The 57,172-nt window shown below is 63.3% G+C and carries 49 protein-coding genes, 1 tRNA gene and 2 pseudogenes (1 of these 52 cut by a window edge); 38 read left to right on the forward strand and 14 right to left on the reverse strand.

The features are described from left to right. Positions 1-35 precede the first annotated feature (35 nt). From nirB to HNE04_RS14635, 6 genes are read left to right on the forward strand one after another with little or no spacing between them, the layout of a single operon-like run. The gene (gene nirB / locus HNE04_RS14610) at positions 36-2,480 is read left to right on the forward strand and encodes a nitrite reductase large subunit NirB (protein WP_172220260.1); all 2,445 of its coding nucleotides are present in this window, start codon (positions 36-38) and stop codon (positions 2,478-2,480) included. A gap of 2 nt (positions 2,481-2,482) precedes the next feature. Further along, positions 2,483-2,905, forward strand: a complete 423-nt coding sequence (nirD, locus tag HNE04_RS14615) for a nitrite reductase small subunit NirD (RefSeq protein WP_172220262.1) — start codon at positions 2,483-2,485, stop codon at positions 2,903-2,905. Next, positions 2,905-5,697 carry a nitrate reductase gene (locus HNE04_RS14620; protein ID WP_172220264.1) on the forward strand — a complete coding sequence of 931 codons (2,793 nt, stop codon included), beginning with the start codon at positions 2,905-2,907 and terminating at the stop codon, positions 5,695-5,697. Before nirD ends, HNE04_RS14620 begins: the two co-directional genes overlap by 1 nt. A 54-nt stretch (positions 5,698-5,751) precedes the next feature. Then, complete coding sequence (gene ybiB, locus HNE04_RS14625) at positions 5,752-6,657, forward strand: DNA-binding protein YbiB (protein ID WP_172220266.1); 906 nt, start codon at positions 5,752-5,754, stop codon at positions 6,655-6,657. Beyond that, complete coding sequence (cobA, locus tag HNE04_RS14630; protein WP_172220268.1) at positions 6,654-7,421, forward strand: uroporphyrinogen-III C-methyltransferase; 768 nt, start codon at positions 6,654-6,656, stop codon at positions 7,419-7,421. The genes ybiB and cobA overlap by 4 nt, the downstream gene beginning before the upstream one ends. Before the next feature lie 31 nt (positions 7,422-7,452). After that, positions 7,453-8,670 carry a BaiN/RdsA family NAD(P)/FAD-dependent oxidoreductase gene (locus HNE04_RS14635; RefSeq protein WP_172220270.1) on the forward strand — a complete coding sequence of 406 codons (1,218 nt, stop codon included), beginning with the start codon at positions 7,453-7,455 and terminating at the stop codon, positions 8,668-8,670. Here HNE04_RS14635 and HNE04_RS14640 read toward each other — a convergent pair. Further along, positions 8,654-11,284: an ATP-binding protein gene (locus HNE04_RS14640; RefSeq protein ID WP_172220272.1), complete on the reverse strand. Its 2,631-nt coding sequence runs from the start codon at positions 11,282-11,284 to the stop codon at positions 8,654-8,656. The genes HNE04_RS14635 and HNE04_RS14640 overlap by 17 nt on opposite strands. A 231-nt stretch (positions 11,285-11,515) precedes the next feature. Here HNE04_RS14640 and rpsU point away from each other — a divergent pair, with 231 nt between their 5' ends. After that, positions 11,516-11,728 (forward strand): 30S ribosomal protein S21, encoded by a 213-nt coding sequence (rpsU, locus tag HNE04_RS14645; protein ID WP_012346814.1) that lies wholly within the window; start codon positions 11,516-11,518, stop codon positions 11,726-11,728. Positions 11,729-11,803: 75 nt separating this feature from the next. Then, the gene (locus tag HNE04_RS14650; RefSeq protein ID WP_172220275.1) at positions 11,804-12,250 is read left to right on the forward strand and encodes a GatB/YqeY domain-containing protein; all 447 of its coding nucleotides are present in this window, start codon (positions 11,804-11,806) and stop codon (positions 12,248-12,250) included. A 77-nt stretch (positions 12,251-12,327) separates the two neighbouring features. Here HNE04_RS14650 and pmbA read toward each other — a convergent pair whose 3' ends face one another. Further along, a complete protein-coding gene (pmbA, locus tag HNE04_RS14655) occupies positions 12,328-13,704 on the reverse strand; it encodes a metalloprotease PmbA (RefSeq protein WP_172220278.1) in 1,377 nt (458 codons plus the stop codon). A 25-nt stretch (positions 13,705-13,729) separates the two neighbouring features. On the opposite strand from pmbA, the gene yjgA reads away from it, so the two are divergent. Genes yjgA through HNE04_RS14670 form a run of 3 tightly spaced genes read left to right on the forward strand, consistent with a single transcriptional unit; the run spans position 13,730 to position 15,523 of the window. Beyond that, a complete protein-coding gene (gene yjgA, locus HNE04_RS14660) occupies positions 13,730-14,392 on the forward strand; it encodes a ribosome biogenesis factor YjgA (protein WP_172220281.1) in 663 nt (220 codons plus the stop codon). Continuing rightward, on the forward strand, positions 14,373-14,975 hold the full coding sequence (gene mog / locus HNE04_RS14665) for a molybdopterin adenylyltransferase (RefSeq protein ID WP_172220284.1): 603 nt from the start codon (positions 14,373-14,375) through the stop codon (positions 14,973-14,975). The genes yjgA and mog overlap by 20 nt, the downstream gene beginning before the upstream one ends. A 5-nt stretch (positions 14,976-14,980) precedes the next feature. Next, a complete protein-coding gene (locus tag HNE04_RS14670; RefSeq protein ID WP_172220287.1) occupies positions 14,981-15,523 on the forward strand; it encodes a cyclic nucleotide-binding domain-containing protein in 543 nt (180 codons plus the stop codon). 59 nt (positions 15,524-15,582) lie between these two features. On the opposite strand, the gene cysE is transcribed toward HNE04_RS14670, so the two are convergent. Together cysE and HNE04_RS14680 are read right to left on the reverse strand one after the other, a co-directional pair. Continuing rightward, positions 15,583-16,353: a serine O-acetyltransferase gene (cysE, locus tag HNE04_RS14675; protein WP_172220290.1), complete on the reverse strand. Its 771-nt coding sequence runs from the start codon at positions 16,351-16,353 to the stop codon at positions 15,583-15,585. 26 nt (positions 16,354-16,379) lie between these two features. Continuing rightward, complete coding sequence (locus tag HNE04_RS14680; RefSeq protein WP_172220293.1) at positions 16,380-17,108, reverse strand: RNA methyltransferase; 729 nt, start codon at positions 17,106-17,108, stop codon at positions 16,380-16,382. Positions 17,109-17,208: 100 nt separating this feature from the next. Between HNE04_RS14680 and HNE04_RS14685 the strand changes: the two genes are divergently transcribed. From HNE04_RS14685 to HNE04_RS14710, 6 genes are all read left to right on the forward strand, one after another. Beyond that, positions 17,209-18,114: an inositol monophosphatase family protein gene (locus HNE04_RS14685; RefSeq protein ID WP_172220296.1), complete on the forward strand. Its 906-nt coding sequence runs from the start codon at positions 17,209-17,211 to the stop codon at positions 18,112-18,114. Positions 18,115-18,128: 14 nt separating this feature from the next. Beyond that, positions 18,129-19,187, forward strand: coding sequence for a mechanosensitive ion channel family protein (locus HNE04_RS14690; RefSeq protein WP_407926603.1), 1,059 nt, complete (start codon positions 18,129-18,131; stop codon positions 19,185-19,187). A gap of 68 nt (positions 19,188-19,255) precedes the next feature. Continuing rightward, a complete protein-coding gene (mutS, locus tag HNE04_RS14695) occupies positions 19,256-21,820 on the forward strand; it encodes a DNA mismatch repair protein MutS (protein ID WP_172220455.1) in 2,565 nt (854 codons plus the stop codon). Then, positions 21,817-22,644 carry a proteasome-type protease gene (locus HNE04_RS14700; RefSeq protein ID WP_172220299.1) on the forward strand — a complete coding sequence of 276 codons (828 nt, stop codon included), beginning with the start codon at positions 21,817-21,819 and terminating at the stop codon, positions 22,642-22,644. The genes mutS and HNE04_RS14700 overlap by 4 nt, the downstream gene beginning before the upstream one ends. Next, positions 22,641-23,450 (forward strand): alpha/beta hydrolase, encoded by an 810-nt coding sequence (locus tag HNE04_RS14705; RefSeq protein WP_172220302.1) that lies wholly within the window; start codon positions 22,641-22,643, stop codon positions 23,448-23,450. Before HNE04_RS14700 ends, HNE04_RS14705 begins: the two co-directional genes overlap by 4 nt. A gap of 112 nt (positions 23,451-23,562) precedes the next feature. Beyond that, positions 23,563-24,315 carry an alpha/beta hydrolase family protein gene (locus tag HNE04_RS14710; RefSeq protein WP_172220305.1) on the forward strand — a complete coding sequence of 251 codons (753 nt, stop codon included), beginning with the start codon at positions 23,563-23,565 and terminating at the stop codon, positions 24,313-24,315. Here the strand turns inward: HNE04_RS14710 and HNE04_RS14715 are convergent. Further along, a complete protein-coding gene (locus HNE04_RS14715) occupies positions 24,299-25,123 on the reverse strand; it encodes an undecaprenyl-diphosphate phosphatase (protein ID WP_172220307.1) in 825 nt (274 codons plus the stop codon). The genes HNE04_RS14710 and HNE04_RS14715 overlap by 17 nt on opposite strands. Positions 25,124-25,147: 24 nt before the next feature. Beyond that, entirely contained in the window at positions 25,148-25,624 is a 477-nt protein-coding gene (locus HNE04_RS14720; protein ID WP_172220309.1) for an SRPBCC family protein, read from the reverse strand. A gap of 192 nt (positions 25,625-25,816) precedes the next feature. Between HNE04_RS14720 and HNE04_RS14725 the strand changes: the two genes are divergently transcribed. The 9 genes and pseudogenes from HNE04_RS14725 (at position 25,817) to HNE04_RS14765 (ending at position 31,506) form a co-directional block, all read left to right on the forward strand. After that, positions 25,817-26,425 (forward strand): RNA polymerase sigma factor, encoded by a 609-nt coding sequence (locus HNE04_RS14725; RefSeq protein ID WP_172220311.1) that lies wholly within the window; start codon positions 25,817-25,819, stop codon positions 26,423-26,425. Positions 26,426-26,428: 3 nt separating this feature from the next. After that, on the forward strand, positions 26,429-26,893 hold the full coding sequence (locus HNE04_RS14730) for a cupin domain-containing protein (RefSeq protein WP_172220313.1): 465 nt from the start codon (positions 26,429-26,431) through the stop codon (positions 26,891-26,893). A gap of 111 nt (positions 26,894-27,004) precedes the next feature. Then, positions 27,005-27,412 (forward strand): annotated as a pseudogene (locus HNE04_RS14735) (DUF2306 domain-containing protein); the annotation flags it as partial. A 51-nt stretch (positions 27,413-27,463) separates the two neighbouring features. Beyond that, positions 27,464-27,988 (forward strand): annotated as a pseudogene (locus tag HNE04_RS28415) (DUF6622 family protein); the annotation flags it as partial. Between the two features lie 11 nt (positions 27,989-27,999). Further along, positions 28,000-28,293: a 2TM domain-containing protein gene (locus HNE04_RS14745; protein WP_172220315.1), complete on the forward strand. Its 294-nt coding sequence runs from the start codon at positions 28,000-28,002 to the stop codon at positions 28,291-28,293. A gap of 11 nt (positions 28,294-28,304) precedes the next feature. Next, positions 28,305-29,333 carry an alpha/beta hydrolase family protein gene (locus HNE04_RS14750; RefSeq protein WP_172220317.1) on the forward strand — a complete coding sequence of 343 codons (1,029 nt, stop codon included), beginning with the start codon at positions 28,305-28,307 and terminating at the stop codon, positions 29,331-29,333. A 28-nt stretch (positions 29,334-29,361) separates the two neighbouring features. Continuing rightward, the gene (locus tag HNE04_RS14755) at positions 29,362-29,652 is read left to right on the forward strand and encodes a 2TM domain-containing protein (RefSeq protein ID WP_172220319.1); all 291 of its coding nucleotides are present in this window, start codon (positions 29,362-29,364) and stop codon (positions 29,650-29,652) included. 10 nt (positions 29,653-29,662) lie between these two features. Further along, positions 29,663-30,706, forward strand: coding sequence for a sensor histidine kinase (locus tag HNE04_RS14760; protein ID WP_172220321.1), 1,044 nt, complete (start codon positions 29,663-29,665; stop codon positions 30,704-30,706). Continuing rightward, positions 30,703-31,506 (forward strand): LytR/AlgR family response regulator transcription factor, encoded by an 804-nt coding sequence (locus HNE04_RS14765; protein WP_172220324.1) that lies wholly within the window; start codon positions 30,703-30,705, stop codon positions 31,504-31,506. Before HNE04_RS14760 ends, HNE04_RS14765 begins: the two co-directional genes overlap by 4 nt. Positions 31,507-32,471: 965 nt before the next feature. Here HNE04_RS14765 and HNE04_RS14770 read toward each other — a convergent pair. Together HNE04_RS14770 and HNE04_RS28540 are read right to left on the reverse strand one after the other, a co-directional pair. Next, the gene (locus HNE04_RS14770) at positions 32,472-32,693 is read right to left on the reverse strand and encodes a hypothetical protein (RefSeq protein WP_172220327.1); all 222 of its coding nucleotides are present in this window, start codon (positions 32,691-32,693) and stop codon (positions 32,472-32,474) included. 73 nt (positions 32,694-32,766) lie between these two features. Then, positions 32,767-33,099 carry a helix-turn-helix domain-containing protein gene (locus HNE04_RS28540; RefSeq protein ID WP_172220330.1) on the reverse strand — a complete coding sequence of 111 codons (333 nt, stop codon included), beginning with the start codon at positions 33,097-33,099 and terminating at the stop codon, positions 32,767-32,769. 682 nt (positions 33,100-33,781) lie between these two features. On the opposite strand from HNE04_RS28540, the gene HNE04_RS14780 reads away from it, so the two are divergent. The 6 genes from HNE04_RS14780 to HNE04_RS14805 all read left to right on the forward strand — a co-directional run bounded on the left by HNE04_RS14780 (position 33,782) and on the right by HNE04_RS14805 (position 40,733). Next, on the forward strand, positions 33,782-34,480 hold the full coding sequence (locus tag HNE04_RS14780) for a TnsA endonuclease N-terminal domain-containing protein (RefSeq protein ID WP_172220333.1): 699 nt from the start codon (positions 33,782-33,784) through the stop codon (positions 34,478-34,480). Then, the gene (locus tag HNE04_RS14785; RefSeq protein ID WP_172220336.1) at positions 34,468-36,759 is read left to right on the forward strand and encodes a hypothetical protein; all 2,292 of its coding nucleotides are present in this window, start codon (positions 34,468-34,470) and stop codon (positions 36,757-36,759) included. Before HNE04_RS14780 ends, HNE04_RS14785 begins: the two co-directional genes overlap by 13 nt. Continuing rightward, positions 36,756-37,991, forward strand: coding sequence for an ATP-binding protein (locus HNE04_RS14790; protein WP_172220339.1), 1,236 nt, complete (start codon positions 36,756-36,758; stop codon positions 37,989-37,991). Before HNE04_RS14785 ends, HNE04_RS14790 begins: the two co-directional genes overlap by 4 nt. Positions 37,992-38,178: 187 nt before the next feature. Then, positions 38,179-39,423, forward strand: coding sequence for an ATP-binding protein (locus HNE04_RS14795; protein ID WP_172220342.1), 1,245 nt, complete (start codon positions 38,179-38,181; stop codon positions 39,421-39,423). A 16-nt stretch (positions 39,424-39,439) separates the two neighbouring features. Continuing rightward, positions 39,440-40,468: a TniQ family protein gene (locus tag HNE04_RS28545; protein WP_407926604.1), complete on the forward strand. Its 1,029-nt coding sequence runs from the start codon at positions 39,440-39,442 to the stop codon at positions 40,466-40,468. Positions 40,469-40,653: 185 nt separating this feature from the next. Then, positions 40,654-40,733: transfer RNA gene (locus tag HNE04_RS14805), tRNA-Ser, on the forward strand. Between the two features lie 818 nt (positions 40,734-41,551). Here the strand turns inward: HNE04_RS14805 and HNE04_RS14810 are convergent. Then, entirely contained in the window at positions 41,552-42,178 is a 627-nt protein-coding gene (locus HNE04_RS14810) for a DJ-1/PfpI family protein (protein WP_235964995.1), read from the reverse strand. Between the two features lie 202 nt (positions 42,179-42,380). On the opposite strand from HNE04_RS14810, the gene HNE04_RS14815 reads away from it, so the two are divergent. The 4 genes from HNE04_RS14815 to HNE04_RS14830 are packed head-to-tail and all read left to right on the forward strand — an operon-like array spanning position 42,381 to position 45,190. Next, positions 42,381-43,700 carry an MFS transporter gene (locus HNE04_RS14815; RefSeq protein WP_172220351.1) on the forward strand — a complete coding sequence of 440 codons (1,320 nt, stop codon included), beginning with the start codon at positions 42,381-42,383 and terminating at the stop codon, positions 43,698-43,700. Positions 43,701-43,760: 60 nt separating this feature from the next. After that, positions 43,761-44,162 (forward strand): cupin domain-containing protein, encoded by a 402-nt coding sequence (locus HNE04_RS14820; RefSeq protein ID WP_172220354.1) that lies wholly within the window; start codon positions 43,761-43,763, stop codon positions 44,160-44,162. A 9-nt stretch (positions 44,163-44,171) separates the two neighbouring features. Continuing rightward, positions 44,172-44,495 carry a ferredoxin family protein gene (locus tag HNE04_RS14825; RefSeq protein ID WP_172220357.1) on the forward strand — a complete coding sequence of 108 codons (324 nt, stop codon included), beginning with the start codon at positions 44,172-44,174 and terminating at the stop codon, positions 44,493-44,495. 50 nt (positions 44,496-44,545) lie between these two features. Then, positions 44,546-45,190, forward strand: a complete 645-nt coding sequence (locus HNE04_RS14830) for a helix-turn-helix domain-containing protein (protein WP_172220360.1) — start codon at positions 44,546-44,548, stop codon at positions 45,188-45,190. A 480-nt stretch (positions 45,191-45,670) separates the two neighbouring features. Here the strand turns inward: HNE04_RS14830 and lhpI are convergent, their stop codons facing one another. The 3 genes from lhpI to HNE04_RS14845 are packed head-to-tail and all read right to left on the reverse strand — an operon-like array spanning position 45,671 to position 51,613. Beyond that, positions 45,671-46,645, reverse strand: a complete 975-nt coding sequence (gene lhpI, locus HNE04_RS14835; RefSeq protein ID WP_172220363.1) for a bifunctional Delta(1)-pyrroline-2-carboxylate/Delta(1)-piperideine-2-carboxylate reductase — start codon at positions 46,643-46,645, stop codon at positions 45,671-45,673. A 17-nt stretch (positions 46,646-46,662) separates the two neighbouring features. Then, positions 46,663-50,124 (reverse strand): molybdopterin-dependent oxidoreductase, encoded by a 3,462-nt coding sequence (locus tag HNE04_RS14840; RefSeq protein ID WP_172220366.1) that lies wholly within the window; start codon positions 50,122-50,124, stop codon positions 46,663-46,665. Positions 50,125-50,137: 13 nt separating this feature from the next. Continuing rightward, entirely contained in the window at positions 50,138-51,613 is a 1,476-nt protein-coding gene (locus HNE04_RS14845) for a short-chain fatty acid transporter (protein ID WP_235964996.1), read from the reverse strand. Between the two features lie 104 nt (positions 51,614-51,717). Here HNE04_RS14845 and HNE04_RS14850 point away from each other — a divergent pair, with 104 nt between their 5' ends. Together HNE04_RS14850 and HNE04_RS14855 are read left to right on the forward strand one after the other, a co-directional pair. Further along, complete coding sequence (locus HNE04_RS14850) at positions 51,718-52,647, forward strand: LysR family transcriptional regulator (RefSeq protein ID WP_172220369.1); 930 nt, start codon at positions 51,718-51,720, stop codon at positions 52,645-52,647. Between the two features lie 752 nt (positions 52,648-53,399). After that, a complete protein-coding gene (locus HNE04_RS14855; RefSeq protein WP_172220372.1) occupies positions 53,400-54,272 on the forward strand; it encodes a hypothetical protein in 873 nt (290 codons plus the stop codon). 458 nt (positions 54,273-54,730) lie between these two features. Here HNE04_RS14855 and HNE04_RS14860 read toward each other — a convergent pair whose 3' ends face one another. Together HNE04_RS14860 and HNE04_RS14865 are read right to left on the reverse strand one after the other, a co-directional pair. Next, positions 54,731-55,918: a Wadjet anti-phage system protein JetD domain-containing protein gene (locus HNE04_RS14860; protein ID WP_172220375.1), complete on the reverse strand. Its 1,188-nt coding sequence runs from the start codon at positions 55,916-55,918 to the stop codon at positions 54,731-54,733. Next, positions 55,915-57,172: the 3' portion of an ATP-binding protein gene (locus HNE04_RS14865; RefSeq protein WP_172220378.1), read on the reverse strand. It continues 2,192 nt past the right edge of the window; 1,258 of the gene's 3,450 nt are visible here — the last part of the coding sequence; the start codon falls outside the window, past its right edge; its stop codon occupies positions 55,915-55,917. The genes HNE04_RS14860 and HNE04_RS14865 overlap by 4 nt, the downstream gene beginning before the upstream one ends.

A 57,172-nucleotide genomic window follows, 5' to 3' on the forward strand; every position in this document is an offset into this window, starting at 1 on the left:
CAGGCCAAAAGCAGCAGTATCCATTGGAGAGCGAATTGAAAAGATCGAAGTTGGTGATGGTTGGCAACGGGATGGCGGGCGTGCGCACCATCGAAGAGCTCCTGAAAGTAGCCCCGGAACTCTATGACATTAGTGTGTTCGGCGCCGAGCCGCACCCCAACTACAACCGCATCCTGCTCTCACCGGTATTAGCCGGCGAGCAGACGCTCGATGAGATCGTGCTCAATTCCTGGGAGTGGTACCAGGAGAACAACATCCGCCTGCACGCGGGCAAAAAGGTGGTCGAGGTCGATCGCGTGCGCCGCGTCGTGCGCGCCGAAGACGGCACCGAGGAAGAATACGACCGGCTGCTGATGTGCACCGGCTCCAACCCCTTCATCCTCCCCGTTCCGGGCAAGGACCTGCAAGGCGTGATCGCCTACCGCGACATCGCCGACACCAACGCGATGATCGAGGCATCGCAGAAATACAAGAAGGCCGTGGTCATCGGCGGCGGCTTGCTGGGGCTGGAAGCCGCCAACGGCCTGATGCTGCGCGGCATGGACGTGACAGTGGTGCACGTCATGCCCTGGCTGATGGAACGCCAGCTGGACGACGTGGCCGGCAAACTGCTGCAGAAGTCGCTCGAAGACCGCGGCCTGAAATTCCTGATCGGTGCCCAGACGCAAGAACTCATCCCCGACAAGGATGGCCGTGTCATGGCCATCAAATTCAAGGACGGCACGGAAGTCCCGACCGACCTGGTGGTGATGGCCGTGGGCATACGCCCCAACACCGAGCTGGCCGAGAAGATGCGCCTGCACTGCAACCGCGGCATCGTGGTCAACGACACCATGCAGACCGTGACCGACGCGCGCATCTATTCGGTGGGCGAATGCGCGGCCCACCGCGGCATCGCCTATGGCCTGGTGGCCCCGCTGTTCGAGCAGGCCAAGGTCGCGGCCAACCACCTGGCGCAGTTCGGCATCGGCCGCTACAGCGGCTCGCTCACTTCCACCAAGCTCAAGGTGACGGGCATCGACCTGTTCTCCGCCGGCGAGTTCATGGGCGGCGAAGGCACCGAAGAAATCGTCATGTCCGACCCCTTCGGCGGCGTCTACAAGAAGCTGGTGATCAAGGGCGACAAGCTGGTGGGCGCCTGCCTGTACGGCGACACGGTCGATGGCAGCTGGTACTTCAAGCTGCTGCGCGACGGCCGCAGCGTCAGCGACATCCGCGACAAGCTGATGTTCGGCGAATCCAGCATCGGCGACACGGGACATGAAGGCCACACCAAGGCGGCTTCGATGCCGGACGAGGCGGAGGTCTGCGGCTGCAACGGCGTGACCAAGGGCACGATCTGCAAGGCCATCAAGGAAAAGGGCCTGTTCACCATCGACGAGGTGAAAAAGCACACCAAGGCCAGCGCCAGCTGCGGCTCCTGCACCGGCCTCGTAGAACAGATCCTGATGTTCACCGCCGGCGGCGACTACTCGGCGGCGCCCAAGAAGAAGGCCATGTGCGGCTGCACCGACCACAGCCACCAGGACGTGCGCGATGCGATCAAGGCCAACAAGCTGCTCTCCATCGCCGATACCTTCAAATTCATGGAGTGGCGCACGCCCAACGGCTGCGCTTCCTGCCGCCCCGCCGTCAACTACTACCTGATCTCCAGCTGGCCCAAGGAGGCCAAGGACGACCCGCAAAGCCGCTACATCAACGAGCGCAGCCACGCCAACATCCAGAAGGATGGCACCTATTCCGTCATCCCGCGCATGTGGGGCGGCGAGACCACGGCCGATGAGTTGCGGCGCATCGCCGATGCGGTGGACAAGTACAAGATCCCGACCGTCAAGGTCACGGGCGGCCAGCGCATCGACCTGCTCGGCGTGAAGAAGGAAGACCTGAAGGACGTCTGGAAGGACATCGGCATGCCCTCCGGCCATGCCTACGCCAAGGCGCTGCGCACGGTCAAGACCTGCGTGGGCAGCGAATGGTGCCGCTTCGGCACGCAGGACTCCACCCAGATGGGCAAGGACCTGGAGCGCGCCCTCTGGCGCATGTACGCGCCGCACAAGGTCAAGCTGGCGGTGTCGGGCTGCCCGCGCAACTGCGCCGAGTCCGGCATCAAGGACGTCGGCGTGATCGGCGTGGACTCGGGCTGGGAGATCTACATCGCCGGCAACGGCGGCATCAAGACCGAAGTGGCGCACTTCTTCTGCAAGCTCAAGACCTCGGCCGAGGTGCTGGAATACAGCGGCGCCTTCCTGCAGCTGTACCGCGAGGAAGGCTGGTACCTCGAGCGCACCGTGCACTACGTCAATCGCGTGGGCCTGGACTACGTCAAGAAGAAGATCCTGGAAGACCACGAAGGGCGCAAGGCGCTGTGGGAACGCCTGCAATTCAGCCTGGACGGCGAGCCCGATCCCTGGTTCGATTTCGACAAGGCATCGGTGGACACGCGGCAATTCGCCAAGCTGGCGGCAGGGCAGGAAGCATGAAGATGAACGATTGGACAGTGGTTTGCCGGGTCGAAGACATCCCGGTGCTCGGCTCGCGCCGGGTGGCTCGGCCCAAGGGAATGGACGTCGCCGTCTTCCGCAATGACCAGGATCAGGTGTTCGCTTTGCTCGACCGCTGCCCGCACAAGGGCGGCCCGCTGTCGCAGGGCATCGTGTTCGGCACCAGCGTCGCCTGTCCGCTGCACAACTGGACCATCGGCCTGGCCGACGGATGCGCCAAGACGCCCGACGAGGGCTGCACCACCAAGTTCGCTTGCAAGGTCGAATCCGGCGAGGTCCTGCTGGACCCGGTGGAACTGGCCACCCTGGCGCTCGACCTGGCGCCGCCCAAGGCCGGCCCGTGCGCGTCCACCGGCAGCATCGGCGACGCAACCTTCGACGTGCAGGCGCCGCACACCGCGTAATGACCAATGAAACCAAATCCACCTGCCCGTACTGCGGGGTGGGATGCGGTGTCATCATCGAGAGCGAGGGCGACCAGATCACGGGCGTCCGGGGCGACCCGGACCACCCGGCCAACTTCGGCCGCCTGTGCACCAAGGGCTCCACGCTGCACCTGACGGCGTCCGCGCCGATCACCCGGCAGACCCGGCTGTTGCACCCGATGCGGCGCGAGCACCGCGCCGAGAAGCCCCATCGCGTCTCGTGGGATGACGCGCTGGGCTTCGCCACCGAGAACTTCGCTCAGGTCATCCGCGAGCACGGGCCCGATGCGGTGGGCTTCTACATCTCCGGCCAGTTGCTGACCGAGGACTACTACGTCTTCAACAAGCTGGTCAAGGGCCTCATCGGCACGAACAACGTGGACACCAACTCGCGCCTTTGCATGAGCAGCGCGGTAGCGGGCTACAAGATGACGCTGGGCGCCGACGCGCCGCCCAACTGCTACGACGACGTGAACCACGCGCAGTGCATCTTCATCGTCGGCAGCAACACGGCCTGGGCGCACCCGATCCTGTTCCGGCGGATCGAAGACGCCAAGGCCGCCAACCCGCAGATGAAGATCATCTTCTGCGACCCGCGCCGCACCGACACGGCCGAGATCGCCGACCTGTACCTGCCCATCCAGCCCGGCACCGACGTGATGCTGTTCAACGGCCTGCTGCACATCATGATGTGGGAAGGCTGGGTCCGGCAGGACTACATCGCCGCCCACACCAGCGGCTTCGACGATCTCAAGGCCACGGTACGCGACTGCACGCCCGACCTGGTGGCCCAGGTCTGCGGCATCAAGAAAGAAGACCTGTTCCTGGCGGCCAAGCTGTTCGCCACTTCCGCCGCCACCTTGAGCCTGTACTGCCAGGGCTTGAACCAGTCGTCCAGCGGCACGGCCAAGAATGCCGCGCTGATCAACCTGCACCTGGCCACGGCCCAGATCGGCAAGCCCGGCGCCGGCCCGTTCTCGCTGACCGGCCAGCCCAACGCCATGGGCGGGCGCGAGGTCGGCGGCCTGGCCAACCTGCTGTCGGCGCACCGCGACCTGGCCAACCCCGAGCATCGAGCCGAGATCGCGGCGCTGTGGGGCGTGCCGTCGGTCCCGGAGAAACCGGGCAAGACGGCCGTGGAAATGTTCCAGGCCGCCGCCGACGGCGAGATCAAGGCCTTGTGGATAGCCTGCACCAACCCGGCGCAGTCCATGCCCGACCAGTCCACCGTCCGCCGGGCCCTGCAGCGGGCCGAGTTCGTGGTGGTGCAGGAAGCATTCGCCACCACGGCGACCTGCGACTACGCCGACCTGCTGCTACCCGCCACCACCTGGGGCGAGAAAACCGGCACGGTCACGAACAGCGAGCGCCGCATCAGCCGCGTCCGCCCCGCCGTGCCCAAGCCCGCCGGCACCCGGCACGACTGGGCGATCGCCGCCGAGTTCGGCCACCGGCTCGAGCGCAAATTGCGCCCGGGCCAAGCCACCCTGTTTCCCTATTCGCTCACGGACGAAACGGCGGGCGCCGAAGCCATCTGGAACGAGCACCGCGAGACCACCCGCGGGCGCGACCTGGACATCACCGGCATGAGCTATGCCCTGCTGGACCAATCTCCCCTGCAGTGGCCCATGCCGGCCGGCCAGGCCGCAGGCAAAGTCCGCTTGTACGAGGACGGCGTCTTCCCCACCGCCGACGGCAAGGCACGATTCGCCAACGTAGCCTACAAGCCGCTGGCCGAGCCGCGCGAATCCCGCTACCCGTTTTCGCTCACCACCGGGCGGCTGCGCGACCAGTGGCACGGCATGAGCCGCACCGGGACCCTGGGGCGGCTGTTTGGCCATGTGGCCGAACCGTCGGTGCAGATGAACCCGCAGGACATGTCGCGCCGCTTGCTGAACGAAGGCGATCTGGTCCATGTCACCAGCAAGCGCGGCTCCATCATGGTGCCGGTGCAGGCCAGCAATGAAGTCGGCCTGAGCCAGGCCTTCATGGCCATGCACTGGGGCTCGGAATACCTGACCGGCTGCTCCAGCACGGGCGAGCGGCTTGCCGGTGTCAACGCCATCACCACCTCGGCGTACTGCCCCACTTCCAAGCAGCCTGAACTGAAGCACGCGGCCGTGAAGATCCTGAAGGCCGAACTGCCGTGGCAGCTGCTGGCCATCGCATGGTTGCCGCAGGACGAAGCGTTGCACGCGCGCGAAGAACTCAAGCAGGTGATGACGCTGTTCCCGTTCGCCTCCTGCGTGCCGTTCGGCCGGGAGCGCGCCGGCGTGCTGCTGCGTGCCGCCGCGCATGAAGCGCCGCCCGATGAATTGATGGTTCGCATCGAGGCCTTGCTGGGACTATCGGGCCGCGACGTCTTGCGTTATGCCGATCGCAAGAAAGGACAGCGGCGCGCCATGCGGCTGGTCCGCCACGGCCAGGAGGCGCGGCTGGAGGGCTTCGTGCTCGCCGGCGACACCAGTGCGGAGGCCTGGATCAAGACCCTGCTGCAGGACGAATTGCCGGCACAGGCCTATGGCCGCTTGTTGTTGGTGCCGGGTGCCAAGGCGCCGGTGGCCGTGCAGTCGCGCGGCAAGCAGGTCTGCACCTGTTTCAACGTCACCGACGCCGAGATCGGCGAGTTTCTGGGCGGCTGCGCCGGCAGCGAGACGCAAAGGCTGGATGCGTTGCAGGGCAACCTGAAATGCGGCACCAACTGCGGCTCCTGCGTGCCTGAACTCAAACGCATGGTCCGCGGGATCATCCCGCTGAAGCAAGCCGCCTAGGGGCAAATCGCCTAATAGCCGAAAGTCATGAGGCTTCAGGGACAATTGGTCCCCATGGGCATCAGCCAATACATCAAGGTCATCGGCCGCGGCAAGCGAGGAGCTCGCTCGCTCGACCGCGAGCAGGCTGCCGATTTGTTCGGTCAGGTGCTGGATGGAGCCGTCACCGACCTGGAAGTGGGCGCATTCTGCCTGTCGATGCGCATCAAGGGCGAGACGCCCGAAGAGATGGCGGGTTTCATGGATGCGACTTACGCGCGCCTGAATCACATCCCGTCCAGCGGCAAGCCCGTCGTCGTGCTGCCCAGTTACAACGGCGCGCGCAAGCTGCCGGTGCTCACGCCCCTGCTGGCGCTGCTGATCGCGCGCCGCGGTCTCCCTGTGCTCATCCACGGCACCGCCACGGAATCCAGCCGGGTGTTCGTGCCTCACGTGCTGCAGGCGATGGACATCCACGCGCTCCCCGGGGTGCGGGCGATTGCGCCGGGCGAGGCTGCCTACGTGCCGACCGAGCTGCTGTGTCCCGGCCTGAAGCGCTTGCTGGACGTGCGGCGCGTCGTGGGCTTGCGCAACTCCAGCCACAGCCTGGTGAAGCTGATGAATCCCTGCGCGGGGCCCGCGGTCGTCGTCAGCAGTTACACCCATTCCGAATATGCAGTGTCCATGGCCGCGGTGTTCGAACTGATGGGCTCCACCGCCCTGCTGCTGCGCGGCACCGAAGGCGAGGTGGTGGCGGACGCGCGGCGGTTGCCGCAGATGGACGGCTTCATTGCCGGGCGGCAGGTGACCCTGCAGGAAGGCGAGAAAGGTACCCTCACCAACCTGCCGGATATGCCGCGTGAGGTCGACGCCGAAACCACGGCCACCTACATTCAGGAAGTGCTGGCGGGCACCAAGCCCGTGCCCGCGTCCATGGGCTTGCAAGTGGAACATATCTTGCATCTGGCTGAATCACTATGAATGCTGGAAAAGTCACTCTGGTGGGCGCGGGTCCCGGCGATCCCGAACTGCTCACCTTGAAAGCCCTCAAGGCCATCCAGGCCGCAACGGTGCTGCTGGTGGACGACCTGGTCAGCCAGGAAATCGTCGCCTTTGCCGCGCCCACCGCTCGCGTGGTGTACGTCGGCAAGCGCGGTGGCTGCAAGAGCACACCCCAGGCCTTCATCGAGAAGCTGATGGTCATGGCCGCCAAGGAAGGCGAGGTCGTGGTGCGTCTCAAAGGCGGTGACCCGTTCATCTTCGGCCGCGGCGGCGAAGAGGTCGAACACCTGCGCGAAGCCGGCATCGAGGTGCAGGTCGTCAACGGCATCACCTCCGGCTTGGCCGCGGTCACGTCGCTCGGCGTGCCGCTCACGCACCGCGAACACGCGCACGGCGTGGTGTTCGTCACGGGCCATGCCCATCCCGGCTCACAGGGCGCCGACTGGCGAGCCCTGGCTGCGGCGGCGCGCGACGCCAAGCTCACCCTGGTGGTCTACATGGGTGTGAGCGGCGCGGCCCGCATCCAGGAAGAACTGCTCACCGCGCTGCCCGCCTCCACCCCGGTGGCGATAATCCAGCGCGCCAGCTTGCCGGACCAGCGCCATGCCGTCACCACGCTGGGGCAACTCGACGCGACCATCGCGCGGGAACAGCTCGCGAGCCCCTCGGTGATCGTGGTCGGCGATGTGATCAGGGGCGTGGCCGCGGCGAGAAGCGCCCCGGCGCAATTCCGCGTCGCCTGAGGCGCCGGCGACGCCGCATACACTGCGGCCCATGCAAGATTTCGATGTCGCCGTCATCGGCGCCGGCGCTGCCGGGCTGTTCTGCGCCGGCATAGCCGGCCAGCTTGGCCTGAAAGTGCTGCTGGTCGATCACGGCGACAAGGTGGCCGAGAAGATCCGCATTTCCGGCGGAGGCCGCTGCAACTTCACCAACCGCGACCTCGAGCCGCGCGCGCCGCACAAGCACTTCCTGGGCGAGAACCCTAATTTCTGCCGCTCGGCGCTGTCGCGATACACGCCCCAGGATTTCATGGCGCTGGTGCAGCGCCACGGCATTCCGTTTCACGAGAAGCACAAGGGCCAGCTCTTTGGCGATCGCTCCTCCGAGGACTTCATCCAGATGCTGCTGCGCGAATGCGAGGCGGGCGGCGTGACGCGCTGGCAGCCCTGCGCCGTAACCAGCATCGGCGCCTCGCAGCCGGGCTATCAGCTGCAGACCGACCGCGGCCCCGTCGCTGCCCGCCAGGTGGTCATCTCGACCGGCGGCCTGTCGATCCCCAAGATCGGCGCCACCGATTTCGGCTATCGCGTCGCCCGCCAGTTCGGCATCCGTATCGTCGAGCCGCGCCCGGCTTTGGTGCCGCTGACCTTCGACGGGGAAAGCTGGGCACCCTATTCGCAGCTGGCCGGCTTGTCGCTGCCGGTCGCCATAGAAACCGGGCAGAAGAAGGAGCGAATGGTTTTTCACGAGGACCTGCTGTTCACGCACCGCGGCCTGAGCGGGCCCGCCGTCCTGCAAATCTCCAGCTATTGGCGCCCGGGCCAGCCGATCCGCATCGACCTGGCGCCCGGGATCGACCTTCCCCAGGAGCTCGGGCGAGCCAAGGCGACGTCGCGCAAGCTCATCGCCAACGAGCTCGCCGCCTTGGTGCCCTCGCGCCTGGCCGACGCCTGGGCGCAGCAAGATCCCGCCTGGCAGCGGCCCGTGAACGAAAGCAGCGACAAGGCCCTGGCCGCCCTGGCCGAGCGCCTGGCCCATTGGCCGCTGCTGCCGAACGGCAGCGAAGGCTACAAGAAGGCGGAAGTGACTGCCGGAGGCGTGGACACCCGAGACCTCTCGTCGCAGACCATGGAGTCGAAGCAGCCCGGCCTGTACTTCATCGGCGAGGTGGTGGACGTGACGGGCTGGCTGGGCGGCTACAACTTCCAGTGGGCCTGGGCCAGCGCCTATGCCTGCGCCCAAGCCCTGGCGGCTAGCGCGCGCCCATGAGTTCGTTCAGCACTTCCAGCAGCCGGTCGATCGCCACGGGCTTGACCAGGTGCTCGTCGAATTTGGCGGCCAGCGCCAGGGCCCGGTCGTTTTCGCGGCCATAGCCGGTCAGGGCCACCAGCTTCATTCCCGCAGCGCGCGGATCGGCGCGCAGCAGCCCCGCGAGCTGGTAGCCGTCGATGTCCGGCAAGCCGATGTCCAGCAAAGCCAGCTGCGGGACATAGCTGTCCAGCAGCGCCATGGCCTCGTCGGCATGGCCGGCGCAGCGCGCTTCGTAGCCCACCATCCGCAAGATCTCGGCCAGGGTGTCGGCGGCGTCGGCGTTGTCATCCACGACCATGATGCGGCCGCTGCCGGCGGCCGGCGTTTCACCGGGGTCGCCATCGCTCTCAGGCGATGGCGGCTGGTCGCTGGCCGGCAGGCGCACGACGAAGCGGCTACCCTTTCCCGGCCCGTCGCTGGCTGCGGAAACGCTGCCGCCATGCATTTCCGCCAGCGTGCGAACGATCGTGAGCCCGAGGCCCAGGCCTCCAGCCTGGCGATCCATGGACTGCTGGCCCTGCACGAACAGATCGAACACCCGGGGCAGCAGCTGCGCGTCGATGCCGCTGCCGTTGTCCTGCACGCTGGCTTCGACGAACCCATCCGCCCGGTCCAGCGCCAGCGTGACGACCCCGTCCGCAGGCGTGAACTTCGCCGCGTTGACCAGGAGATTGCAGAGAATCTGGGTCAGGCGCACCCCATCGCCGATCACCTGCGCCGGCTGCTCGCCCAGGCGCAGCTCAACCGGCCGCTGGTGCTTCTCGAACACCGGGCGCGTCAGCTCCACGGCATGGGCCACTATCGCCTTCATGTCCACCGCCTCGCGCTGCAGCTGGATCTTGCCCTGCGTGATCCGCGAAACGTCCAGGAGGTCGTCGATCAGGCGCGACAGGTGGGCCACCTGGCGCCCGATGACGCGACGCTCGTCCAAACCCACGGTCGGGTTGCGGCGGGCCATCAGCTCCAGGGCGCTGGCAATCGGCGCCAGGGGGTTGCGCAGCTCGTGGCCCAGCATGGCAAGGAACTCGTCCTTGGCGCGGTTTGCCGATTCGGCGTGCCGGCGCGTGGCTTCCGCCTCCGCGTAGAGACGCGCATTGTCCAGCGCCAGCGCGGCGCGTTGTGCCAGCGCCCGAACCAGGGCCTGGTCTTCCTCGGTGATGTCGCGGCCCGACTCGGCCTGCACGACGCCCATCGCCCCGATGGTGCGCCCGCGGGCCACGAGTGGAACGATGTAATGGGCGCGCATCCCGAAAGTCTCGGTGTAGAGCCTCATCGCCGGATCGGCCATCACTTCCGGGTCCGTAAAATTGCCGTGGTGCGGGCGCCCGTTCGCCATCACCCAGGCCATCGAGCCCTTCGTGCCGTCGGCGGCGCGCAACTCCCTGGCCATTCGAAGCGCCCGTTCGGCCCTTTCCGGATCGCTGTGGTGCGCCAGGCGGCGCTGCGAGTCACCATGTTCGTCCAGCAGGTCGAGGCGGCACCAATCAGCAATCTCCGGCACGACGATCCTGGCGATGGCTTGCAGCGTTTCATCGGGGTCCAACGAGCCCGAAAGCACCGCCCCGGCTTTCGCCAGCAGCTCGAGCCGGCGGCGCGCAGCTTCGGCCTCGCCTCGGGCGCGGCGCTCGGCCTCCAGCAGTTCCACCCGCTCGGTGACGTCCGTGCTGGCGCCCACCATGCGCAAGGGTTGTCCCTGCGCGTCGCGTACCAGGTGGCCCCGGGTGGTGATCCACCGGGTACGTCCATCGGGAAGACGGGTGCGGTACTCGGCCGTGTAGGGCGGTCCACCCGCCAGCGCAGCCCGCATGGCCTGCCGGGCCTTGGGAAAGTCCTCGGGGTGGACCCGTGCGCGAAACCCTTCATAGCCACCGGTATCGCCGCCCAGCTCCATCTCATGCATCTCATAGATCCGGTCGGACCAGGTGACGTGGTTGCGCACGATGTCCCAGTCCCAGATGCCGACCTGCCCTGCCTCCACGGCCATTCGCAGGCGTTCTTCGCTGATACGCAGCGCGTCCTCGGCCTGCTGGTGCTGCTCGACCAGACGGGCGTTCACGACCACGGGCGCGGCGAGCATGGCAAGCTCGGCGGCAAAAGCAACGTCTTCCGGCGTATGGCGGCGGCCGGACCGGCCCATGAAGAGCGTCAGCCCGCCGACCACTTCGTCCCGGTAGCGCACGGGCACCGTGATCATCGAGGTGAACGCCAGCCGGCGCAGCAAGGCCAGATGACCCTCGTTGACGGCGATGCTGCAATACCAGGCGTCGTCGGTCTGGGGGTGCAGGGCGGGCCGCCCGGAGGAGAGCGCGCAAAGGTTGATATCCGTGCGCTCCTGCCTCACCCATTGGGTGGGCGCCAGCAGGGCTTCGATGTCGGGCGCCTCATGGGCGGCGACCGTCCGCCGCACGCCGCCACCATGGACCACGTCGAAGAAGCCAAAATCGGCCAGCGCCGGCAAGCAGGCGTCGATGGTCTGGCGCAGCGTATCGTTGAAATCCGCCGCCGATGCCAGCAGCCTCGCGGCACGGCCGAGTATCTGCCGCTGCACTTCGGGCGCGGCCGCAGGGAGCATGGCTGGATGGGGTCCCACTGAGAGATTCTGGCGCATTTCACGCGCGCAAGGCTGGGATTGACCCTCCCGGCAGGCAGCGCTTGCTACCGGCCGCCGTGGGGCTATAATGTCGGGCTTTGCTGGCAAACCCCCAACGGCCTGATCAATCAAGTTGGGGAAACCGCAGTTAAGGCGCCCGGGCCCGATCTCCCTGGCACCCTCTGGCTGCACATTTTGGAAATTCATTAGCTGATGACGACGATCCGTGTAAAAGAAAACGAGCCGTTCGACGTGGCCCTGCGCCGCTTCAAACGCACCATCGAGAAGCTGGGCCTGCTGACCGAACTGCGCGCGCGCGAGTTCTACGAGAAGCCCACCGCCGAGCGCAAGCGCAAGAAGGCCGCGGCCGTCAAGCGCCACTACAAGCGCGTTCGCAGCATGCAGTTGCCCAAAAAGCTGTACTGATCCTGCCCTCGCGGCACCCGAAAAGCCTGCCTGGGGACGCTCAAGCAGGCTTTTTTCATTCCCTGGGAGACAAGAATGAGCCTCAAAGAACGCATTACCGATGACATGAAGGCCGCCATGCGCGCCAAGGACGCCGAGCGCCTGGGCACCATCCGCCTGCTCACGGCCGCCATGAAGCAGAAGGAAGTGGACGAGCGCGTGGAGCTGGATGACGTGGCCGTGATCGGCATCGTCGACAAGATGCTCAAGCAGCGCAAGGACAGCATCGAAGCCTTCGAGAAGGCGGGACGGCAAGACCTGGCCGACAAGGAAAAGTCCGAAGTGACCGTGCTGCAGGCCTATCTGCCGGCGCGGCTTTCAGCCGATGAGGTGGCGGCCGAGGTCAAGGCGATCGTGGCTGAGCTTGGCGCCAAGGGTCCCGGCGATATGGGCAAGGTCATGGGCGCCGTGAAGTCCAAATTGGCCGGCAAGGCCGATATGGGGCTGGTTTCGGCTGCGGTGAAGGCGGCGCTGGCTGGCTGAATGGGCTGTCATGCCGGACTCGATCCGGCATCCACGCGCCGCCATGGATCCCGGGTCGAGCCCGGGATGACAAATCCTTACGAGCCGGCCACTTTCATCTTGTTCACCAGGATAGACCCCACCGTCTTGGCGCCGTAGTTGTAGGTGTCGGCGCCCACCGCCTGGATGCCGGCCAACATATCGCGCAGGTTGCCGGCGATGGTGATTTCCTGCACCGGATAGGCGAGTTCGCCCTTCTCCACCCAGAAGCCGCTGGCGCCGCGCGAATAGTCGCCGGTGACGTAGTTGACGCCCTGGCCCATCAGCTCGATCACGAACAGGCCCGTATCCAGCTTGCGCAGCATCTCCTTCAGCTCATCACCAGGCTGTGTCAGGCGTGACGTGAGCGTGAGGTTGTGCGAGCCGCCGGCGTTGCCGGTGGTCTTCATGCCCAGCTTGCGAGCGGAGTAGCTGCTCAGGAAGTAGCCTTCCACCCGGCCCGCGTCCACGACCTTGCGCGCCGTGGTGCGCACGCCCTCTTCGTCGAAAGCCGCGCTGCCCTTGCCGCGCGGCACGAGCGGGTCTTCCAGTACGTCCACGTGGTCCGGAAACACCTTCTTGCCCAGCGAATCGAGCAGGAAGGTGCTCTTGCGATAGAGCGCGCCGCCGCTCACGGCCTGCACGAAGCCGCCCAACAGGCCGGCCGCCAGGGGCGATTCGAACAGCACCGGGCATTCGCGGGTGGTGATCTTGCGCGACTTCAGGCGGGCCAGCGCCCGTTCGGCGGCGTAGCGGCCCACTTCCTCGGCGCCCGCCAGTTCGGAGGCGGCGCGCATGGAGCTGTACCAGGCGTCGCGCTGCATGTCGCTGCCCTTGCCGGCAATCGGGGCCACCGAGATCGAATGGCGCGAGCTGGCATAGCCACCGCGAAACCCCCGCGTATGGGAGCTGAAGAAATGACTTTGCTGGGCCGAAACGCCCGCGCCCTCGCTGTTGGTGATGCGCTTGTCGGTGGCGAAGGCCGCGCCCTCGCAGACCAGCGCCAGGCGGGCCGCCTCTTCGCTGGTGATGTCCCAAGGGTGGAACAGGTCCAGATCGGGCTGCTCCTCGGGCCCGGCGATGTCTCCGGCCTCCGGCAGGCCTGCTACCGGATCTTCCGCCGTGAAGCGAGCGATGTCGTAGGCGGCCTGCACGGTCTGTTCGATCGCCGCACGAGAGAAGTCCGAAGTGCTGGCGTTGCCGCGACGCTGCCCCACGTAAACTGTGACGCCCAGCGACTTGTCGCGGTTGCGCTCCACGTTCTCCATTTCGCCCTTGCGCACCGAGACGCTCAGGCCGCAGCCTTCCGATGCCTCGGCCCCGGCGTCCGTGGCTCCCAGCTTCTTGGCGTGGGCCAAGGCGGTATCCACCAGTTCTTCGAAGGTAGCGCGGCTGTAACTGAAGCCGGTGGCGGCGCGGGAGTCGGGATTGTTCATAGCGGGGCTATGATACTTGGCCCACATGTCACGCAAACCCAAAAAAGGCTATTTCGTCCGCGGCCAGTTCGTCGCTGAAGGTAGTGAACTCGATCTTGAACTCAAGGCCGAGCTCAGAGGAACCGACGAAGCCAGTAAAACCGAACTGAAACGCGAGAGCACCGAGCTGCAAAAGCTGGGTGAGGCTCTGCTGACGCTGCGCGCCGATCTGATGGAGGGTCTGCCCCTGTCGGAAAAGCTGACCGACGCCATCGCCGAGGCCAAACGCATCACCAACTTCGAGGGCAAACGCAGGCAGATGCAGTTCATCGGCAAGCTGATGCGCTTGCTCGACGAGGAAACCCTGCAGGCCGTGCGCGACGCGCTCGAGGCGCAGCAGAAAGGCTCGGCCCGCGACGCCCAGTCGCTGCACCAGGCCGAGAAATGGCGTGACGACCTCATCGCCAAGGAAGACGCGCTGGACCTGTGGCTGCGGGAATATCCCGAGACCGACACGCAGCAGCTGCGGGCCCTGATCCGCCAGGCGCGCAAGGACGTGCAGCCGGACAAGGAATCCATTTCCAAGGGCCTGGCGCCGCGCCACGGGCGGGCCTATCGCGAAATCTTCCAGTTGGTGCGCGCGCAGCTTTCCGGCGAAAACGCGCAGCCCGAACAGGATGAGGGCAGCTATGACCCTAGACAAGCCTGATCCTGTCCGCATCGGCATCGTGTCCGTCAGCGACCGGGCTTCCACCGGCGTCTACGAGGACAAGGGCCTGCCCGCGCTGAAGGATTGGCTCACGCGGGCCCTGAAGAACCCGATCACCTTCGAAGCCCGCCTGATCCCCGACGAGAAAGATGGCATCAGCGCCGCCCTCATTGAGCTGGTGGACGCTGGCTGCTCGCTGGTGCTCACCACCGGCGGCACCGGCCCGGCGCCGCGCGATGTGACGCCCGAAGCCACGCTGGCCGTAGCGCACAAGGAGATGCCGGGCTTTGGCGAGCAGATGCGGCAGATCAGCCTGCGCTTCGTCCCCACCGCCATCCTCTCGCGCCAATGCGCCGTGATCCGCGGCAAGAGCCTGATCATCAACCTGCCTGGCCAGCCCAAGTCGATCCAGGAAACGCTGGAAGGCCTCAAGGGTGCGGGCGGCGAACAGCTCGTGCCGGGAATCTTCGCGGCCGTGCCCTACTGCGTGGACCTGATAGGCGGCCCGTACTTGGAAACCCACGACGACGTGTGCAAGGCCTTCAGGCCGAAATCGGCCATCCGCGCCGCGCGGCCGGCCTGAATCGCATGGACGCCATCGACACCGGGCAGCGCAAGTGGTCGCGAGCCGAAGTAGCGGAGCTGCTGATTTCCAGGAACGCTCTCACCGACTTGAAACTGGACCACGCGCTGCAGATCGTGCGCCTGCTCACGCCCCAGCGCGTGGCCGCCGGCACCGTGCTGATCGAGGAAGGCGTGACCAGCACCGGCTACATGGCCCTGGTGCTCGAGGGCAAGGCGGTGGTGCTGAACGCCGTACGTGGCAGCGATGATTCCGTCCTTCTGAGCCACCTGGGATGCGGCGCCGTCTTCGGCGAACTGGGTGTGCTGGATGGCAAGCCGCGGTCGGCCACCGTGACAGCGGTGACCGATATGCACATCGCGGTGCTGGACCGGCCCGGGCTCGCACGTCTGATCGATACCGTGCCCAGCGTGGCTTGCTCCCTGCTCGGGGCGATCATCGTGCGGGTGGCTGAACGGCTGCGGGCGACCAACACCAAGGTGCAGGATCTGTCGGCCGCGAATCAGGCGCTGCAGGAACAGCTGAAGAACTCGTCATTGCGGGCTTGACCCGCAATCCATGACTTCCTGGATCCCGGGTCAAGCCCGGGATGACAGCCAGGTCAGCCTTACTTGCCCACCAGCTGCGTCAGCTTGTCGGCCTCGAAGGTTTCCTTCATCGCGGCGTCGTCCGGCACGCACTCTTCCTTCTTGGTCGAAGACAGCTTCTCGATGGCCTGCCAGATCAGGGAAATCTGGTGCTCGTGGGAAGAAGCGTTGTCGATCAGTCCCTTCATGGCCTGCGACAGCGGGTCGTCGTTTTCGGTGATGCCGTAGGCGGAGAAACCCAGCTGGTTGGCCACCTGCTCGCGCCGCTTGCTGTCGTCGGCCTGGATGACGCGTGCAGGAATGCCCACGGCGGTCGCGCCCGCGGGGACAGGCTTGGTCACCACGGCGTTCGACCCCACACTGGCGTTGTCGCCCACCGTGAAACCGCCCAGCACCTTCGCGCCGGCGCCGACCACCACGTTGCGGCCCAGCGTCGGGTGGCGCTTGGCGCCCTTGGTCAGCGAGGTGCCGCCCAGGGTGACACCTTGATAGATCGTGCAACCTTCACCGACTTCGGCTGTCTCGCCGATCACGATGCCCATGCCGTGGTCGATGAACACCTTGTCGGCGATCTTCGCGCCCGGGTGGATCTCGATACCGGTGAACCAGCGCGACAGTTGCGAGATGAAGCGGCCCAGCCAGCGCATGCCGTGGCCCCACACCCAGTGGGCCAGGCGGTGCAGCACCAGCGCATGCAGCCCCGGATAACAAGTGATCACCTCCCACGTGCTGCGCGCGGCAGGATCGCGGTCGAGGATGCACTGGATGTCGGAACGAATGCGCTTGAACATAGGGCTTTATATGCTTATGCCGCAGTCTATCGTTTTACACCGGCGGCTGCTTCGGACATGGCCTTGGCAACACCACGCAGGATGTGGATTTCCTCGGGGGTGAGTTGCGCCCTGTTGAACAGCTGGTTAAGCCGGGGCATCAGTTTCTTGGGGGCTGCCGGATCCAGGAAGCGGACGTCCACCAGGGCCCGCTCCCAATGCGCCAGCATCCCGGCCACGGCCTGGGCGTCGGCCAGCCCTTCCACAGGCGCGGGGCGCGGCGAACCCGGGAAACCGCCCAAAGCGGTGCGCCATTCATAGGCGATGACCTGGATCGCCGCCGCCAGGTTGAGCGAGCCGAAGGCCGGATCGGTGGGAATCGTCAGCGCGGCATGGCAGCGGTAAACGTCGTCGTTGCTCATTCCGAAACGCTCGGAACCGAACAGGAAGGCGACGCTGTGCGGCGACGCGGCAATAGTTCCCAGATGCTCGCGCGGCGTGAAAGTGGGCGGGCCGAAGTCGCGCGGGGTCATGGCCGTGGCGCAGAGGTAGGTCACGCCGTCCAGGGCATCGTCCAGCGTGGCCACGATGCGGGCCTTTTCCAGCACGTCGGTCGCGCCGCTGGCGCGCTGTATCGTTTCGTCCCGCTGCAGCACGTCCGGCCAACGCGGGGCCACCAGCACCAGGTCGTCGAAACCCATGACCTTCATCGCACGGGCGGCCGCGCCGACGTTGCCGGCGTGGCTGGTGTTGATCAGGATGAAGCGGGTCTTCATGGGCGCGAAACAGCCCGAAACACGGGGCCGGGTAAAATCAGGCTATTGTCGCCGTCCGCATCGCCGGGCCGCCCCTTCGGCTCTTCACAGTTAAAAATTCATGTCGTCCCCCAACCTGCATCCCATGCTCAACGTGGCCGTCAAGGCCGCACGCGCCGCCGGCGCCATCATCAACCGGGCCGCCCTCGATGTCGAGGCGGTGCGCATCTCGCAAAAGCAGGTGAACGACTTCGTGACCGAAGTGGACCATGCCAGCGAAGCCGCGATCATCGAAACGCTGCTCACGGCCTATCCCCACCACGCCATCTGGGCCGAGGAATCGGGCAAGACCCATGGCACCCAGGGCTCCGAATTCGTGTGGATCATCGATCCGCTGGACGGCACGACCAACTTCATCCACGGCTTTCCCGTCTATTGCGTCAGCATCGCGCTGGCGGTGAAGGGCAAGATCGAGCAGGCCGTCATCTATGACCCCAGCCGCAACGACCTGTTCACGGCGACCAAGGGCCGCGGCGCCTACATGAACGAGCGGCGCATCCGCGTCTCCAAGCGCATCGACCTGCGGCAATGCCTGATCTCCACGGGCTTCCCGTTCCGCCCGGGCGACAACTTCAACAACTACCTGCGCATGATGGCCGATGTCATGCAGCGCACGGCGGGCCTGCGCCGCCCGGGCGCAGCCGCGCTCGACCTGGCCTATGTGGCCGCCGGCTTCACCGACGGCTTCTTCGAAACCGGGCTCTCGCCCTGGGACGTGGCCGCCGGCTCGCTGCTGGTCACCGAAGCCGGTGGCCTGATCGGCAATTTCACGGGCGAATCCGACTTCCTGGAACAGAAGGAATGCGTGGCGGGCAACCCCAAGATCTACGGCCAGCTGGTGGCCATGCTGGGCAAGTACAGCAAGTTCGCCAGTGCCGGCGAAAAGGCCGCCCTGCGCCAAGCCACGCCTGAGCTGGTGCCGCCGGAAACCACGCCCACCGCCACCCTCGACGACGCCGAGTCTTGATCGGAGCAACGCGCTTGCAACTGGCGGAGCTGTTGCAAAACCACCCCTGGGCGGTCTTTACCGCGGTCGCGCTGGCTGCCGTCATCGGCGCCATGGTGGCCCACCGCGTGGGCCGCGCCGTGCTGATGCGCCTGACGCGCGACGCGCCGGTGATCCATGCGGTCCTCGAGGCGACTGAGCGCGCCGCGGGGGCCGTGCTGCCTCTGGCCGCGATGCAGGTGGTATGGACCGTAGCACCCAACGATCTGGTCCACATCGCCGCGGTGCGCCACACCAATGGCGTGCTGCTGATCATCGCCCTCACCTGGCTGGCCACTCGCGTGGTTGCGGGCCTGTCGAACGGCATCGTCGCCCGCCATCCGGTCACGGTGCAAGACAACCTGCAGGCCCGCCGCATCCATACGCAAGCCAAGGTGCTGGCGCGTAGCGCCATGGTGCTGATCTCGCTGGGCGGGGTCGCCATGGCGCTCATGACTTTCCCCGGCGCGCGCCAGCTCGGGGCCAGCCTGCTGGCTTCGGCCGGTGTGCTGGGCATCGTCGGCGGCATGGCAGCGCGGCCGGTGTTCAGCAACCTGATCGCCGGCCTGCAACTGGCATTGGCCCAGCCGATACGGATGGACGACGTCCTGATCGTCAAGGGCGAGAACGGCCGGGTCGAGGAGATCACCGGCACCTACGTGGTCCTGAAGCTGTGGGACGAGCGGCGCATGATCGTTCCGCTGCAATGGTTCATCGAGAACCCGTTCGAGAACTGGACGCGCAGCACCTCGCAGCTGCTGCAAAGCGTATTCCTGCACCTGGATTTCGCGACGCCGCTGGAGCCGCTGCGCGCCGAGGCCCAGCGCGTGGTCGAAGAAGCGCACGAGTGGGACGAGCGCGTGTGTTCGCTGATGGTGACTGACACCACCGAGCGCACGATGAAAGTGCGGATCCTGGTTTCCGCCGCGAGCTCGGGCCAGGCGTTCGACCTGGGTTGCAAGGTTCGCGAGGCATTGATCGCATTCGTCGCGCGCGAATACCCCGCTTGCCTGCCCCGCATGCGCTGGATGGACCCGCAGGCAGAGCCCGCCTAGAATCTTTCGCAACCTTGACCAGCCCGCTCTCCCCCGCCGCCACCGGGCCCGCCCCGGCCCATACGCCGATGATGGCCCAGTACCTGGCCATCAAGGCGGAGCACCCGAACACGCTGGTGTTCTACCGCATGGGCGATTTCTACGAGCTGTTCTACAGCGACGCCGAGAAAGCCGCCCGCCTGCTGGACATCACGCTGACGCGGCGCGGCAACTCGGGCGGCGAGCCAGTCGTGATGGCCGGCGTGCCCTTCCACTCGGTCGAAGGCTACCTCGCCCGGCTGATCAAGCAGGGCGAGTCGGTGGCGATCTGCGAGCAGACCGGCGATGTCGCCACGTCCAAGGGGCCGGTGGAGCGCAAGGTGGTGCGGGTGGTCACGCCCGGCACCCTGACCGATACGGAGCTCCTGAACGACAAGAGCGAAGCCATCCTGTTGGCGGTGCACCAGGGCTCGCGCCATCGCCTGGGCTTGGCCTGGCTCAGCGTGACGCAAGGTGCGTTGCAGCTGGCCGAGTGCGCAGCCGACGAACTCGAGGGCTGGATCGCCCGCATCGCCCCGAGCGAACTGCTTTTCAGCGCCGATGTCACGCCGGCTTTCGAGCAGCGGCTCAAAGCGTTGCGGTTCTCCGGCTCGCTCTCGCTGACCCAACGCCCTGAGTGGCAATTCGAATCGGGCCTGGGCCTGCGCAAGCTGCTGGAGCAGCTCAATAGCGCGACTCTGGCGGCGTGGAGCGCCGAGGAACTGGTGCACGCACACGCCGCGGCAGCGGCCCTGCTGACCTATGCCGAGCACACCCAGGGCCGCGCGCTCTCGCATGTGCAAAGCCTGGAGGTCCAGCGCGACGACGAGCTGATCGACCTGCCGGTCACGACCCGGCGCAACCTGGAACTGGTGCAGACGCTGAGGGGCGAGGACTCCCCCACCCTCTTCTCTCTGCTCGATTCCTGCATGACCGGCATGGGCAGCCGCATGCTCAAGTCCTGGCTGCTGGAGCCGCGCCGCGAGCGCACCCAGGCGCAGCTGCGGCTGGACGCCATCACCCTGCTACGCGAAGGCCTCTGGCAGCCGTTGCGCGCCGAACTCAAGGGCTGCAGCGACGTCGAGCGGATCACCGCGCGCATCGCGCTGCGCCAGGTGCGCCCGCGCGAGCTGGTGGGCCTGCGCCAATCGCTGGAAAAATCGGCGCAACTCTCGCAGCGCTTGCAGGGACTCGATTCGCTGCTGGCCGAGATCGCAGCCGGCATGGCGCCGCCCGCCGGCTGCGCGCAGCTGCTGGCCCGCACCATCCTGGAAGAACCGGCGGCCCTGGTTCGCGACGGCGGCGTCATCGCCGCCGGGCTGGACGCAGAACTCGACGAGCTGCGCGCCATCCAGGACAACTGCGACGGTTTCCTGCTCGACCTGGAGACCCGCGAGAAGGCCCGCACCGGCATCGCCAACCTGCGCGTGCAGTTCAACAAGGTGCACGGCTTCTACATCGAGATCACCCAGGGCCAGCTGGACAAGGTGCCAACCGACTACCGCCGCCGCCAGACCCTGAAGAACGCCGAGCGCTTCATCACGCCGGAGCTCAAGACCTTCGAGGACAAGGCGCTGTCGGCGCAAGACCGGGCCCTGGCCCGCGAGAAATGGTTGTACGAGCAGTTGCTGGACCAGCTGCAAGCCCATGTGCCCACACTCACGCGGCTGGCCCGCGCGATCGCCTCGCTCGACACGCTGTGCGCCCTGGCCGAGCGTTCGCTCACGCTCAACTGGTGCCGCCCGCAGTTCTCCAAGGAACCGGGCATCGAGATTTCGCAGGGACGCCATCCGGTGGTGGAGAGCCGGCTGGCCGAGACCAGCGCCGGCAGCTTCATCGCCAACGACACGCGCCTGGGCCCCAAGCAGCGCATGCAGGTCATCACCGGTCCCAACATGGGCGGCAAGTCGACCTACATGCGCCAGGTGGCACTGGTCTGCCTGCTGGCCGCCATGGGCTCCTACGTGCCGGCCAGCGCCTGCCGCCTCGGCCCGATGGACGCGATCCATACCCGCATCGGGGCGGCGGACGACCTGGCCAACGCCCAGTCCACCTTCATGCTGGAGATGACGGAAGCGGCGCAGATCCTGCACGCGGCGTCGCCCAGTTCGCTGGTCCTCATGGATGAGATCGGCCGGGGCACCTCCACCTTCGACGGCCTGGCCCTGGCCTCCGGCATCGCCGCGCACCTGCACGACAAGACCCAGTCGTACACCCTGTTCGCCACCCATTACTTCGAGCTGACCGAATTCCCGGCGAAGCACCATGCCGCCGTGAACGTGCACGTGAGCGCCGCCGAGTCGGGCTCGGACATCGTTTTCCTGCATGAGATTCAGCCGGGACCGGCCAGCCGCAGCTACGGCATCCAGGTCGCCCGGCTCGCGGGCATGCCCGCCGGGGTCGTGAACCACGCGCGGCACGCCCTCACGGCCTTGGAAACCCAGCAAACGCTGAGCCGCGAGCAGGTAGACTTGTTCGCACCTCCGCCGGCGGCCGACGCGCCCACGCACAGCGCCGTGGAAGCGGCAGTGGCGGCATTGAATCCGGACGCACTCAGCCCGCGCGAAGCGCTCGACGCCCTGTACGCCCTGAAGAAGATGGGAGAAAAACTATGACTTACTGCGTCGGCATCAAACTGAATGCGGGGCTGGTGTTCCTGGCCGATTCGCGCACCAACGCGGGCGTGGACCACATCAGCACTTTCCGCAAGACGATCGTGTACGAGCGCCCCGGCGATCGCTTCATGGTGCTGTTATCGGCCGGCAACCTGAGCATCGCGCAATCGGTGCGCGAGATCCTGCAAGTGGAGCAGCTCAAGGAAGGCCCGGAGGGCGAGACCCTCACCATCTGGAACGCCAAGAGCATGTTCGACGCGGCGCGGGTGCTGGGCAACGCGGTGCGCCACGTCTATGACCGCGACGCCGAAGCGCTGAAGTACGCCGGCGTGGAGTTCAACGTCTCGCTGATCTTCGGCGGCCAGATCCGCGGCGAAGGCATGCGCCTGTTCCATGTCTATTCGGCCGGCAACTTCATCGAGGCCACGCCCGAGACTGCCTATTTCCAGATCGGCGAATCGAAGTACGGCAAGCCGGTGTTGGACCGGGTGATCACACCCGATACGCCGCTGGACGAAGCAGCGAAGTGCGCGCTGGTGTCGATGGACTCCACGATGAAGTCCAACCTGTCGGTGGGTCCGCCCCTCGACCTGGTGGTCTATGAAGCCAACCGCTTCGAGACCGACAAGATCGTGTGCATCGACATGCAGAACCCCTATTACCGCATGCTGCACAGCAGCTGGGGCCAGAAGCTGCGCGAAGTGTTCGACAGCCTGGAAGACCCGGTCTGGGACGACGCCCACACCGAGGTGCCGCTGAAATGCCCCGATGCGCGCAACAAGCCGCTCAAGAAGATCACCCGGCCCGATGAGCGCTTGATTTGAGCCTGGTTGTTTTTTCGCACGCCAACAGCTTCCCTGCCGCCACCTACGGCGTGATGTTCAGGAACCTGCGTTCGCGGGGCTTCACCGTGAAAGCAGTGGACAAGTTCGGCCACGCGCCGGAATACCCCGTTACGAACAACTGGCGCTATCTGGTACAGCAGCTGCACGATTTCGCCACGCAGCACGTCGAAAAACAGGGCGAGCCCGCCTTCCTGGTGGGCCATTCGCTCGGCGGTTTTCTGAGCCTGATGTGCGCCGCGCGCTACCCGCATCTCGCCAAGGGCGTGCTGCTGATCGATTCGCCGTTGCTGGGCGGCTGGAAGGCCACGGCCCTGGGCGCGATGAAGCGCACGCAACTGGTGGGCTCGATCTCGCCGGGCCGCGTCAGCCGCCGGCGCAAGAACCGCTGGCCCACGTCCGAAGCCGCCTTCGAGCATTTCCGCCACAAGAAGGCTTTCGCGCATTGGCAGGAGCAGGTGCTGCACGACTACATCGAGCATTGCACCCACGACGAAGACGGCGAGCGAGTACTGAGCTTCGACCGCGACGTCGAAACGGCCATCTACAACACCTTGCCGGACAACCTGGATCGCATGCTGCGGCGCCATCCGCTGAAATGCCCGGTGGCCTTCATCGGCGCGCGCCAATCCGAGGAAATGCAGCAGGTCGGCCTGGCCATGACCCAGAAGGTCACGGGCGGCCGGATCATGATGTTGGACGGCAGCCATCTCTTCCCGATGGAAAAGCCCATTGCTACCGCTGCCGCCATTGAAGCCGCATTGCGCGGCTTCGATTTTCCCCAATGAGCGCCTAAGTTTTCGCCGGCACTGTTGCAGTGCAGCATTTAGGGCATGGTCCTACAGAGCGGAGCCCCCTGGGCTCACAACTTGCTTGCTCACCAGTCGGCACATTCAGTACATGGACTCAACACAAGCAATTCCCTCTTCCTCGGCATTTGGTGCGCCGTCTCTTGCGATGCTGGCGACTGAACCTTTACGAGCACTATTCGACTACTTCGGCGCCCGCGTCGGCTCCCAACCGTCGCACGTTGGCGATGGCCATCCGGTCGTGGTGTACCCCGGCTTGGGTGCAGGTGCCTTCAACACCTCGCATTTGCGCAGCTTCCTGAAGGACTCGGGTTTCACCGTGCACGACTGGGAAGGCGGCGTGAACACCGGCCCCGAAGGCATCTTCGACGACTGGCTGGGCAGCCTGGACGATAGGGTGCGCGACCTGCACCGCTCGCACGAGCGTAAGGTCAGCCTGATCGGCTGGAGCCTGGGCGGCGTGTATGCACGCGAGATCGCCAAGCGCTGTCCGGGATCGGTGCGGCAGGTCATCACGCTCGGAACCCCCTTCGCATCGCTGGGCGGGGGCAACCACGCGGGCACCGTCTTCAAATTGCTGAACAAGGACAAGGCGCACCTGCCGCCGGATCTGCAGGCGCGACTGCGCGAGCGCCCGCCGGTGCCCACCACCTCGGTTTACAGCAAGTCCGACGGCATCGTGTCCTGGCGCGGCTGCATCGAGAAAAAGACCGAGCGCTCGGAAAGCGTGGAGGTCTCGGCCAGCCACCTGGGCATGGTGACCCACCCGCAGGTGCTGCGCGTCATCGTCGATCGCCTGTCGCAGCCCGAGGGGAAATGGCGCCCGCTCAAGGTGCCCAGGTAACCCAGCCCGTGACCGAGGTGGCCAGCACCACGATGCCGAAGGCAATGCGATACCAGGCAAACGGCGTGAAGCTGTGGGTGGAGATGTAGCGCAGCAGCCAGCGCACGCACAGCCAGGCGCTGATGAACGAGAACACCAGCCCCACCGCGAAGATCGGCAGGTCGGCAATCGTCAGCAGGGCCCGCTGCTTGTACAGGCTGTAGGCGCCCGCACCCACCAGCGTGGGGATCGCCAGGTAGAACGAGAAATCGGTCGCTGCCTTGCGCGACAGGCCCAGCAGCATGCCGCCGATGATGGTGGCGCCGCTGCGGCTGGTGCCGGGGATCATGGCCAGGCATTGGACCAGGCCGACCTTCAGCGCGTATTTCCAGTCCATGTCTTCGGCTTCGCGCACCGTGACGGTCTGGCGGTCGCGTTTCTCTGCCCACAAGATCACGAAGCCGCCCAGGATGAAGGTGCTGGCCACCACCGCGGGCGTGAACAGGTGCTGCTGGATCGCCTTGCCGAACAGCAGGCCCAATACAACGGCGGGGAAGAATGCAATCAGCACGTTCAGTGTGAACAGCTGGGCCGCGCGCTCGGTGGGAAGCGCCTGCAGCGTCTGCCGGATTTTCTGCCAGTACACGATGATGACGGCCAGGATCGCGCCGGTCTGGATCGCGATGTCGAAGACCTTGGCCTTTTCGTCGTCGAAACCCAGCAGCGCTCCCGCAAGGATGAGGTGGCCGGTGCTGGAGATCGGAAGAAACTCGGTCAGGCCCTCGACGACTCCCATCACCGCTGCCTTGACCAGCAAAACAATATCCAACACGCGCTCCAGGCAAAGCCCGGATTATCGCCTGCTCGGCCGTGCCTGATAACCGTGCTCGATGTCGCGCTTGTCCTGCTCTGCGGCGGCCATCGCCTCCTTGAGCACTTGTTTCTTGAGTAGCGGCGCGAGCCAGCCCAGTAGCGGCGGCGTCGGTATGCGGATGGTGATGTCCACCCGCGTGCCGCTGCGGCCGCCCTCGCTGGCCGGAACGAAACCGAAGTCCATCGTCCCGCCTTTGTTGAAACCGTCGATGGACACATCGTGGATGCTGCCGTCTTCGTCGATCACCCGGTCGAACAGGTCGTGCTGCCGCATGCCGAGCAGGCGAACATGCTGCCTGAAGCGGGCGCGGCGCGGCTCCTGGGCCAGCAGTTCGAACCGCAGGTTGGGATGCACGTTCGCATCGATGTGGTGCTGGATGTCGGTGAACTGCGCGCGCACTGTGGCGGGCGACGCGCCGATCCAGAGCTGATGCTTGACTTCGACGGTACGGGGCATGGTGGTCTCCTGATGGCGATTGACGCTGGGAGTACGGGCCGCCGGAACATTCGGATGCATCCGTCGAGCACCGTGCGACGTAAACAGGATATGACCGCGATCGCCCTTGGGGACCCCGCTCGTATCTTGCCCCCCATGTGGCAAGAGGCGGGGCCACGGCATCCCGGCAGTAAAGGCAGCCCCCTTCAAGGCATGCAACAGTTCATTTCCGATCCGCCCGCCTCCAACACCGCGCAGGACGGGCACCTGGCCGATCTGCTGCGGGCTGCAGCCGACGGCAACGCGCGCGCCTTCGAAACCTTCTACCTCGCCACGGTCCGCCATGCGATGGCCGTGGTGCGCCGCATCGCGGGCAGCGGCTTGTCCGAAGACATCCTGTCGGACTGTTATTTCCAGGCCTGGCGCGATGCCAACCGGTTCGACCCCGGGCGCGGCAGCGCGCTGGCTTGGCTGCTCACCATCGCGCGCAGCCGGGCCCTGGATCGGTTGCGCCAGGAATCGGTGCGCCACGGCGGGCATGCGGCCACGCCCGAATTCGATTCCGACAACGGCCAGCCCAGCGACGCGCCTGGCCCCGATGAGCTGCTGGAAAGCGTGGAGTCCCGCACCCGCCTGCACGCGGCGCTGGCCCATCTGTCGGCGAGTGAGCGCTGGATGCTCGCCCTGGCCTACTTCCGCGACTGCAGCCAGGCTGAAATCGCCACGCTGACCGGCCTTCCGCTGGGCACGGTCAAGTCGCATATCAACCGGGCACAGCACAAACTGCGCGCGGCTTTGCAAGACGAGAGCGCGCAGCAATAAATCATGAGCGACCGTAACCCCCTCCTCGACCCCGACATCGTCGATGCGCTCAGCACGGCGCAGCGTCCTGACGACGCCACCGATGCCGCTGCGGTGCAGCGCGTGCGTGCGCGATTGATGCAGCGAATCGCCCAGGATTCCGTTTCGCACCACATCGCCATTCCGGCCGACGCCGGCAGCTGGCGCGCCTTCCTGCCCGGCATCGAGCGCAAGGTGCTGCACGAGCGCGAGGGCGTCATGTCCTACCTGCTGAAGTTTGCTCCGGGCGCCGTGCTTCCCGCGCACCGGCACCCCATCGACGAGGAATGCGTGGTGCTCGAAGGCCGGCTGCGGATCGGCACGCTGGAGCTGGGCCCGGGCGGCTTCCACATGGTGCGCAAGGACGTGCTCGACGCCGACACCATCAGCGACGAGGGCGCCATCATCTACCTGCGCGGCGCATCCCCGAAGGCTGAGCACCTGATCTGAAACCGGTCGCCCCGCGCCAGCCGCATTTCACTCCCGTTTTCCGGCGTTTCGTCCTATGCCGGTGGCCTGGCCGCGCCCGCGGCGGCACAGTGCCACCCAAGGAGAAACGCCATGCAACTCACACCGATCATCGCCATCCACATGACGGCCGCGCTGGGTGCCATCGCCACCGGGCCAGTCGCGCTGTGGGCTCGCAAGGGCGCCACGCAAAGGCCCAGGCTGCACCGTGCTTTCGGCTATGCCTGGGTCACCCTGATGCTGGTCACCGCCATCTCGGCGCTGTTCATCCGCGGCGACCGCCTGCCCAACATCGCCGGCTATTCGCCCATCCACCTGCTGGTGCCAGTCACCCTGTTCGGCCTGTTCGGCTCGTTCTGGTACCTGGCGCACGGCAACGTCCGCGGGCATCGCCTGGTCATGCAGTGGCTGTATGTCGGCGCCTGCGTGGTTGCCGGTGCCTTCACCCTGCTGCCCGGCCGCTTCCTGGGCGAACTGATCTGGGTCGAATGGCTCGGCCTGCTCGCCCCTCATGTTCACCCCGCTCCCACATCCACACCTAACCAAGGACCTTCCATGATTGCTCAAATCCTCTCCAACACGCCCTTCTGGGTCTGGGGCCTGTTGGCCGCCTTGCTGGCCCTGGGCTTCACCCAGGCTCGCAACCGCACCGCAGGTGTTCCGCGGCTCGTTCTCATGCCGCTGGGAATGGGAGCGTTCTCGCTCTGGGGCACCATCTCCGCCTTCGGCGCATCGCCCGCCGTGCTGGGAAGCTGGTTCGCCGCCACCGTCTTGCTGCTGCTTGTCATCACGCAAATGCGCATGCCGGCCGGCGTGAGCTACGACCGCGACACCCGCCAGTTCGCCCTGCCCGGCAGCTGGGTGCCGATGGCGCTGATCCTGGGCATCTTCATCACCAAGTACGCCGTCGGCGTGAGCCTGGCCATGCATCCCGACCTCAAGGCCAATGCAAACTTTGTGCTGACGATTGCCACGGTCTATGGCGTCTTCAGCGGCATCTTCGCGGGCCGCACCGTGCGCCTCCTGCGCCTGGCCATGCGGCCTGCCGCCAACCCCATCCCCGTCCTCAACGCCTGAAGGAGATCCTCATGAACCCCGACAACGCACAAGACCGCGAACTGGAACGCCTGGCCCGCAAGCGCGCCGGCGCCAAGATGGGCTGGTACATCCATGCCACCGTGTACATCGCCGTGAACCTGCTGTTGGCCCTGCTGTCCGCCATGAGCGACCGCCACTGGGCTGTGTTCCCCGCCTTGGGCTGGGGCATCGGCCTGGCGGTTCACGGCGTGGTGGTGTTCCTCGTCACCGGCGGCGCCGGCCTGCACGAGCGGCTGGTGCAACGGGAACGCAATCGCCTCACGCTGCAGCGTGACCCCTGGTAAAAAGCAGCATCATGAAGAAATACCTCTTCACCTGCCTGCTGGCCCTGGCCGCGGTGTGCGCTCAGGCCGGCGTCGGTATCTCCGAAATCCCGGGCCTGCCCGGGGACGGGCCGATCACCCTGTACTACCCCACGACGGCCAGCGACCATCCGCAGCGCTTCGGCCCGTTCACCCTCCATCTGGCCCGCCAGGCCGCGCCCGCTCGGGGCAACAGCCGCCTCATTGTCATTTCCCATGGGTCGGGCGGCTCGCCCTGGGTCCATGCCGATCTCGCCCGTGCGCTGGTCGAAGCCGGCTTCGTGGTTGCCCTGCCGGAACACCGCGGCGACAACTACAAGGACGCGGCGGATCGCGGCCCGGAGAGCTGGAAGCGGCGGCCGGCCGAAGTCTCGCGCGCGATCGACGCGGTCGCCCAGGACCCGCGGTTCGCACCCCTGCTGGCTCTCGACAAGGTCGGCATGTACGGCATGTCCGCGGGCGGGCATACCGCGCTCAGCCTGGCCGGTGGCCGCTGGTCGCCGGCCCGCTTCACGCAGCACTGCGAAGCCAATATCGCCGACGACTTCCCTTCCTGCGTGGGCCTGATCACGCGCCTGAACGGCGGCATCTTCGACGAATTGAAGATCAAGGTGGCGCTGGGCGTGCTGCGCCAACGGTTCGACGACGCCACCTGGTACACCCACGACGATCCGCGCATACGGGCTATCGTCGCGGGGGTGCCGGCCGCGGCGGACTTCGACCACTCCTCGCTGGCGACGCCGCGCGTGCCGCTGGGCCTGGTCACCGTGGGACAGGACAAATGGCTGTCGCCCCGGTTTCACAGCGGCGCGGTACTCAAGGCCTGCAAGACCTGCGAGCTGGTCGCCGACCTGCCCAGCGCGGGCCACGGCGCCCTGCTGTCACCGCCCCCGCCTGCCGATCGCCTGGGCGAAATTGCCGCCGATCTGCTGGCAGACCCGTCCGGTTTCGACCGGGGCGCGCTGATGCCGCAGGTCGACCGGCAGATCGTGGTCTTCATGAAGAAGCATTTGCTCCCCTAGAATGGTCATGTCGCACCCAAGCATCACCATGAAACTGTCCCACGAAGAAATCGAACGCCTGGCGCACAAGCGCGCCGGGGCCAAACTCGGCTGGTACGTTCACGCGGCACTGTACGTGGTGGTCAATGTATTGATCTTCGGCATCTCGCAATACGGCTTGGGCCACCGGCCCTGGTCGGTGTACCCACTGCTGGGCTGGGGAGTGGGGCTGGCGCTGCATGGCATCTCGGTGTTCCTGCTGGGTGCCGGCACCGGCCTGCGCGAGGACTTGGTGAAACGCGAGCGCGAGCGGCTGCGGCAGCGGCACGATGGCTCGTGAAGCACCCTCGATGAAGATCGACTGGATCGCCACACTGCGGCACATGCTGCAAGTGCTGGCGTTCTGCCTGGTGGTCGCCACCATCCAATACGGCTTCCAGCCCGAACGGCCCTACGGCCCTAACGTGGTTTATTCGCTGTTCATCGGCACCATCATCTGGGCCGTGATCGACCTGGGCCGCCACCTGTTCCCGTCCAGCGCCGAAACCGGCTGGCCGCAGGGCTTGGCCGGGCTCGGCCTGGTGGTCGGTGGCATCGTGGCGGGCTACCTGCTGGGCACCACCATCGCCACCCAGCTGTGCATCTATTACGGCTGGTTCCCCGCCGGGGCTCCCGATCCCGACAGCAACCAATGGCGCACCTCGATCCTCATTACGGGGTTGGCGGGCATTGCCGGAACCTTCTACTTCTACAGCATCAACAAGAGCGCCTACCTGCAGCGCAAGATGGGTGAGGCGCACGAGCATGCGAACGAGGCGCGGCTGAAGCTGCTCGAGGCCCAGCTCGATCCGCACATGCTGTTCAACACTCTGGCCAACCTGCGCGCCCTGATCGGCACAGACCCGAACCGTGCCCAGCAGATGCTGGACCTCATGATTGCCTTTCTGCGCGCCACCTTGAACGGCTCGCGCGCCACCACCCACACGCTGCAGGCCGAGTTCGACCGGCTGCGCGACTACCTCGAGCTGATGGCCATCCGCATGGGCCCGCGCCTGTGGTTCTTGCTGCATCTGCCGCCCGAGCTCGCCCAGCACCCGGTGCCGGCGCTGCTGCTGCAGCCGATCGTGGAAAACAGCATCCAGCACGGCCTGGAGCCCAAGGTGGCGGGCGGGCGTGTGTTGGTGAGCGCCCGTCGGGAGGCCGGCCAACTGGTGCTGGAGGTGGTGGACACCGGCGTGGGGCCTTCGATGCCGCCCGAAGAGACCACGGGCTTTGGCATGACCCAGGTGCGCGAACGCCTGGCCGCCTTGTATGGCACCAACGCCAGCTTCGATTTTGCAACCCAGCTCGGTGGTGGCTCGCGTACGACGATTCGCTTGCCGCTCCAACCGTGACCACTGCTGCCACCGCCTTGATTGCGGAGGACGAGCCGCTGCTGGCGCAGGCCCTGCGCTCGGAGTTGGCCCGTGCCTGGCCCGAACTCAGCATCGCCGCCACGGTGGGCGACGGCGCCTCGGCGGTCACGCAGGCGCTCGCGCTCACGCCCGACGTGCTCTTCTTCGACATTCGGATGCCCGGCCAAAGCGGCCTGGAAGCCGCCGTGGAACTGGCCGAGGAGTGGCCGCACGACAGACCCTTCCCGGCGTTGGTCTTCGTCACCGCCTACGACCAGTACGCCGTGCAGGCCTTCGAAACGCAGGCGGTGGACTATGTGCTCAAGCCGGTGCAGGCCGCGCGGCTGCAAAAGACGGTAGCCAAGGTGCAGGACTTGTTGGCGCGGCGCGGCCAGGGTGCGGGCGACTTCGAGGCCACGCTGGGCCAGCTGCGCAATCTGCTCGGCTCGGTCCAGGCCCCTGCCCCGGCGCAGGGGCCGATAAAGCTGATCCAGGTCAGCGTGGGCACCAGCATCCGCATGGTGCCGGTCGAAGAGGTGCTGTACTTCGAAGCCGCCGACAAGTACGTGCGCGTGCTCACCGAAGGCCACGAGTACCTGATCCGCACGCCACTGAAGGAACTGCTTCCGCAACTGGACGCCCAGCGCTTCTGGCAGGTGCATCGCGGCACCGTCGTGCGGGCCGACGCCATCGAGAGCGTCACGCGCGACGAAGCGGGAAAGCTCCACCTAAGCTTGCGCGGGCGCAATGAAAAGCTGCCGGTGAGCCGGCTCTACGCGCATCTTTTTCGGGCGATGTGACGACCTCCCGGGCGCAGGCACCCTCCTCCAGTGCCGCCGGGATCTGGCTGGACCCTATGCCCAGGTCGGCCAGCTCGCGGCTCGACATCGCCCGCAGCTGCGCTTCGTGCAAGCGCTGGGGGTTTCTGCCCAAGCCCATCAGGTTCAACAGTGTTTGCAAGTTCATGCCCTCATGGTGGGCGCTACACTGCTATTTGTGAAGTTGAGATTTCTGATTCCACTTATCAGCATTCCTGATGCGTGAACTAAACCTGGACCAGCTGCGAACTTTGGTTGCTGTTCTGGTCAATTACAGTCGCGGACTGACAATTAAAGTCACGGACTCACGATTAAAGTCCCGGACATCTTCCGAGGGGCCCTCGCGTTCCGCGACTTTGCGACAATAAGCCGGGGTGAATGCTGCCCTAGAGAGCAGTGAGTCAAGCTCGCGGTCGCTTCTATAAAGCGCTGCAAGCAGAACACACACTAATTCCGTACGGCGGCGGTTCCCAAGAAATGAACTCGAATCGAATGCCGGGTCCCGCTCACCGGCCGATTTGAAACGCCAGCTGGGATAAAAGCTCTCCAGCCAGGGCCTTGGCGTTCTAGCGAGAACTGCGTCGGAGAACATCGGTCGCTTAGCTTGAGGCGCCTCTTTGAGTCGTGGAAGGCCGAGCTTTTTCGCTTTTGCGAAGAGATATCGATAGAAAAGCCAGCGGTCGGCGCACTTTCGATGAAACAGGCAGTCGCAGGCGTGGAAATACCTGCGGAAGAAATTTTGCTCCTCCCTCGAAAACTTGGCCCAAGACTGCCAGCCGCTAACAATCTCGCCTCGTCCGCCGTATAAGTCAGCATGCGACTCGGCGACCAGGAGCGGCTGAAAGTCGTGTTTCGCGCACCAATAGATGCCATCCAGCTGGTGTAGCCTGCGCGCGTAGGATCTGCCGCGAACGCTCCAGTCCTCGCGTGCACAAATGGGGCAAAAGTTAAGCTTTCGCGAAATTAGCGCTCTGTCGCTGAGCACGGAACTTTTGGTCGCACGAACGAAAAGGGGCCTCGGTATGCTTCAGGACGAAATCATCAAGCCCATTCCCGGAAACGGCCGCCAGCAGGCTGATGATCCTGGCTTCAGGTAACTGTGATTTCGTTGGCCAGTTGAGCACCGCTTCGGCATATGCAAGCGCCGCGGCTTCGCGTTGTCCGTTCATAAGGACAAAGTCACCGAGATAGCTTCCCGCTATTTCCTCTGGCAGGATCCGCGGCCTGTACACATCGAGCCCCCTAGGGGTTTTCCCGCAGCACCGAAAGCGTCCGAATCACTGCAGCTAGCGCGCAGGCGTGTCGAGGAGTGCCATCCCACGTTTCTGCGAGCGCGCTCATCAACTCCCGATTCTTCGCGACCGATGCGCGTCCAGCTGTACGGCCTCGAGAGCCAAATACATATCTGCATATTTTTTCTAGGCTCTGTCCCGCCTTCTTGCCTTTACCCGAGAGTATCCGGCTGACCTGGCCCTGGCTAAGGCCAACGGCTTTTGCTATTTGCGTTTGGGAGAGCTTAAGCCGCTTCGCATGTTGAGCTAGCGCGGCGGGAGCAACATGAGCTGCATAGTCCACTTTGAATATTCCTCATGCATATACACATACCTAATGCAAGTTGAGAGCTTTTCAAGCAAGACTAGCCCAAATCCGGCGAAATTCAAAGTCCAAATAACTCAGTTTGCATAGTTATCAACCTACAAACTGAAGACAACGAAAACTATTTAAATCTCAAGCACTTACGGCCAGAAAAAAGCAGTTTGAGTAGAGACCTCTCCACTGCAATACTGCGCCCTGACGAAGAACTAGCGGTCGCTAAGGACCGGTTAGATATTGCTAGGGCTCTTGGAGCTAGACGCCAGCGCGTGTCATATCGCGCCGCAAAGAGAAAGGGCCAACGATGTACAAGATCGTTGGCCCAAGTACCTTCATCTCAGAAGGCGGGACGTTTGAATGTCACCGAACTCTAACCACGTTTGAACCCGTGGTCAAGTCCCGCTTTTCAGTCCATTTCTGAACAAGGATGGAGGACGAAACCATGGGACGCAGAAAAGGTCGGCGATTCACGCCGCAGCTATTTGACAAATGGGACAGCGAGGGACGTGGGAGGGGCATCCACCAAGACTTTCAGCCTTATCACCAAGTGCGCAGGAGTGATCCCCCGTCGCGGGCCCCTTCGACCATAGCGCCGACCACGGACAAGATCAGCAGCCGGCACACACTCAGCGACGGAGAGTTGCTCCTAGCGCACTTCGTGGCCATGTTGCCTCACGTTGATGACAATCGAACGCAGTACCGCTTGAACCTAAGCTATCACGCGGGGGAAATCACTGAGTACTGCGAGCCCGCGGCCATGGAGTGCTACCGCGGCACCATCCAAATTGCCAAGGACCTGTGCATTGCACATCCGCTTGTGCGTGCAAAAGGGGAAAAGTCTGCGCCGTGGCGGATGACTACAGATTGCGTGGTTACGCTACGCCAGCCAGGACACAGCCGCGTTCTTCTAGCACTCAGCTTCAAATCTGATCCACTTCGGTTGATTTCGAGCCGAGACAGAAAGAAGCTTGCGATCGAGCGGGAGTACTGGATGTGCCAAGGCCACGAATGGTTGCTCATCACACCAGAGGTGTATGACTCCGCAGTGGCCGAGGCCCTTGAGCGCAGCTACGGCTGGGCGATGGGCCCCATCGCGTCCTCGGACTATTGTGAAGAGGCCGCTCACGTGGTGAAGGCCAGCCGCTATGTGACGCTCCAACAGGCCTACAACTTAGTGTCAGCGTCGCTCCAGTGCGATCTGAGTCAAGCGCAGAAGGTTTTCTGGCAGGCGGTATGGGGCGGACTTCTTCCAATAGATCTTAGACACACGCTTTGGGTCACAAACCTACTTCGACACATTTCCTTAGATGAATTCCAGGACGCAAATCCCGTTTCTGCACGGAGGTCGGCATGGATCACGTGATGTTCAACAATGTGCTGAGGTTCGACTCTGAGGATCTGAGTGGCTTTTATCGCGTGATCGTGGCCACAAAGAGGGCAGACTGCGTGCTGCTCTATCGCATCCGCAGCCTCAAGGAAGACCCAAAGAATACGTTCCAGACAGCCAAGCCGGAGGACGGATCGATCAAAAAATTTGCGGCGGAAGAACGACGGCGATATCGCTGGGTGAAATGGTCCGAGCTGGAAGCAAGTGAGTTCAAAGTCGTGGCGATAGGGAAGGCACCCGGCACCCCAGCGGCCGACATGCCGCTGCCCGGCAACCACGCACGCTACTTTGAGACCCGCAAGAAGGTCATGTCATCCTTTCTCGAATTGCTCGTAGTTGAGAAGGCTTGGCTAGGTGCCAACGGGTTCGCCAAACTCGTTCGCGCAAATGTTAAGGAGCACGGGGTGCGCAGGGGTTCTATCTACGATTGGTGGCACCTCTTATGCGCAAAGGGCTTCGTACAGGAGTCCCTACGTCCGCAGGTTCACCGGTGTGGTGGACCTGGCGAGAAACGGCCATGGGGCGCGAACAACTTCAGAAAATTGCGCAAAGCGACTCCTTGCGTTCCTCGGCTGAAGCCCGGTCGGTACACAAATAAGGAGCGTGATGAATGCGACCTAAAGAAGGTACGAAACCAGCCTCCTGGATGGAACCCGCAAGATGAGCGTTCGCTTATTGCCGCCTACCGGCAAGCGCATGCGAAGGAAAAGAAGAGCTTCACTAAGCTTCTGCCCGTGCTCATCCCCGAGGTATTCGCCACCGAGTTTGTTGAGATAAACGGCGTTCTCACACCGGTGATGCCCTCCGAAGGAAGTTTCCCAAACGTCAGAAGCGCCAGGCGCATCATTACAAAGGAACTCGGCGCTATACAGCTGCTGCGCGACCAGACAACGGCTGGCCACTTCACACTCAACCACAGAGGCTTGGTGGGGCGCTCCTACAAGGGAGTGCCAGGCCCTGGACACCGGTACGGTATTGATGCGACCCGCGGTGATATTCACCTCCGCAGCTCCATAAACCGTTCGTGGATAGTCGGTCGACCGATCGTCTACCTAGTCGTTGATACTTGGTCAACCGCGATCGTCGGCTTCTACTGTTGTCTGGAAGGCCCGTCGTGGGCAACAGCTCAAGTCGGTCTCTATTCAACCGTTTGCGGAGCGGACCTCGTGTCTGAGATCTGGGGAGTTCCATACCTGCCTTCGCTAGTACCCTCGCCCACCATTTGCCGCGATCTGGTGGTTGACCGAGGGGAGCTATTTTCCTCAAGAGCTGCTTTGGCAGCGGACAGAATCGGCTGGTTCCACAAAGTCATGCCGAGCTATCGCGCGGACCTAAAAGGGTGGTTGGAAGTCCTGCACAGGATTCTGAAGGACCAGATGTACGCCTTTGTTCCAGGTGCGATCAATGCGCGAAGAAAAGAGTATGAACTTCGAGGCGACAAATCGAAGGAATCCACTTTGACGCTCCGTGCCTATGCCGCCGTGATCGCGCTAGAAATCGAGCGCTACAACTGTTGTGCTGATAGGCGCTACCGGGTCACGCAAGAGATGATCGAAATAGGTGTGGTTCCTACGCCGGCCGGCTTGTGGAAGTTCGGCCATGACGTAGGTCTAGGTTACCGCAAGTATGTTGACGGCCAGCTGCTGATAGAGGAACTCCTTCCGAAGATTGACCTGCGGGTGACAAGACAAGGGCTGTTCTTCGGAAGATTGGAGTACACCGGACCGCGGGAGATTGTCACGGATTGGACGGTGCGTGCACGCAATTTCGACAGTTTTCGATTAGGCGCCCACTTCCACCCGGGATCGATCTCCCGGCTGTGGGTGCCGGACCAGCAGAATGGAGGCGTTATCGATTTGCGACTGTCGATGCAGGCCGTAGCAAAGCCGGAAACGACGTTTGATGAAGCAGCAGATTTCCAGGTTGCTAGCACTTGGGACAACGCACGGCATGAGCACTCCCGGACGACAAATGAAATAGGCATCAATGCGCGTCGTTCCGCAATCCTCGAGCGGGAGAAAGAGCTGACGTTGGCTGCTGACGCCAACGCCAACAAAGAAATTCCGTCAACGCAAGAAGCACGTGCGATGGAGCTCGAGGCTAGCCGCGGCGCGGGATCTGGCACGGCACCTACCCAAGGTAGCCGTGCGCTGCATGCTGAATCGGGATACGAAGCTCAAGGGAGCTCTCGCTATGAGCAGATGCTTCAGTCCGCCATGGACCAGGCGCTGCCGGACGGAGCAGCAGGATCATGAACACTCCCAGCATTTACCGCGACAACATACTGATCGAAGCATGCGGGCCAATTCTGACCGAAGCCGCACTACTGAGACACCTTATCGCGCTTCCACCCAATCCCGTGCGTAGCAGCTCCTGGCACAGACACCTCGCAATGCATGAAATGCAGTGCATCGAAGAAATATTCATACCCCGAGAGGTTTCACAGAGGCTCGCGCTAACGATCAGCATCTGTGTTCGAAATGGGTATCGCCCTCGCAACCCGGCATGGGCCGCGACGGCAGCCATGCTACGCGGAAAACCTCATCCGCAATACGCTTTGGCGGCGCCACTGATGTTATCGGTGTGTGGAATTTCAGGATCAGGAAAATCGAAGTCGCTGCTGCGCAGCGCGATGCAATTTCCTTGGCAAGTGGTCCTTCACGAAAAGTTCCCTAGAGTGGTGGGAGCATTCCAGCAAATCATCTATCTCTGCATCGACGTGCCGCCCAGCGGAAAGCTGGTCGACTTGGCAAAGGAGTTGCTAAGGAAGACGGACGAGGCTCTCGGAACTGACGAATTTTCTGCGATATGCCGGTCTGCAAGCGCTAGGCCCTGGGACCTCTTCAACCTATGGCTTCTCGTTGCGAGACGCCAATTCGTCGGCATTGTGATCTTCGATGAGGCTCAGAATCTTTTCAAACTTGAAACGAAGCGTGCGCGAGAGAAGGGACGAAAACTTGAGAACTTCCCGCGCGAGTTGAGATTGGTCGAAGACGAGACTTTGAAAGCCATTCTCGTCATTGCGAATACCTGGAAGATACCGGTGGCTTTCTCCATGACACCGGATGGAATGGAAGCATTCAACACCCGCTTGGCTGCCACGCAACGACTGTGCGGGGAAGGACACTACCAGTTTCCACTATCCGCATCTCCCGATGAGGAGTACTTCTCGAAGACATTGTTTCCAGCATTGGCGACATACCAGTACCTTCCAAAGCCAATGACGATAGGACCCAACGAGCGAGCCGTCTTTTACGAGGAAACCGCGCTGGTTCCGAGAATTCTTATCAAGGCTTGGCGCCTTGGCCAGCGAGTGGCCATTGAGCAAGGTGCGAAGCATTTTGGAGTCGAGCATGTGCGGGCTGCGATGGCCACTTACCTCGACCCCGTCAGACCAGCGGTAAAGGCTTTGCTATCCAAGGACCCCATGGGCCTTCGCCTATATGAGGATCTTCTGCCACCACCTAAATTTTGGGATAGCGTTTAAGCATGACGGTTTTCGCGCCTTGGCCACTTCATGAGCCGTCAAGCAACCCGAGGAGCTATCTCCGCCCAGCCGCCGGGCCGCAAATCGAATGTAGCTCCCGCGAGGAATACGCAGATCATGGTTCGTCTCGCTACGAACAGATGTTGCAAGCGGTACTGGCTCAGGGACCGGTTACGAAGCAGGTTCAATGATTGCCCTTCCTAGCATCTATACGGGAAACATCCTCATCGAGGCATGCGGGCCCATTCCGACAGAGAAAGACCTCGTAGCGGGACTAGTTGATATCCCCGCGAGGTCCGAGCCAATCACCAACTGGCAATCGCAATCGCACCTGGCGCTTCATGAAATGCAGGCGCTCGAGGGCCTGTTCGTTCCTCCGAAAACGTCAAAGGACATTGCGCTGACGGTGGGTCTCGGCGTCCGGAATGGCTACAGAGTGAGAAACCCCGCCGCGGCAGAGACCGCGAGCATGATTCGTGGCCGGCCTCCGTCGCAGTTCGCGCTCATTCCGCCTTGGATGATGTCGGTCTGCGGTATTCCGGGAATTGGAAAATCACAATCGATTTTGCGCAGTTTGATGCAATTTCCGGGGCAAGTAATCGAACACACCAGCTTCCCGGGCGTGGTCGGGCCATTTCTACAGCTCATTTACCTGCACATTGACGTCCCTGGTACTGGCCGCCTCATCGATCTGGCGAAAGCGCTGATGCGGGCTACAGACGAAGCTCTGCAAACGGATGAATTTGCTGAGGTCTTGCGAGCCAAGAATTCAAGGCCGTGGGACCTGTTCAACCGCTGGCTCCAGGTAGCGCGGCGGCACTTCCTTGGTGTTGTGTTTTTTGACGAGGCGCAAAACCTTTTCAAGCTGGAGACGAAACGAGAGCGAGAGAGAATCCGCAAAACTGAAACACGACCGCAAGCGCTCAGGCTGATTGAGGATGCGACGCTCAAGGCGATTCTCAACATAGCGAATACTTGGAAGATTCCTGTCGGGTTCAGCATGATGCCTGAGGGTTTGGCGGCGTTCGAAACCAGGCTTGCTGCCACGCAACGGCTTTGCAGCGAGGGCCATCACGAGTTTTCTGTGGCAACGTCCGCGGAGGACTGGTACTCTGCCAATCAGCTCTTGCCAGAATTGGAGTTGTATCAGTATTTGCCTCAGCGCATGACCATCGGACCGGTGCAGAGGCAAGCCATTTACGAAGCGACTGCGTACAACCCCCGAATCATGATCAAGGCCTGGAAAATGGGACAGCGCGTTGCGATCGAGAAGAACTCTTCGCGCTTCAAGATCGAACATATCCGGGCAGCGATGGACACCTACCTCGCACCGCTTAAGCCTGCCGTTAAGGCATTGCTGTCGAAAGATCCAGAGAGGCTGCAGATGTACCAGGATTTGTTGCCTCCGCCAAAATTTTGGCAAAGCGTTTAGGTCCTCCATGCTGGCAATGCCATTTTTACAGGCCTGGAACGGGGATGAGACGGTTTATTCCTGGGCTTCGGCTCACCACGAACTCCGGGGTGCGCGGTCAACAGAGGAAACCAGCCTTTTGCTTTTTGGCCGCAGCCGAGCCTGCAGACAATACGACTTTCCGACGGGGTTGGCTTACTTCGCGAGATGGTCCGGAGAGCGTCTGGGAGACCTAAGTGAACTTTCCATCAGACGAACCCAGTTGGAGGAGTGGCGTCCCCTTTGGTCAAGCCAGCAACTCGCTGGAGTACTGCGGACGCTACCGTCCGGTCGACATATACGGCTCCAAGTGGGCATTGCGGCAAGCAGGCTCGGCTTTCGACGGCCGCTGCGATACTGCCCTGCGTGCTGTCAGGAGCAGGTGATCGCATGCGGCACTACAGCTTGGAGAGTTCCCCACCAGCGTATGGCAGTGTTGGTTTGCACTGACCACCGCTGCTTTCTTCACGAAGTGCTTCCCAACGGACATCGGTGGATACTGCCTCCCCTTTCATTACCGAGAAGCCGGCATCTACCTCTCGACGAATTGAGTGACTTCACGAGGCTGGCTGACGTCGCCCACTCATTTGCTCGGTTAGGCAACGGAATGTCAATACATGATCACGCCAGGGCTCTTCGAACGGCCTTGGCGCAAGCAGGTTCGGCGCGAGTAGATTTAGGGAGAGCTTTGGCGTACATGGATCCGGGGCGCCTGAACGATTGGTTCGTGGACACACGTAGTGGAAAAGCCGCCCGTAATGCTTTTCCAAATGTGTTTCGAATGTTCGATACGGGGTGGATCGTTCCGCTACTTCGGGGGCAGCGTTCTGGCCATCCGTTTATGTGGCACGTGTTGTGGGCAGCGGCGCTAGAACACCTCGAGGCGTCTTTGGTGGGGCCGCTTGTCCAGCGCTTTCTTCAACCTATTATTCCTCAAGCTCAGGAATCGTTTTCGGAAGCAGCAACGGGAAGCAGACACTTGTTCCCGTGCGTTGAGCGGTCGTGGTTGAATCTCCCTCGACAGTAGAGGCCGCCCTTCGTATTTGTGTTCGACCTCGCACCCTCAAAAAAGGCAAGGGCGAACTCCGGCTGGCGTGTAAAGGCGATCCCTTGCAGCAGTCCGAAAGTGCTCAGCTTCATTCAAAGGAACATTGTGGCGATGACGCTCGGGCGCCCGACCCTTGGCAACTAAATTTGACTAGGTTGGCTGAGGAGCCATTCGCCATCGACAGCGAGCACAAAACGGGCTCTTAATCCGTAGGTCGAGTGTTCGAGTCACTCAGGGCCCACCACTGAAATCCCTTCGGGGACGCCGGCCAGCTATCTTTTTGATAGCTGGCCGTTTTGTTTTGGGGTCGGTGACAGTCTGGTGACAGTTCCACCTCCTCCCGGGCATGCGCGAAGCTGGAGGGGCACTCTGGCCTGCGATGCCGGATGACAGCCCGGAGCATAACGCCCAACATCTCGGCCGCGCCGATTCGTGGGGCTTGGCTGTTGCGAGCGGCTAGAGAGCGGCATCTCTTAGCGCGGCGGGTTCTTAGTGAGTAGGGACGACTTGACCGCTAACGAGTATCGAATAATCTGCGCAAGAATCCGCCAACCCACTCGACCAATTTACTTGCGACTACAAAGGGAAGAACCAGCGGAGCGCCCCACAGGCAAAGGAAGACCCAGGTTGCCGTATCGCACTGACGTCTCAGCTTGAGCTCGTGCACGCCGAGTATTGACCCGACAATAAGCCAAGCAGTTGCGGCGAACCCGAACACCCCAATGGAGCCCAGCCAGTACATTCCAATCGTGCTCCAGCTCATGGCACCCGCCCACGCCTGAACGAGGCGAGCCGTCCGACCGTACTGGGTTTGCCTCTTGCACTACTCATATCAACCACTCCGGTGACTTGTCGCAGTATGGCTCAGCAGTCGGGTACCTTCCGCGATGAATCGCGCGCTGGCGGCTACATGGTGGCGGCATGATCACAAGGCGAACCACAGGCCATCCGACCAACCTGCGGCAGCACGCTGCTCTGCGCAGAACCGGGTGGGCCTGATGGCGCTGCCCTCCTTGCTGTGGCAGGTGGCGGATCGCATGCTTGCGCGGCCTTGACAATGACTCAAGCTGGCAGCGGCGCTGCAGTTTGGCCGAAGCGAGCCCGATTCGCATCCCGCGCCGCGCCGTATTCCATGATGCGGGCGACCTCGTCCGCGGCGTCTTTGCCATACCGCTTCTCAAGCAGGTACAAGACGGCGTCAATACACAACGTCACCCCGCCACCCGTGATGACAGCGCCGCTGTCCACCAGCAGCGCGGCTTCCGGCCGAACTTCCGGGTAGCGCTCTCGCAGTTCATGCAGCGGTGAGACTTCCGGCGGCACGACCTCTATCTTGGTCGTCGCACTCAGGCCATCAAGAGCGCCCGCAGCGGCCAGGATCATGGCCCCGGTACATACCGAACAAACCAGTGCCGATGGTGCAACGCGGCGGATGAACGCGAGGACGGCCGGATCTTCCGATGCCTTGCGCCAGCCAGGCCCGCCAGGAACCAGGAGCACGTCCACTTCCTCGACTTCTTCAAAGCTCCGGCTGGGCACCACGAGCAGGCCGTTGGAGAACTGCACGGCTTGCCTGTCGCGAGCGAGCGTTTCGTAGGACAGCCCGGGGATGACACGCTTGGCCATGGAAACGACGCCAATGGCGGCAAGGTCGACAGGCTCGATGCCTTCATAAAGGAGAAAACTCATTTGCATACGCGGCTCCGAATGGTTAAGGGTTTACCCGTGGTTGTCTATTGGGAAACAATCGTACCATCTCTTTCAATCAGCTGGCAACACCCGAAGCCATCTGAAATCGCTCTGCCGCCATTAACAAATGCACGACGTGACGCGAGTCTCGAGTTAAGGATGTTGCTCATTGGGCAACTTTTTCAAACACACTGGAGCCACCATGAGTTATTCCGCTGTTGCGCACGAAGCACCACCGACGACGGCAAGCCCCTCCGAAGTGAAGCGCGTGGTATTTGCCAGCTCGATCGGCACCATCATTGAGTGGTACGACTTCCTTATCTACGGCACAGCTGCCGCCCTGGTATTCAACAAGCTCTTCTTCCCCGCGGCCGATCCGCTGGTGGGAACCCTGGCAGCGTTGGGCAGTGCCGCCGTCGGTTTCTTTGCGCGCCCGTTCGGCGGCGCGGTGTTCGGGTACCTGGGCGACAGGCTGGGGCGCAAGTCCATGCTGCTCCTGACGTTGGTGATCATGGGCCTGGGCACTTTCGCGATCGGCTTGCTGCCCACCTACGACCAGATCGGCATCTGGGCTCCCATCCTGCTCATCACATTGCGCATTGTCCAGGGGATCGGCCTGGGCGGCGAGTGGGGCGGCGCGGCATTGATGGTGCTGGAACATGCTCCCAAGAACCGCCGCGGGTTTTGCGGAAGCCTAGTTCAAGTCGGATTCCCCATTGGTCTCATTCTTTCCGCCGGCGTATTCGCGCTGGTGTCCAAGCTGCCTGAAGAAGATTTCCTCTCGTGGGGCTGGCGAGTGCCGTTCTTGTCGAGCGTGGTCCTGGTTGCCTTGGGCACCTTCATCCGCGCCAAAGTGGCCGAGTCGCCCGTGTTCCTGGAGATGAAAGCCAAAAAGCAGATCTCGCACAACCCCTTCAAGGAAGCGGTGTTCCAGAATCCGAAGAACTTCCTGGTCGCGGTGGGCCTGAAGATCTGCGAGGTGTCGTGGGTGTACATGCTCACGGTTTTCATGGTGGTGTACGCCACCAAAAACCTCGGCCTGCCGCGGTCACTCATGCTGGACGCCATCATGATTGCCGCCGCCATCGAAATCGTGACCATCCCGCTGTTTGGCTACCTCTCGGACAAGGTGGGCCGTCGGCCGTTCTACTTTGCGGGCACGTTGTTCACCATCGCCTTCGCATTCCCGCTTTTCTGGCTGATGGAATTGCGCGATCCGCTGGTGGTGATTGCCGCCATCGCCGTAGCGCTGAGTTTCGGCCACGGGCTGATGTTCGGCCCGCAAGCGACCTACTTCCCCGAACTGTTCGGCGCCAAGGTCCGCTACACGGGCGCTTCGTTCGGCTTCCAGGTTTCCGCTGCGATCGGCGGCGGGCTGACGCCGGTTCTTTCCACCTTGCTCGTGAGCAAGTTTGGCGGCACCGTCGGAGTCTCGATCATGCTGATCGTCCTGGCCCTCATCACCATGACCGCTGCGTTCTACGCCCGTGAAACACGCGACAGCTCGGTGCGCGAATTCTGATCAACCAGTCTCAATGCCTATCCCCGACTGGCAACCGGGAACCACCCAAAGGAGAAAATCATGTCCGCAGTTTTCAAGGAACGCCTCGCCGGCAAGCTCGACCCCACGCCTGGCGGCTCCATCTACGTTGACCCGGCGACCATCGAGTGGACGCCCTCGCAGTTTCCGCGCATCAAGATGAAGGTGCTCTACCGCAACGACGACGAGGGCGAGATGACGGTGCTGCTGAAGTGGGAGCCGGGAGCCGTGCTTCCCTTCCACAAGCATCCCGAGATCGAGCAAAGCTATGTGCTCGAGGGATCGTTTTCCGATCACGACGGGATCTGCCGTGCCGGCCAGTTCGTCTGGCGCCGGCCCGGCTCCCTGCACGAGACGCGCTCCGACGAGGGTTGCACTATCCTGGCCATCTACCGCAAGCCCAACATCTTTTTCAATGCGGCCGGCTTCGAATCCAGCAAGTGATTGCCCGGGATGACGTACGTCGTTACGGACGCGTGCATCGGGTGCCGCTATGGGGACTGCGTCAGCGTCTGTCCCCAGGCGGCGTTTCACGAAGGGCCCAACTTCGTGGTGATCAACCCGCAAAGTTGCGCCAACTGCGGACTCTGCGAAATGGTCTGCCCGGTGAGCGCGATCGTGGCCAAACAAGATCTTGGGGAAGACAGAGCATGGTGCCTTGAGCTCAACGCGGAACTGTCCGCGCAGTGGCCAGTGGCCAGGGAAACCAAGCCCGTTGCCAAAGCCGACGAGAATTCCTTCCTGGTTGGGAAGCGTCACCTGCTACTGCTGCCTTAGCCTGCCCTGCAAGAACCTGCTGGTAAACTTGCTGTTTAGGCAGGCAACGCGTGGCAACCAAAGTCAATCCCAAGAGCGGCCAAAAGGCACTGACGGCGCCGATAGAGGTGCCGGCTCACGTTGAGTTGGGCGCTCGCCTCAAGCAGCGCCGGCTGGACGCTGGTCTTACTCTAGCCGAGCTTGCGGAGCGGGCAGGCTTTGGAAAGGCCTATCTCTCCCGTATTGAGAACGGGAAAAAAGTACCGCCCATCGGCACCTTGTCCCGGTTGGCTGACGTCCTGGGTATCGAGGCCGCCAGTTTGCTGACGGACAACAGTCAGACCCGCGTCTGGCGCGGCGTGAGTGTCGTGAAACGGTCGGATAAGCGCCCGACGGTGATGGGCGGCAGCGCGTTCGGCTACGACTACTTCGCTTTGACTGATTCCACTCATGGAAGAGCGCTGCAGCCCTACCTGTTCAATTTTCCGGACAAAGTGGACAAGTTCGTCTTCTTCGAGCACGAAGGCGAAGAGCTGATGTACGTGCTGACCGGGCGCGTGGAGTGGCAAGTAGGCATGGACAAATTCATTCTGGAGCCGGGCGACACCATCCACTTCGACTCCCGCATCCCACACCGCGGCCACAGTTTGTCGGGGCCCGCAACGGCCTTGGTGGTCATGTTCTCCCCCGCGGGATCCAAAGCCAGCTTGGCTTAGCGTCAGCACCTGGTTCGCGTCGAACCGCTTTAGATACGCATTCCGGATCGGGCGATTTGATTCGCGCCGGTGGACATTGCCAAAGCAGCGGTCCATCTCGCGTGCGACGAGTCGGAGTATGCCGTGGGCAGAGAGCTTGTTCTGGACGGTGGTTTCGCGACCCTGTAGTTTGGGATGGCCGCTCTCGACCCAACGCAGACTACGCTCGATTTACTGAGGGGCCTCGATACGTACTACGTTCTGAGCTCTACCAGCTGCAAGTTCTGGCTCGCTTTCTACTAATCTGCGCATCGCGCGCCACACAGAACCAAACGTACGTCCCGCCCTGTGCGGATTCGCTATGTGTTCGACTTGTCCAATCGTGTCGCCTGGCCTGAACCCAGAACGAATTAGAAAAAGAGCCGCCTCTTCTTGCCAAAAGTTTTCAGTGCAGGCAATGGTTGATTTTTCGCTTGATCCCATGCTCAACTTAACTCCAAATTAGTTGATCACCACCCTTGGCGGGGACGAAGTATCGATGCGCGTCATGTGGCCTGCTTCGTAGACGAGAATCGCCGCCGCGAGATCTTCTAATGCGGTTCCAACCGACTTGAACACGGTTCTACTGCCCTCTGGGCGGCTGCCAGTCGGCTGGGCACACAGTGACGCCAGCGTGCCCTCGACATCGCCTGGCGCAAACACGCCGCGGGATATGGGGCCTAGGAGGTCGCCACTCTTCTCCAGTGCCTCTTCGGTGTCGATGTAAATCCTTGCGCCGGCAAAGCAGGCATCGTCGGCCTCACGCATGTTTGGCGTAAAGCTGCCGATCAGATCCAGATGGCTGCCTTCGGCGAGCCATGCGCCCTGCACGACGGGGGTCGTAGCCAGCGTTGCGCAGCAGACGATGTCCGCTTGCGCGACGGCTTGATCGAGGCGGGCGGCGATCGTCGCACGTACACCCAGCGACTGAAGCTCGGCGACCAGTGCACCTGCCTGGGCCTCCGACCGGTCCCACACGGATACCTCTTCGATGGGCAGCACTGCTCCATAGGCCTGCGGAATCAGCTGGCCGACGCGTCCTGCGCCGATCACAAGCAGACGGGACGCATCCGGCCGGGCGACTCGCGATGCTGCCAGGGCGGAGGCAGCAGCAGTGCGACGCGACGTGATCTCGTTGCCGTCGAACTGTGCGACAGGGGCGCCGGTCCTTGCGTCGTAGAGCAGGTACGTGGAGAACAGGCTTGACAGGCCGCGCTCTGCGTTGGCGGGGAAGATATTGACCGTCTTGACACCCAGGTAGGTATCGTTCCACGCTGGCATGATCAGCACTGTCCCCGCAGGAGCGTGCGATGGTCCGACCGCATGCACGTGACGCGTCGGCACGACGCAGCCTTCGATGAACATCAAGCACAGGGCTTTGATCAGGCGGTCGAATGGCATGAGTTCGCGAGTGGTGTCGCTGTCGAAGATCTTCATGGAGTCATTCCTTCATTTCATGCGTCGAGCACGATGTCGCCTAGCGGCACAGCTTGGCAGGCCAAGCACATCGCAGGGTCTTCCGGTTCGGCTCCCGACAGGTGCGTGACCCGCCCAGACACGATGCGAACGGCGCAGCTCTCGCACTGCCCAACGCGGCAGCCGCTCGGCATTGCCACACCAAGCGACTCGCCCAATTGCAGCAGCGTGCCGTGGGCGGGCGTCCAGTGCGCCTCTGATCCACCGGATTTGGAGAACGTGACCTTGCACTGCTTGAGCCCGTCGGCCGGCATCGCGGCCGGCGAGCGGAACGCCTCGCTGAAGATGTCGAACGCGGGCACGCCCCGCTGCATGAGCCCGGCTCGCAAGGCATCCATCATTGGCTGCGGACCGCACAGGTAAAACCGCGCCCGGCGCTCGATTAGCAATCGATCGATCGCGTCGGCGGCTATGAGTTCGGCGCTGTCGTAGTCCAGCCCCAAGCGGTCCTGAGGCAGTGGCGCGCTATAGTGATTGACCACCCTGAGTCTGGGCAACCGGCCTGCCAACTCTGTGATGCGTTGGCGAAACGCATGCAACCTGCCGTTCTGGTTCGCGTAGTACAGCATGAGCTCGGGGGTCTCGCGTTGCTGTAGCAGGGTTTCCAATAGGCTCATGAACGGTGTGATGCCGATGCCGCCTGCGATCATCACCACCGGCTGTGCGCAATCGCGCGGCAGGACGAAGCTACCGGATGGTTTTGTCAGTTCGACCAGGTCGCCTACCTTCAGTGCGTGGTGGAGGAAGCCGGACACTTTGCCTTCGAATGCGCTTCCATCCGCTGTGCGCCCTGCCTGGCGGCGCACGGCGATCGTGTAGGCGCGCCTGTCCTCCACTTCGGCGGCGCCGGTCAATGAATAGGCGCGAGTCAGCGTTTCTGCGCCATTCGATGTGTTCACGCGGATCTGCAGATGCTGGCCCGGTAGGTGGTCCGGCAACAGCCGCCCGTCCTCGGCTTCGAACTGGATTCCGAGAACGCCCTCCGCCTTGGGTTCCAGCGCAGCCACCCGGAATCGACGCCACCCAGCCCAGCCGCGCTGCCGCTCACTGACATTCGGATCTCTTTCGATGTCGCACAGGAATGATCGGTGGGCCACGGAGCCGCTGATCGGGTCGCAGTCCTCGGCAGAGATGAGGGTGTTGAAATTACTTGACGCCCTGCCCGAGGTCGGGTAACCCGGCTGGCCAATTTCAGGACAAGCTTGCCACCAGCCGTGTTCCGCGATGATCAGCCCGTGGGCGAGCGACCGGAGTAAGCGTGCGACGAAGCGCGCTTGCCCGATTCGCGTCGATATGCGCACCCAATCCCCTTCGGCGATGCCTTTTTCCGCGGCGAGGGATTCGGCGATCTCCGCGACAGGGTATGGCGCGCGCCGGCGCAGGGAAGGCAGCGAACGATGCTGGCTGTGACAGTAGTAGCCATTCTTCGCCGAACTCAGGACGTAGGGAAAGCGGCCGTGTCGCGTGCGTGCAGGATCGAGAGGACTTTCAGCCGGTTCGATGTGCGCCGGCAGCGGCGAATAGCCGTGCCGGAGCAGCCGTTCGGAATAGAGCTCCACGCGGCGGGTCTCCGTGGCGAATCCCAGCACCCCACCTTCCTCCGTGCGCCGCGTGTACTTGCGCTCCTCTGCGTCGATTCTCGCGGCCATGCCTTCTGGATGCTCCCGCAGCTGAGCCACTGATAGGCCAAGCGGCTCGAGCATGTGGTTCCACCCCGCTTCAAGGCTGCCGCCGAAAAACTCCTTCCCGAGTCCCAGTCGTGGCGCGAGATCGAAAAGCACATCAGTGTCCGATCGGCTCTCTCCCCGGGGGAGCACCATGCGCTGACGGAGTTGGACGTGCGCCGCGGCCTTGGCGTCAATCTCGAACCCAACGCGCAGTCCCTCGCGTTCCCACGGCGTGTTGATCGGCAGCAGGATGTCAGCGTAGCGCGCAGAGGGTGTCTCGAAGAGATCGCACTGCACACAGAACTCGAGCGCCGCCAGCGCAGCCTGCGCCAGGGCCGTATCGGCCTGCGCAACGGGAAGGTTGGTGCCGAATGCCATCATGGCTCGCACGCGATAGGGCTTGCCTTCCAGGATGGCCCGGTAGGTGTCGCGTGCCGTCACCCAGCCTTGCGCCGGCGGACCCAGCGGCCGCTGTTCGAGACCGAGCGCCTTAGACCGTTGGTGCGGATCCAGGAGGTCCAGAGCATTGATGACCCGATGGGGTGGCTTTCCGAAGAGCCGGTTACCGCCGGCGCGGTCGAAGCAGCCAAGGAGTGCGTAGAGCGTAGCGATTGCTCGTTCGGTCTGTGTCGCATTGGTGTGCTGCCCGACACCCGTCCACGCGTGGTAGGCGACGTTCGCGCTGCGCGCCAGCAAGTCCGCCGCCGCCACTAGCTGTTCCGCAGGTATACCGGTGATGTCGGCGACGCAGCCAGGCGCAAAGGGCTCACACTGGCGTGCGAGAAGCTCGAACGCCGGCGTGCAAGCGATCTGCCCCGCGCCAGCCTCCGATGCTGGGATGGGCACAAGGAAGTCACCGCGCAGGGCGAACTCACCCGCGCCCTGCGACGTCGCCTCCTTGGCGGTATCGTAGGCAGCCGGGGCGGACAATTTCCTGTCCCACACGACATACGCGTCTTCCGCACAATCAGGAGCAATGTCCCGCATGCGCAGGAAGCGACCCGTGTCGGTCCGCACCAAGAACGGTGCATTGGTCCATTCGCGCACGAACGCGATATCAAAACGCTCGCTGCGGATCAGCAGGCGCATGAGGCCAAGTGCGAGCGCCGCATCCGTCCCAGGCCGCACGGCCAGCCAGCTGTCCGCCTGCGTGGCGAGGGACGTGGGCCGCGGATCAACGACCATCAGACGAGCGCCTGCAGCCCGTCCGCGCTCGATCGCGTTCGCCTGTGCCAGCCAAGTGTTAGTGGGGTTGTGGCCCCAGAGCAGCACGAGGTCGGTGTTGGCGTAGTCCGCAGTGGGCATGCCGCACCCGAAAGTGAATTCGTGTGCGAAATCCTTGTGCCAGTTGCACACCTCGGTCCCGTAGCAGATGTTGGGGCTGCCGAACAGGCGCACGAAGCGCTCGATCCATTCGATGCTGTCGGAAAGCGGAGTGCCGCTAGGCGTTGTGACCGCAAACGCAACGGCCTCGGGGCCGCTCTCGCGCCGGATGGTCGCAAGCCGATCGGCGATTTCGGCGAGCGCCTCTTCCCAGCTGATCCGCTGCCAGCCGGGATCGGGGTCCGTCTTAGGGCGTGTGCGGCGCATCGGATGGAACAGCCGGTGCGGACTGTGCACGAGCTCGGGCGCTGCCCTGCCCTTCATGCACATGGACTGGCCCGTGGGGTGCAAGGGGTTTGGCGTGACCGCGACCAGGGAATCGCCCTGCACCGTGTTGATCGTGCCGCAGCGCGACCGGCAAAGCGTGCAGTAACCCGGTTTCTGTTCCATCGCGTTCACTGGATCACGGCATGACCGGCGGCAAGTACGTCAGGGTTCTGCCAAGGAACCACAACATGAACAGCACCAGTGGAACGTGAACCACGAGCTGGAGGAAGGTGAATCCAACAATGTCCCTGGCTTTGAGGGCCAGGACACCAAGCAGGGGCAGCATCCAGAACGGATTGATTAGGTTCGGCAGAGCCTCAGCAGCGTTGTAAACCTGCACTGCCCAGCCGAGGTGGACCTTCAGCTCATTGGCCGCCTGCATGACATAAGGCGCCTCGATGATCCACTTACCGCCACCGGAAGGAATGAAAAACCCAAGCAATGCCGAGTACGCGCCCATCACGACTGCGAACGTGTCTGTCGTCGACAAGCTCACGAACAGGTGCGCGATCCGGTCCGAAAGGGAAATACCTCCGTCCCCTTTTGCCGCGGTCATCATGGCTGCGATTGCGCCATACAGCGGAAACTGGATGATGACGCCGGTGGTCGCCGGAACCGCTTTCGCCACGGCCTGCAGAAAATTCCTGGGACGCCAGTGCAGCAGAAGCCCGAGCATGAGGAAAAGCAGGTTGTACGTGTTCAATGCGGAGATCGCGACCATCGGGCTCTTGCTCGAGAACTCCAGCCACAGCCAGCCGGCACCGAGTGCAACCAGCACGAGGGTCAGCAACGGGCTGTGCTCGAACCATTCACCCGGCCGCCGCGGCGCCGCATTCGGCGCGACGCGGGGCTCCATGACGTCCACTCCGAGCTTGGTTGCGCTGACCGCGTGCGCACCCACGGGCGCAGACCAAACGGCCAACAGCGTGGACACTGCAATCAGCACTGCCGCCATCAGCATGGACTGCCACAGGAAGATCGTTTCCGAAAAGGGAATGACGCCCGTGATGGCAAGAATGCTCTTTGGCAGGCTTGATGCGTTGGCCTGCAGCTGCGCGGCGGACGAACTCAGGCCGAGCGCCCATGTCGCGCCCAGCCCAAGGTATGCCGCCGCTCCAGCGGCGCGGTAGTCCATTCCGAGCTCTGTACGGCGGGCGAGCGCCCGGACATATAACGCGCTGAAGATGAGGCTGACACCCCAGTTGAGGAGCGAAAGCAACATGCTAATGCAGGCGACCCATCCCACAGCCGAACGACCGTTAGCTGGCAACGCGGCGAGGCGCGAGATCAGCTTCGCGGCAGGCGGTGACGTAGCCACTGCATAGCCCCCGATGGCGACGAGCGCCATCTGCATCGAGAACACGATGAGGCTCCAGAAGCCGTCTCCGAAGGCGCGGGCGACAGCCTGCGGCGCCGAGCCGTTAGCAAACGCCGCCAGCGCAATCAGCGCCACGGCAAGAGCCGCGAAGACGAAAGCGTCGGGGAACCAACGCTCGGCCCAGTCCGTGAAGCGCAGGCCCAATCTAGTGAGCAAAGGCGCCTGCTCCTTGTTTTCCTCACGCTGCCGTAGGTCCGGGGTAGCGGCACTTGCGGGAATGTTCGCTTTCATCATGGTGTCTCCTACTTATTGAGCCGATGGTAGGAAAATCTCGACAGAATTGAAAATTCATATAATTTGAGACGCTGTATCAATCAGATTTATTCCTCGGGACGATCATGGTGACCCTCAAGCAACTCACGCATTTCCTGGCGGTGGCGGAACTCGGCCAGGTTTCCCGGGCGGCGGACCACTGCCACGTCACCCAGCCGGCACTGACGACATCGCTGAAGAACCTAGAGTCAGAGGTCGGCGCCGAGCTGTTCGTCCGACACTCGGGAGGACTCAGGATCACGCCGCGCGGAGAAAACTTCCTGCAGCACGTACAGCACGTCTTTTCCACATTGGAGAGCGCGATCGGTGAGGCGCGCAGCGAGACGAACAGTGCTGAGGGCATGGTGAGCCTCGCCATCACGGACACTGTTTCGGGCTACCTCCTGCCGTGGCTCCTTCCAGTGATTCGTCAGCAGCTTCCCCAGGTGGAGGTGAAGCTCCAAGAGCGGAACCGGGACGAGATCGAGAAAGGCCTTCGAAGCGGCAGGCACGACTTGGCCATCGTGCTCGTCTCCAATCTTTCCGACAGCAAAGACATCGCGCGCGAGACTCTCCTGCGCTCACCACGGCGCCTCTGGACCTCGTGGGATCACCCGCTGGCGCGGCGGTCAGACGTGTCATTAAAGGAGGTAGCCGCCATGGACTACATCCTCCTGGACATGGACGAGCATGTCGACACAGTGAAGCGCTATTGGGCCCGATTCGGCCTGGAACCAAAGATCGTTTTCCGCAGCAAGTCGATTGAGGCCGTCCGCAGTTTGGTCGCTAAGAACGAGGGCGTCACCATCCTGTCGGATCTTGTCTACAGGCAGTGGTCGCACGACGGTGGCCGGATAAGACGGTGGCCGTTGACCGATTCGATCCCATCGATGGACCTGGGGCTGGCGCAGGTGCGCGGCTTAAAGCTCACACCCGCAGCGGCGGCCATGGCCCGCGTGCTAAGAATCTCGACTCGGGCGCTCAGAGGCGATATGGCTCCAGTCGCAGTGGTCTAGGACGCCAGCGGTTTCACGCGGGTGATGCCCCCTTGGCAGCGGACACGGCGCGGCGCGGCTCCAGTCCCCTCTGGCCGCAAGCGACCATATACCCGCGGACTCGCAATCCGCCGGTCGGACAGCAGATGCTGGCGGAGATCGTCTCCGCCCAGGCTGACAGCCGTGAAGGCTGTCAGCCCGTCTACATGGCCTACCCAACATGTATTCCCCAGCGCTCCCACGTCGAGACGCGTTTGCCACAGGGCGTACGTCTGGACGTCGTACCGAGCGTCGGACTATTAGTCCGTAGGTCCCTGGTTCGAGCCCAGGTCGAGGAGCCAAAATCCGGGCACGCATTCCGAAAAATTACATTGGTGCCCCACCTATCCCCCCCAACATCAAGACCCCGTACTGGCCCTCGGGGATGCAATTCGGTCCATCCGTAGGGAACAGGGCATGTCGCAAGAACGTTTGGCGCTGCTGGCCAGGTCGATCGTTCCTACCTCGGTCGGGTCGAGCGCGGGGACAACAACATAGCCATGCTCAGCTGCACAGGATTGCCGGGACCGCGTCTTCCTGGATATTTTTACAGGCTGTGGGTCTTTACAGCCGGTTAGCTTTAAGTAAGAATTCGGGAACCACAACTGCCGAGCAGGCAACACGACCCACGCAAAGCCGACGACGCGGGCGGAAGCAAAACAAAACCGGGACTCCCGCACCTGTGGAAGTCGGCTCGATCAGTGCCCTATGGGCATGCGAAGGAGCCGTGCGCCTTGGAGAATCCACTCGACGACGAAATCATCCTCTACACGAAGATCGAAGACTACGAAGCGCGGCTCGCCTTTGTGGGTCCGATGGAGGTAGAGATAGCCAACCTCGACAAGATCGTCGGGAAATATGAACTCGGCAAGCAGGAGTCGCTGTGGGCGCACTGCGGCTTGAACGGGTGCGACCGGCCACATAGGTTCGGATACATCATCCGCATGAAGGATGGTTGCGAGACCAATTGCGGACACGATTGCGGGCACCGCGAGTTCGGCGTGAACTTCGAGGAAGTGGAAGCCCAGTACAAGCGCGGCGAAGAAGTGCAGGCTCGGCGACGTGCGGCAGAAGATGTTCTGGTGCAGGCGCGTCCTTGGCTGGACGAACTCATTAGACTGCTGCCCGCCATTCGTGCCGCTGAAGGTCTAATGAACGACTTTTCAAATGACTTCCGCTGGCGCATTTCCTTCTGGGGGCAGTTGCACAAGATTGCGAAGGCGGGCGGCGGCGTGAACTTGACGGTGCGCGATGAGGATGGGAAGCTCGTGACTGAGCCGATTGGGCGCATCCATGGTTGCCGGGTGCTGATTCAGAGGCCGATCTGGAATTCCGATTACATCGCAAGTCAAGTGGTGCCTTGGTTGGAGAGCCTGTCGGCTGCGAACGCGATCGAGATTGATGAGTACACCTTCAAGAAGTCGGATGGGGTTCAAAGCATTCTTCGAGAAGCGCCCCAATTCATCGAGGATGTGACCTTATTCCTGAATCGAAACAACTTCGAACTGTTCGACAAGATGTGCATGCGCGGAATCTGCAAGCCGGGTTCGAGCGGTTGGGGCGATGCAATCCGCAAGTGGATGGGCGAGTCGCAGAGGGCCGCGTGAACGTGGCCTGGTTCATGTGCGAATGGTGTATTGAATCGTTGATTCGATACAGCGCCGCAGTGACCTAGGCCAGCTAGAAGAACGCCGTGGCCTGGAGCGCTAGCGTCCGCTGCGCGGCGGCAAACTCCGGTGCTCTGCATTGCCGGAGCTTCCCGCCCTGCTCGAGGCAACCGCCGGCAAGTACGCGACCCGGCGAGCTCCTCCGAAATTCAGTCTGTATTACGCCGGTTCAACGCCACCGCCATGTGAGGCCCTTGGACACGGTCGCGCCCGGCCGCCAGACCTGCATGAGCGAGTCGTACGATGTGGAGAACTGGACCAGCGACTGCAGCAGGCGGTCAACGCCCGTCGGCAGCTCCGCTGCCAGGTTGATACAGGCTGAAGGCGAACAAATAGTCGTCTGTCGGAAGAACAGTCGGCGCTGAGCGCACCGGCCCTTCTACCGTGGCCGGCGAGCGCTACACACAGCAGGCTGCCTTTAGCTGTTCCAACACGAACGGCCACGAGATGCGTTCTTGCTCGAGTCGCACATGGTGCCCCCAACGGTTGGTGCGGATATCTTCGTAGACAGCGAGTTCGGCGGCCGTGAGGCTCTCCGGAGACTCAGCCTTGCTCGGCTTGTCTTCACGCACCCACATCGACCGGTGCGACAAGAGAGTGTTTTCATCCATCAGAACCGAAACCATCGCGGGAAAGCGCCGTCTTGCTCTCGCCAGCGCCGTAAAGCCGTGCGTGTCTAGGTCACCCCAATAGGCTTGCAAAGACGCTTCACGTATCCAGCCGACAGCCTCAAGCTGGTCGACCGCAAGTCCGAGGCGCATGAAGGCCACGGCACCTGCGATGTCGGGAAGTGCAATACCGGTGTTCTGGTTCTCGACAACGATGCAGATGCGCGGCCGGATAGGAAGGACAGCCAGTTCGCCACTAGGCGCTTCGATGTCGCACAACCCGCCCAACTGAGTGCGCAGCTGCGGGCAAAGGACGCGAATACGCATCCGAGCGGGTTCCGTGCGCAGCCCGCAGACCTCATGGAGACCGGCCGTGTCGGGCGCATCAAGAAGGTGCCGGACCAGGTCGGTAACTGCACCACGGCGTTTTTCGACCCACTTCGTGTCAACGTCCTCGACCGGTAGCTGCCGTAGGTAAACGCCTGAGCGGGGATTGCCGAGAAACCACTGCAGGAGGTAGCCGAGTCGCTCGAAATCCTCGTCGGCGAAATCTGCCAGAACGTCGTCGCAATGGCGCGCGGCGGCACGGGAGCCTGCAAGCTTCGGGAATCGTTCGCACCATTGGGCGTACCTGCGTCTGACCCGGTCCCAGGCTACTCTGTGCCCGAGAACAGTTGCGGCCGCGTCGGCTGACGACACCACGAGACGCATGGGCAGCTCCTGGTCGCCGGAGGACCATTTCCGGCTTGCCCACTCCACCGAGCAGCCACCAGGGTCCCAAGCGCGCCAAGCCTGCACCCATTCGCGCGTACTCCCCAGGCGCGGGAACACATCCTTTTCGGTCAGGTCATGAAGAATTACTATGAACGGCCAGCTCTCTTCCCTCGGAGCGACAAGCCAATTGGCATGGTGCGCGTCCCACTTCTTCCGGAGGAGATCCAAGGCTTGCTGCGGAGTAAGCCGCTTCGGCTCGCTCATGCAGCAGCCTCACCTGCGGCTGCTTCGGTGGCGTCCGCCGCCAGTTCCTCCGCTAGCACCTCCTGGACCTCCAATGGCAGGTCGAGGCGGCCCGTCTGGTCAACATAGGTGATGGCGAGAGCCTCGGAGTGCTTGCGGTCGCGGATGCTCACAAACGTCCCACCGCCGATAAAGGGCTCCAATGCCATCACGTTCTTAACTGGTGTGGCTGCGACAACCTGAAAGCCAAAGCTCTTGAAAATGTTCATCACCATTGCGGTGAACTCGTTGTCAGCGCGGTCGAACGCTTCATCCATGACTACGGTCGAATAAGTGGGCCAGACACCCTCCTCGCCGGCCAGCTGGTAGCGCAGGGCAGCAGCCAGCACGGTGGTCGTGAGCTTTTGGCGCTGTCCACCAGACTTTCCTGCGCCGCTGTCGTAGGTTTCGACTTCAATTCCCGTGTCGTCAAACTCAGTCGCGGAGAAGACTACGTGCTGCCGCACGTCCAGCACGAGACTGCGCCATTTGACGTCGGCGGTCTGCTGGCTGCCAAGGCGCTGCACGACCGCGTTCAGGGCGGAAAAACGCCGCTCCATTTCCTCGTCGTCATCCTCCTTGAAGCTGTGGCTTAGAGCGGTCTTCAGCTGGCCGCGGAACTCAATCACTTCCTGCGTGGGCTTGTCCTCGTAGTTGATTTTCAGATACGTGTTCTCGTTGAACGCGCAGCGTCGCAGGCTCTCGTTGACCTGCTCCATCCGCTCGCCGATGTTGCGGCGCTCTTGGTCGAGTTTTGCGTGCAGCACGGCCAGGTTCTGGTCGCTCTGCTCGCGCAGCAGCGCCTTGAAGCGTGCGACGTATTCGTGCAAGCCGTCTGTCTCCAGGCGCTCGAGCTTGGCCATGAAGTCAGGTGCCGACTCCATCTTGGCATCCAGCCCTTTAGCCTCGGCTTCCCACTTCGTGCAGAACACGAAAAGCTTGTGCTCGATGGTCTGCTTAATGTCCGCAGCCTTGGCCGTCGCGGTGTTTTCGCCCTCGCCGATGGCTCGCATCATCGCCGTACACGCCGAGTCGATTTGGTCCGCAGTGAGCTTCTTGCCGGTGGCGTCAAAGCGCACCTGCAGGCGTTCCTGCTGGTTGGGCGTCAGACGTACCGCCAGCGCATCGGCCGGGATTTCGTCAAGCTTCTTCTTGGCCCTGTCGGCATCGCGTACCACGTCCCCGAGGTCGCCTTCGGCCCTCTGGCGAGCCTTGGTGGCCTTGTCCCAGGTCTCG

This window comes from Caenimonas soli, assembly GCF_013155545.1.
Classification (GTDB): domain Bacteria; phylum Pseudomonadota; class Gammaproteobacteria; order Burkholderiales; family Burkholderiaceae_C; genus Ramlibacter; species Ramlibacter soli.

What these genes read in the sequence shown, in the direction of transcription:
- nirD (WP_172220262.1), top strand. Translation starts at nt 2,483, where the DNA reads ATGAACGATTGGACAGTGGTTTGCCGGGTCGAAGACATCCCGGTGCTC.
- HNE04_RS14620 (WP_172220264.1), top strand. Translation starts at nt 2,905, where the DNA reads ATGACCAATGAAACCAAATCCACCTGCCCGTACTGCGGGGTGGGATGC.
- ybiB (WP_172220266.1), top strand. Translation starts at nt 5,752, where the DNA reads ATGGGCATCAGCCAATACATCAAGGTCATCGGCCGCGGCAAGCGAGGA.
- cobA (WP_172220268.1), top strand. Translation starts at nt 6,654, where the DNA reads ATGAATGCTGGAAAAGTCACTCTGGTGGGCGCGGGTCCCGGCGATCCC.
- HNE04_RS14635 (WP_172220270.1), top strand. Translation starts at nt 7,453, where the DNA reads ATGCAAGATTTCGATGTCGCCGTCATCGGCGCCGGCGCTGCCGGGCTG.
- HNE04_RS14640 (WP_172220272.1), bottom strand. Translation starts at nt 11,284, where the DNA reads ATGCTCCCTGCGGCCGCGCCCGAAGTGCAGCGGCAGATACTCGGCCGT.
- rpsU (WP_012346814.1), top strand. Translation starts at nt 11,516, where the DNA reads ATGACGACGATCCGTGTAAAAGAAAACGAGCCGTTCGACGTGGCCCTG.
- HNE04_RS14650 (WP_172220275.1), top strand. Translation starts at nt 11,804, where the DNA reads ATGAGCCTCAAAGAACGCATTACCGATGACATGAAGGCCGCCATGCGC.
- pmbA (WP_172220278.1), bottom strand. Translation starts at nt 13,704, where the DNA reads ATGAACAATCCCGACTCCCGCGCCGCCACCGGCTTCAGTTACAGCCGC.
- yjgA (WP_172220281.1), top strand. Translation starts at nt 13,730, where the DNA reads ATGTCACGCAAACCCAAAAAAGGCTATTTCGTCCGCGGCCAGTTCGTC.
- mog (WP_172220284.1), top strand. Translation starts at nt 14,373, where the DNA reads ATGACCCTAGACAAGCCTGATCCTGTCCGCATCGGCATCGTGTCCGTC.
- HNE04_RS14670 (WP_172220287.1), top strand. Translation starts at nt 14,981, where the DNA reads ATGGACGCCATCGACACCGGGCAGCGCAAGTGGTCGCGAGCCGAAGTA.
- cysE (WP_172220290.1), bottom strand. Translation starts at nt 16,353, where the DNA reads ATGTTCAAGCGCATTCGTTCCGACATCCAGTGCATCCTCGACCGCGAT.
- HNE04_RS14680 (WP_172220293.1), bottom strand. Translation starts at nt 17,108, where the DNA reads ATGAAGACCCGCTTCATCCTGATCAACACCAGCCACGCCGGCAACGTC.
- HNE04_RS14685 (WP_172220296.1), top strand. Translation starts at nt 17,209, where the DNA reads ATGTCGTCCCCCAACCTGCATCCCATGCTCAACGTGGCCGTCAAGGCC.
- mutS (WP_172220455.1), top strand. Translation starts at nt 19,256, where the DNA reads ATGATGGCCCAGTACCTGGCCATCAAGGCGGAGCACCCGAACACGCTG.
- HNE04_RS14700 (WP_172220299.1), top strand. Translation starts at nt 21,817, where the DNA reads ATGACTTACTGCGTCGGCATCAAACTGAATGCGGGGCTGGTGTTCCTG.
- HNE04_RS14710 (WP_172220305.1), top strand. Translation starts at nt 23,563, where the DNA reads ATGGACTCAACACAAGCAATTCCCTCTTCCTCGGCATTTGGTGCGCCG.
- HNE04_RS14720 (WP_172220309.1), bottom strand. Translation starts at nt 25,624, where the DNA reads ATGCCCCGTACCGTCGAAGTCAAGCATCAGCTCTGGATCGGCGCGTCG.
- HNE04_RS14725 (WP_172220311.1), top strand. Translation starts at nt 25,817, where the DNA reads ATGCAACAGTTCATTTCCGATCCGCCCGCCTCCAACACCGCGCAGGAC.
- HNE04_RS14730 (WP_172220313.1), top strand. Translation starts at nt 26,429, where the DNA reads ATGAGCGACCGTAACCCCCTCCTCGACCCCGACATCGTCGATGCGCTC.
- HNE04_RS14745 (WP_172220315.1), top strand. Translation starts at nt 28,000, where the DNA reads ATGAACCCCGACAACGCACAAGACCGCGAACTGGAACGCCTGGCCCGC.
- HNE04_RS14750 (WP_172220317.1), top strand. Translation starts at nt 28,305, where the DNA reads ATGAAGAAATACCTCTTCACCTGCCTGCTGGCCCTGGCCGCGGTGTGC.
- HNE04_RS14755 (WP_172220319.1), top strand. Translation starts at nt 29,362, where the DNA reads ATGAAACTGTCCCACGAAGAAATCGAACGCCTGGCGCACAAGCGCGCC.
- HNE04_RS14760 (WP_172220321.1), top strand. Translation starts at nt 29,663, where the DNA reads ATGAAGATCGACTGGATCGCCACACTGCGGCACATGCTGCAAGTGCTG.
- HNE04_RS14770 (WP_172220327.1), bottom strand. Translation starts at nt 32,693, where the DNA reads ATGAACGGACAACGCGAAGCCGCGGCGCTTGCATATGCCGAAGCGGTG.
- HNE04_RS14780 (WP_172220333.1), top strand. Translation starts at nt 33,782, where the DNA reads ATGTTGCCTCACGTTGATGACAATCGAACGCAGTACCGCTTGAACCTA.
- HNE04_RS14785 (WP_172220336.1), top strand. Translation starts at nt 34,468, where the DNA reads ATGGATCACGTGATGTTCAACAATGTGCTGAGGTTCGACTCTGAGGAT.
- HNE04_RS14790 (WP_172220339.1), top strand. Translation starts at nt 36,756, where the DNA reads ATGAACACTCCCAGCATTTACCGCGACAACATACTGATCGAAGCATGC.
- HNE04_RS14795 (WP_172220342.1), top strand. Translation starts at nt 38,179, where the DNA reads ATGATTGCCCTTCCTAGCATCTATACGGGAAACATCCTCATCGAGGCA.
- HNE04_RS28545 (WP_407926604.1), top strand. Translation starts at nt 39,440, where the DNA reads ATGCCATTTTTACAGGCCTGGAACGGGGATGAGACGGTTTATTCCTGG.
- HNE04_RS14810 (WP_235964995.1), bottom strand. Translation starts at nt 42,178, where the DNA reads ATGAGTTTTCTCCTTTATGAAGGCATCGAGCCTGTCGACCTTGCCGCC.
- HNE04_RS14815 (WP_172220351.1), top strand. Translation starts at nt 42,381, where the DNA reads ATGAGTTATTCCGCTGTTGCGCACGAAGCACCACCGACGACGGCAAGC.
- HNE04_RS14820 (WP_172220354.1), top strand. Translation starts at nt 43,761, where the DNA reads ATGTCCGCAGTTTTCAAGGAACGCCTCGCCGGCAAGCTCGACCCCACG.
- HNE04_RS14825 (WP_172220357.1), top strand. Translation starts at nt 44,172, where the DNA reads ATGACGTACGTCGTTACGGACGCGTGCATCGGGTGCCGCTATGGGGAC.
- lhpI (WP_172220363.1), bottom strand. Translation starts at nt 46,645, where the DNA reads ATGAAGATCTTCGACAGCGACACCACTCGCGAACTCATGCCATTCGAC.
- HNE04_RS14840 (WP_172220366.1), bottom strand. Translation starts at nt 50,124, where the DNA reads ATGGAACAGAAACCGGGTTACTGCACGCTTTGCCGGTCGCGCTGCGGC.
- HNE04_RS14845 (WP_235964996.1), bottom strand. Translation starts at nt 51,613, where the DNA reads ATGATGAAAGCGAACATTCCCGCAAGTGCCGCTACCCCGGACCTACGG.
- HNE04_RS14850 (WP_172220369.1), top strand. Translation starts at nt 51,718, where the DNA reads ATGGTGACCCTCAAGCAACTCACGCATTTCCTGGCGGTGGCGGAACTC.
- HNE04_RS14860 (WP_172220375.1), bottom strand. Translation starts at nt 55,918, where the DNA reads ATGAGCGAGCCGAAGCGGCTTACTCCGCAGCAAGCCTTGGATCTCCTC.